The 55,625-nt window shown below is 62.1% G+C and carries 55 protein-coding genes, 2 tRNA genes and 2 pseudogenes (2 of these 59 only partly in view); 30 read left to right on the top strand and 29 right to left on the bottom strand.

Features of this window, described 5'->3' with window-relative positions:
- A protein-coding gene (locus tag ACQ66J_RS08065; protein ID WP_430431198.1) for an NAD(P)H-dependent flavin oxidoreductase crosses the window boundary here: on the bottom strand, positions 1-942 show its 5' portion. 33 nt of this gene lie to the left of the window's left edge; 942 of the gene's 975 nt are visible here — the first part of the coding sequence; its start codon is at positions 940-942; its stop codon lies beyond the left edge, outside the window.
- A gap of 164 nt (positions 943-1,106) precedes the next feature.
- Here ACQ66J_RS08065 and ACQ66J_RS08060 point away from each other — a divergent pair, with 164 nt between their 5' ends.
- The gene (locus tag ACQ66J_RS08060; protein WP_430431197.1) at positions 1,107-2,051 is read left to right on the top strand and encodes a winged helix-turn-helix transcriptional regulator; all 945 of its coding nucleotides are present in this window, start codon (positions 1,107-1,109) and stop codon (positions 2,049-2,051) included.
- 66 nt (positions 2,052-2,117) lie between these two features.
- On the opposite strand, the gene ACQ66J_RS08055 is transcribed toward ACQ66J_RS08060, so the two are convergent.
- Both ACQ66J_RS08055 and ACQ66J_RS08050 read right to left on the bottom strand, forming a co-directional pair.
- Positions 2,118-4,322 carry a TonB-dependent receptor gene (locus tag ACQ66J_RS08055; protein WP_430431196.1) on the bottom strand — a complete coding sequence of 735 codons (2,205 nt, stop codon included), beginning with the start codon at positions 4,320-4,322 and terminating at the stop codon, positions 2,118-2,120.
- A 126-nt stretch (positions 4,323-4,448) separates the two neighbouring features.
- The gene (locus tag ACQ66J_RS08050; RefSeq protein ID WP_430431195.1) at positions 4,449-6,143 is read right to left on the bottom strand and encodes an aldehyde dehydrogenase family protein; all 1,695 of its coding nucleotides are present in this window, start codon (positions 6,141-6,143) and stop codon (positions 4,449-4,451) included.
- Positions 6,144-6,273: 130 nt separating this feature from the next.
- Between ACQ66J_RS08050 and ACQ66J_RS08045 the strand changes: the two genes are divergently transcribed.
- From ACQ66J_RS08045 to ACQ66J_RS08035, 3 genes are read left to right on the top strand one after another with little or no spacing between them, the layout of a single operon-like run.
- Positions 6,274-7,491, top strand: a complete 1,218-nt coding sequence (locus tag ACQ66J_RS08045) for a thiolase family protein (protein WP_430431194.1) — start codon at positions 6,274-6,276, stop codon at positions 7,489-7,491.
- A complete protein-coding gene (locus ACQ66J_RS08040) occupies positions 7,488-8,993 on the top strand; it encodes a class I adenylate-forming enzyme family protein (protein WP_430431193.1) in 1,506 nt (501 codons plus the stop codon). Before ACQ66J_RS08045 ends, ACQ66J_RS08040 begins: the two co-directional genes overlap by 4 nt.
- Positions 8,990-9,421, top strand: coding sequence for a PaaI family thioesterase (locus ACQ66J_RS08035; RefSeq protein WP_430431192.1), 432 nt, complete (start codon positions 8,990-8,992; stop codon positions 9,419-9,421). Before ACQ66J_RS08040 ends, ACQ66J_RS08035 begins: the two co-directional genes overlap by 4 nt.
- Before the next feature lie 62 nt (positions 9,422-9,483).
- On the opposite strand, the pseudogene ACQ66J_RS08030 reads toward ACQ66J_RS08035, so the two are convergent.
- The 8 genes and pseudogenes from ACQ66J_RS08030 to ACQ66J_RS07995 form a co-directional block, all read right to left on the bottom strand.
- Positions 9,484-9,780, bottom strand: a pseudogene (locus tag ACQ66J_RS08030) (DDE-type integrase/transposase/recombinase); the annotation flags it as partial.
- 16 nt (positions 9,781-9,796) lie between these two features.
- Complete coding sequence (locus ACQ66J_RS08025; RefSeq protein WP_430431191.1) at positions 9,797-11,116, bottom strand: carboxylesterase family protein; 1,320 nt, start codon at positions 11,114-11,116, stop codon at positions 9,797-9,799.
- A 23-nt stretch (positions 11,117-11,139) separates the two neighbouring features.
- Entirely contained in the window at positions 11,140-12,513 is a 1,374-nt protein-coding gene (locus ACQ66J_RS08020) for a DUF1501 domain-containing protein (RefSeq protein WP_430431190.1), read from the bottom strand.
- A 33-nt stretch (positions 12,514-12,546) separates the two neighbouring features.
- Entirely contained in the window at positions 12,547-14,370 is a 1,824-nt protein-coding gene (locus ACQ66J_RS08015; protein ID WP_430431189.1) for a DUF1800 domain-containing protein, read from the bottom strand.
- Positions 14,371-14,530: 160 nt separating this feature from the next.
- Positions 14,531-15,841 carry an ATP-binding protein gene (locus ACQ66J_RS08010; protein WP_430432242.1) on the bottom strand — a complete coding sequence of 437 codons (1,311 nt, stop codon included), beginning with the start codon at positions 15,839-15,841 and terminating at the stop codon, positions 14,531-14,533.
- Between the two features lie 70 nt (positions 15,842-15,911).
- Entirely contained in the window at positions 15,912-16,589 is a 678-nt protein-coding gene (locus ACQ66J_RS08005; RefSeq protein WP_430431188.1) for a response regulator transcription factor, read from the bottom strand.
- A 485-nt stretch (positions 16,590-17,074) separates the two neighbouring features.
- Positions 17,075-17,308 (bottom strand): annotated as a pseudogene (locus ACQ66J_RS08000) (DDE-type integrase/transposase/recombinase); the annotation flags it as partial.
- A 299-nt stretch (positions 17,309-17,607) separates the two neighbouring features.
- Positions 17,608-17,697 (bottom strand) — tRNA-Ser (locus ACQ66J_RS07995).
- Positions 17,698-17,891: 194 nt separating this feature from the next.
- Between ACQ66J_RS07995 and ACQ66J_RS07990 the strand changes: the two genes are divergently transcribed.
- Positions 17,892-18,578: a tellurite resistance TerB family protein gene (locus ACQ66J_RS07990; RefSeq protein ID WP_430431187.1), complete on the top strand. Its 687-nt coding sequence runs from the start codon at positions 17,892-17,894 to the stop codon at positions 18,576-18,578.
- 25 nt (positions 18,579-18,603) lie between these two features.
- Here ACQ66J_RS07990 and ACQ66J_RS07985 read toward each other — a convergent pair whose 3' ends face one another.
- Complete coding sequence (locus ACQ66J_RS07985) at positions 18,604-19,473, bottom strand: LysR family transcriptional regulator (protein WP_375547646.1); 870 nt, start codon at positions 19,471-19,473, stop codon at positions 18,604-18,606.
- 142 nt (positions 19,474-19,615) lie between these two features.
- Between ACQ66J_RS07985 and ACQ66J_RS07980 the strand changes: the two genes are divergently transcribed.
- Positions 19,616-21,103, top strand: a complete 1,488-nt coding sequence (locus ACQ66J_RS07980) for an NADP-dependent isocitrate dehydrogenase (RefSeq protein ID WP_375547647.1) — start codon at positions 19,616-19,618, stop codon at positions 21,101-21,103.
- A 505-nt stretch (positions 21,104-21,608) separates the two neighbouring features.
- Complete coding sequence (locus ACQ66J_RS07975; RefSeq protein WP_430431186.1) at positions 21,609-22,187, top strand: hypothetical protein; 579 nt, start codon at positions 21,609-21,611, stop codon at positions 22,185-22,187.
- Positions 22,188-22,189: 2 nt separating this feature from the next.
- On the opposite strand, the gene ACQ66J_RS07970 is transcribed toward ACQ66J_RS07975, so the two are convergent.
- The 4 genes from ACQ66J_RS07970 to ACQ66J_RS07955 all read right to left on the bottom strand — a co-directional run bounded on the left by ACQ66J_RS07970 (position 22,190) and on the right by ACQ66J_RS07955 (position 26,552).
- Positions 22,190-23,530: an RsmB/NOP family class I SAM-dependent RNA methyltransferase gene (locus ACQ66J_RS07970; RefSeq protein WP_430431185.1), complete on the bottom strand. Its 1,341-nt coding sequence runs from the start codon at positions 23,528-23,530 to the stop codon at positions 22,190-22,192.
- A 56-nt stretch (positions 23,531-23,586) separates the two neighbouring features.
- On the bottom strand, positions 23,587-24,321 hold the full coding sequence (locus tag ACQ66J_RS07965; protein WP_430431184.1) for a 2OG-Fe(II) oxygenase: 735 nt from the start codon (positions 24,319-24,321) through the stop codon (positions 23,587-23,589).
- Positions 24,322-24,403: 82 nt separating this feature from the next.
- Complete coding sequence (rlmN, locus tag ACQ66J_RS07960; RefSeq protein ID WP_430431183.1) at positions 24,404-25,612, bottom strand: 23S rRNA (adenine(2503)-C(2))-methyltransferase RlmN; 1,209 nt, start codon at positions 25,610-25,612, stop codon at positions 24,404-24,406.
- A 145-nt stretch (positions 25,613-25,757) separates the two neighbouring features.
- Positions 25,758-26,552 (bottom strand): sterol desaturase family protein, encoded by a 795-nt coding sequence (locus ACQ66J_RS07955; protein WP_430431182.1) that lies wholly within the window; start codon positions 26,550-26,552, stop codon positions 25,758-25,760.
- A 93-nt stretch (positions 26,553-26,645) separates the two neighbouring features.
- Here ACQ66J_RS07955 and ACQ66J_RS07950 point away from each other — a divergent pair, with 93 nt between their 5' ends.
- Entirely contained in the window at positions 26,646-27,515 is an 870-nt protein-coding gene (locus ACQ66J_RS07950; RefSeq protein ID WP_430431181.1) for a LysR family transcriptional regulator, read from the top strand.
- Here the strand turns inward: ACQ66J_RS07950 and ACQ66J_RS07945 are convergent.
- Positions 27,512-28,021, bottom strand: coding sequence for an invasion associated locus B family protein (locus ACQ66J_RS07945; RefSeq protein ID WP_430431180.1), 510 nt, complete (start codon positions 28,019-28,021; stop codon positions 27,512-27,514). The two genes, ACQ66J_RS07950 and ACQ66J_RS07945, sit on opposite strands and share 4 nt — an antisense overlap.
- 167 nt (positions 28,022-28,188) lie before the next feature.
- Here ACQ66J_RS07945 and ACQ66J_RS07940 point away from each other — a divergent pair, with 167 nt between their 5' ends.
- The 3 genes from ACQ66J_RS07940 to ACQ66J_RS07930 all read left to right on the top strand — a co-directional run bounded on the left by ACQ66J_RS07940 (position 28,189) and on the right by ACQ66J_RS07930 (position 30,903).
- Positions 28,189-28,770: a sigma-70 family RNA polymerase sigma factor gene (locus tag ACQ66J_RS07940; protein ID WP_430431179.1), complete on the top strand. Its 582-nt coding sequence runs from the start codon at positions 28,189-28,191 to the stop codon at positions 28,768-28,770.
- Positions 28,771-28,875: 105 nt separating this feature from the next.
- Positions 28,876-29,574, top strand: a complete 699-nt coding sequence (locus ACQ66J_RS07935) for a cupin domain-containing protein (protein ID WP_430431178.1) — start codon at positions 28,876-28,878, stop codon at positions 29,572-29,574.
- 57 nt (positions 29,575-29,631) lie between these two features.
- The gene (locus ACQ66J_RS07930; RefSeq protein ID WP_430431177.1) at positions 29,632-30,903 is read left to right on the top strand and encodes a UbiH/UbiF/VisC/COQ6 family ubiquinone biosynthesis hydroxylase; all 1,272 of its coding nucleotides are present in this window, start codon (positions 29,632-29,634) and stop codon (positions 30,901-30,903) included.
- A 21-nt stretch (positions 30,904-30,924) separates the two neighbouring features.
- Here ACQ66J_RS07930 and ACQ66J_RS07925 read toward each other — a convergent pair whose 3' ends face one another.
- From ACQ66J_RS07925 to ACQ66J_RS07910, 4 genes are all read right to left on the bottom strand, one after another.
- Complete coding sequence (locus ACQ66J_RS07925; RefSeq protein WP_430431176.1) at positions 30,925-31,446, bottom strand: RNA methyltransferase; 522 nt, start codon at positions 31,444-31,446, stop codon at positions 30,925-30,927.
- Between the two features lie 105 nt (positions 31,447-31,551).
- Positions 31,552-31,785, bottom strand: coding sequence for a DUF1150 family protein (locus ACQ66J_RS07920; protein WP_022701004.1), 234 nt, complete (start codon positions 31,783-31,785; stop codon positions 31,552-31,554).
- A gap of 126 nt (positions 31,786-31,911) precedes the next feature.
- Positions 31,912-31,987, bottom strand: a tRNA-Ala gene (locus ACQ66J_RS07915).
- A gap of 124 nt (positions 31,988-32,111) precedes the next feature.
- Positions 32,112-32,567, bottom strand: a complete 456-nt coding sequence (locus ACQ66J_RS07910) for a TIGR02300 family protein (protein ID WP_430431175.1) — start codon at positions 32,565-32,567, stop codon at positions 32,112-32,114.
- Positions 32,568-32,684: 117 nt separating this feature from the next.
- Here ACQ66J_RS07910 and aroA point away from each other — a divergent pair, with 117 nt between their 5' ends.
- From aroA to ACQ66J_RS07860, 10 genes are all read left to right on the top strand, one after another.
- Entirely contained in the window at positions 32,685-34,040 is a 1,356-nt protein-coding gene (gene aroA / locus ACQ66J_RS07905; RefSeq protein WP_430431174.1) for a 3-phosphoshikimate 1-carboxyvinyltransferase, read from the top strand.
- 330 nt (positions 34,041-34,370) lie between these two features.
- Positions 34,371-36,068 carry a 30S ribosomal protein S1 gene (rpsA, locus tag ACQ66J_RS07900; RefSeq protein WP_375547660.1) on the top strand — a complete coding sequence of 566 codons (1,698 nt, stop codon included), beginning with the start codon at positions 34,371-34,373 and terminating at the stop codon, positions 36,066-36,068.
- A 149-nt stretch (positions 36,069-36,217) separates the two neighbouring features.
- A complete protein-coding gene (locus tag ACQ66J_RS07895) occupies positions 36,218-36,502 on the top strand; it encodes an integration host factor subunit beta (RefSeq protein ID WP_022701000.1) in 285 nt (94 codons plus the stop codon).
- Between the two features lie 76 nt (positions 36,503-36,578).
- Complete coding sequence (locus ACQ66J_RS07890; RefSeq protein ID WP_430431173.1) at positions 36,579-37,415, top strand: putative metalloprotease CJM1_0395 family protein; 837 nt, start codon at positions 36,579-36,581, stop codon at positions 37,413-37,415.
- A 55-nt stretch (positions 37,416-37,470) separates the two neighbouring features.
- On the top strand, positions 37,471-38,121 hold the full coding sequence (locus ACQ66J_RS07885) for a phosphoribosylanthranilate isomerase (RefSeq protein WP_375547662.1): 651 nt from the start codon (positions 37,471-37,473) through the stop codon (positions 38,119-38,121).
- A 102-nt stretch (positions 38,122-38,223) separates the two neighbouring features.
- Positions 38,224-39,435: a tryptophan synthase subunit beta gene (trpB, locus tag ACQ66J_RS07880; protein ID WP_430431172.1), complete on the top strand. Its 1,212-nt coding sequence runs from the start codon at positions 38,224-38,226 to the stop codon at positions 39,433-39,435.
- 4 nt (positions 39,436-39,439) lie between these two features.
- Positions 39,440-40,231 carry a tryptophan synthase subunit alpha gene (gene trpA, locus ACQ66J_RS07875; protein WP_430431171.1) on the top strand — a complete coding sequence of 264 codons (792 nt, stop codon included), beginning with the start codon at positions 39,440-39,442 and terminating at the stop codon, positions 40,229-40,231.
- A 56-nt stretch (positions 40,232-40,287) separates the two neighbouring features.
- Positions 40,288-41,166 (top strand): acetyl-CoA carboxylase carboxyltransferase subunit beta, encoded by an 879-nt coding sequence (locus ACQ66J_RS07870; protein WP_160092984.1) that lies wholly within the window; start codon positions 40,288-40,290, stop codon positions 41,164-41,166.
- A gap of 130 nt (positions 41,167-41,296) precedes the next feature.
- Positions 41,297-42,631: a bifunctional folylpolyglutamate synthase/dihydrofolate synthase gene (locus ACQ66J_RS07865; protein ID WP_430431170.1), complete on the top strand. Its 1,335-nt coding sequence runs from the start codon at positions 41,297-41,299 to the stop codon at positions 42,629-42,631.
- Between the two features lie 103 nt (positions 42,632-42,734).
- Positions 42,735-42,965: a DUF2061 domain-containing protein gene (locus ACQ66J_RS07860; protein ID WP_430431168.1), complete on the top strand. Its 231-nt coding sequence runs from the start codon at positions 42,735-42,737 to the stop codon at positions 42,963-42,965.
- Here the strand turns inward: ACQ66J_RS07860 and ACQ66J_RS07855 are convergent.
- Positions 42,962-43,402, bottom strand: coding sequence for a thermonuclease family protein (locus ACQ66J_RS07855; RefSeq protein ID WP_430431167.1), 441 nt, complete (start codon positions 43,400-43,402; stop codon positions 42,962-42,964). The two genes, ACQ66J_RS07860 and ACQ66J_RS07855, sit on opposite strands and share 4 nt — an antisense overlap.
- A 443-nt stretch (positions 43,403-43,845) precedes the next feature.
- Here ACQ66J_RS07855 and ACQ66J_RS07850 point away from each other — a divergent pair, with 443 nt between their 5' ends.
- Together ACQ66J_RS07850 and ACQ66J_RS07845 are read left to right on the top strand one after the other, a co-directional pair.
- Positions 43,846-44,139: a hypothetical protein gene (locus ACQ66J_RS07850; RefSeq protein WP_430431166.1), complete on the top strand. Its 294-nt coding sequence runs from the start codon at positions 43,846-43,848 to the stop codon at positions 44,137-44,139.
- Positions 44,140-44,277: 138 nt separating this feature from the next.
- The gene (locus tag ACQ66J_RS07845) at positions 44,278-45,438 is read left to right on the top strand and encodes a hypothetical protein (protein WP_430431165.1); all 1,161 of its coding nucleotides are present in this window, start codon (positions 44,278-44,280) and stop codon (positions 45,436-45,438) included.
- Positions 45,439-45,487: 49 nt separating this feature from the next.
- On the opposite strand, the gene ACQ66J_RS07840 is transcribed toward ACQ66J_RS07845, so the two are convergent.
- A complete protein-coding gene (locus ACQ66J_RS07840; protein ID WP_430431164.1) occupies positions 45,488-45,814 on the bottom strand; it encodes a hypothetical protein in 327 nt (108 codons plus the stop codon).
- Positions 45,815-45,865: 51 nt separating this feature from the next.
- On the bottom strand, positions 45,866-46,069 hold the full coding sequence (locus ACQ66J_RS07835; protein ID WP_430431163.1) for a DUF1674 domain-containing protein: 204 nt from the start codon (positions 46,067-46,069) through the stop codon (positions 45,866-45,868).
- Positions 46,070-46,145: 76 nt separating this feature from the next.
- On the opposite strand from ACQ66J_RS07835, the gene htpX reads away from it, so the two are divergent.
- The 7 genes from htpX to ACQ66J_RS07800 all read left to right on the top strand — a co-directional run bounded on the left by htpX (position 46,146) and on the right by ACQ66J_RS07800 (position 51,309).
- Positions 46,146-47,099: a zinc metalloprotease HtpX gene (gene htpX / locus ACQ66J_RS07830; protein WP_430431162.1), complete on the top strand. Its 954-nt coding sequence runs from the start codon at positions 46,146-46,148 to the stop codon at positions 47,097-47,099.
- 75 nt (positions 47,100-47,174) lie between these two features.
- Positions 47,175-47,507, top strand: coding sequence for a hypothetical protein (locus tag ACQ66J_RS07825; protein WP_430431161.1), 333 nt, complete (start codon positions 47,175-47,177; stop codon positions 47,505-47,507).
- Positions 47,508-48,968: a methyl-accepting chemotaxis protein gene (locus tag ACQ66J_RS07820; RefSeq protein WP_430431160.1), complete on the top strand. Its 1,461-nt coding sequence runs from the start codon at positions 47,508-47,510 to the stop codon at positions 48,966-48,968.
- 128 nt (positions 48,969-49,096) lie between these two features.
- Positions 49,097-49,693: a phage tail protein gene (locus ACQ66J_RS07815; RefSeq protein WP_430431159.1), complete on the top strand. Its 597-nt coding sequence runs from the start codon at positions 49,097-49,099 to the stop codon at positions 49,691-49,693.
- Positions 49,694-49,778: 85 nt separating this feature from the next.
- A complete protein-coding gene (locus tag ACQ66J_RS07810) occupies positions 49,779-50,375 on the top strand; it encodes a phage tail protein (protein WP_430431158.1) in 597 nt (198 codons plus the stop codon).
- Between the two features lie 16 nt (positions 50,376-50,391).
- Complete coding sequence (locus ACQ66J_RS07805; RefSeq protein ID WP_375547676.1) at positions 50,392-50,670, top strand: DUF6916 family protein; 279 nt, start codon at positions 50,392-50,394, stop codon at positions 50,668-50,670.
- Positions 50,671-50,739: 69 nt separating this feature from the next.
- Positions 50,740-51,309: a GNAT family N-acetyltransferase gene (locus ACQ66J_RS07800; RefSeq protein ID WP_430431157.1), complete on the top strand. Its 570-nt coding sequence runs from the start codon at positions 50,740-50,742 to the stop codon at positions 51,307-51,309.
- Between the two features lie 19 nt (positions 51,310-51,328).
- Here the strand turns inward: ACQ66J_RS07800 and ACQ66J_RS07795 are convergent, their stop codons facing one another.
- The 5 genes from ACQ66J_RS07795 to ACQ66J_RS07775 all read right to left on the bottom strand — a co-directional run.
- Positions 51,329-51,820, bottom strand: coding sequence for a host attachment protein (locus ACQ66J_RS07795; RefSeq protein ID WP_430431156.1), 492 nt, complete (start codon positions 51,818-51,820; stop codon positions 51,329-51,331).
- Positions 51,821-51,903: 83 nt separating this feature from the next.
- Entirely contained in the window at positions 51,904-52,392 is a 489-nt protein-coding gene (locus tag ACQ66J_RS07790) for a hypothetical protein (RefSeq protein ID WP_430431155.1), read from the bottom strand.
- Positions 52,393-52,473: 81 nt separating this feature from the next.
- Positions 52,474-53,628, bottom strand: coding sequence for an SO2930 family diheme c-type cytochrome (locus tag ACQ66J_RS07785; protein ID WP_430431154.1), 1,155 nt, complete (start codon positions 53,626-53,628; stop codon positions 52,474-52,476).
- On the bottom strand, positions 53,625-54,857 hold the full coding sequence (locus tag ACQ66J_RS07780) for a parallel beta-helix domain-containing protein (RefSeq protein WP_430431153.1): 1,233 nt from the start codon (positions 54,855-54,857) through the stop codon (positions 53,625-53,627). The genes ACQ66J_RS07785 and ACQ66J_RS07780 overlap by 4 nt, the downstream gene beginning before the upstream one ends.
- Before the next feature lie 20 nt (positions 54,858-54,877).
- A protein-coding gene (locus tag ACQ66J_RS07775) for a TonB-dependent receptor (RefSeq protein WP_430431152.1) crosses the window boundary here: on the bottom strand, positions 54,878-55,625 show its final stretch. 1,682 nt of this gene lie beyond the right edge of the window; only the last 748 of its 2,430 coding nucleotides appear in the window; the start codon falls outside the window, past its right edge; its stop codon occupies positions 54,878-54,880.

Raw genomic sequence — 55,625 nt, 5'->3', positions numbered from 1 at the left:
GTCTTGAAATGGTCCGCTGAACGCAGAGGCGTCAGCAGCGTATTCGCGCGCAAGGCGCGCGATAATGTCTTTGATCGGCTCGATCGCGTTGACCGCGCCGACCCCTTGGCCGGCGGACCACACATCCTTCCATCCCTTCAGGATTTTGGAGGGGTCATCGAATTGGACGCGGCCTTTTTTGGGCAGGTCGTCCGGATCGAGCCCAGCGCGGCGCAGACTCTCTTTCAGCCAGCTGGCCGGCACGCCCGTCATGCAATCAGAGACCACAAGATCGGTCGCGTCCGCAGCGACCACCATCGCCTTGTACTCTTGGGCCGCCAGGCTCTCCTCAGCGGGGATGAAAGCTGTGCCCATATACGCAAGGTCAGCGCCCAACGCCTCGACCGACGCGACGCCGCGCCCGGTTGAGATCGCCCCGCCGACCGCGATCGGACCGTCGAAAAATCCGCGCACCGCTTCCACAAAAGCATTGGCTGCGAGAAATCCGGTATGACCGCCCGCGCCGGACGAGACGAGGACGAGCCCATCCGCGCCCGCCAGCGCCGCCTTGCGTGCGAACGCGACGGAATTAACGTCAGCGAAGACCTGACCGCCATACTCGTGAACGGCTTCAATAACGCGCTGAGGTCCGCCCAGCGCGGTGATCACGAGCGGCGGGCGGTATGTTTTCACGAGCTCCAGCTCCGCCTCGAAGCGCGGATAGCTCGAATGGGTGATCATGTTGAACGCCCAAGGCGCATCGTCCGGTCCGAGCGCACCGGAAATCTCGCTCATCCAGGCGTCGAGATCCTCGATTGTGCGGCAATTTGGACCGGGAAAGGCGCCGATCATCCCAGCCCTGCAGGCGTTGATCACAAGCGCTGGCCCGGAAATCAAGAACATCGGCGCGCACACCGCAGGCAGACGCAGATTGCGCGTGAGCGTTTCAGATAGCCGCGTCATCACTCTCTCCAAAGCCGGTCTCGAATGGGTCAGACCCTATGTCACTTTGTTAGTGAAACTCACCCTACAGACTGGAATCCGCGCTGACAAGAGGCGCTGGCCGCCACTTGTCGGCCTCGTCTCGATCGGCTCTATTTCCCGTCATGCCAGTGACGCTAAAAAGGATGATCCAGAACAATCCGGTCTCGCACGCTATCGACGTGGTCGGGGAAGCCTGGACCATGCTGATACTGCGCGAGGCTTTCCGCGGCGCGCGCCAATTTGAAGATTGGCTTTCACGACTCACCATTGCGCGCTCGGTGCTGGCGCGCCGGCTCAAGATCATGACGGCGGCCGGGCTGCTCGAAGCCAGGCTCTATCAGACCCGGCCGGAACGTTACGAATACTTGCTCACGGAAATGGGGCGAGACCTGTTCGGCGTGGCGGTCATGCTGACTTTATGGGAGCAGGATTGGTCACCGCGCGCCGATCCCGCGCGTGCAGTCCGTTTCATGCGCCGCTCCAGCGGAGAAGAAGTGCGCCCTATCATGTCCGGCGACGACCCGACCCGGGCGCTCTCGCCCTATGACGTCATGCCGGCGCCTGGACCGAACCCTGACTTCGCCCCTCGCATGAAGGCGATGCGCCGCCGCCGCGTCCAACCCGCCCAGCGCGGCGCGTCGGGGCCGATCGAGCTGGGGGTGGAGCTGTTCGGCGATTACTGGACCAATCTGGTCCTTGCTGCGGCTTTCTACCGTATCCGGCGCTATGACGACTTTCTGTCCAAGCTGGACATCTCCACCAGCGTGCTGGCCGACAGGCTGAACGCCATGGTTGCCCACGGCATTTTGGAGAAGCGACGCTATCGCACCCGGCCCGAGCGCTTTGATTATGTGCTGACCGAACGCGGCCTGGCGCTTTACCCGGTCGTGCTCGCCTTCTTCGCCTGGGGCCAGCGCTGGCTATGCCCGGAAGACACAGCGCCGGTGATTCTGGTCGACCGCGTGACCGGGGCGCAGGTCCTGCCCCGCCTGACCGACGCATTAACCGGTGAAGTGATCGATCCCCGCAGTGTCAGAGCCGCCCCCGCGCGCACTCATACAGACCGCACACAGGCTGCAAGCGGCTAAGCCAAAACGAAACGGGCGCGAACCATTTCTGACCCGCGCCCGCCTCATCCCTATAGGCTCCGCCGGTCAGCCGCCGAAGCGAACCCGCAGGCTCGCGCCCCATGTGCGCGGCGGCGCGAACACATTGAAGCCGATCCCGTTATTCTTGATTATGTGCAGAGGATAGGTCTCGTCGCCGAGATTCTTGCCCCACAACGCGATTTCCCAGCTTTCATCCATGGGCTGCCATGACAATCGCGCGTCGACGCTGGAATAAGACTCCACGAGGACTTCTGGATTGTTCGACGGGTCGAAAAAATACTCGCCCGTGTGCTGATAGTCCGTGCGCAGACGCGCATAGCCGGGTCCGATCGGCGCATCGAGCTGAGCGAACACGGTGTACTTGTTCTCCGGAGCGCGGGTGAGCTGATTGCCGTTATAGGGCAGAACACCGATTGCGGACTGGGCGTCGGACACGTATTCCGCATCCAGATAGGCATAGGTGCCCCCGACCATGAAGTTGTCGGTCAGGCGCGCCTGGGTCTCGATCTCGACACCGAATATCTCGGCATCTGCGTTCGAGGTCACCAGCGCCAAGCCGAGCAGCTCGTAAACCTGAAGGTCCTGGTAATCGGTGAAGAAGGCGGAGCCGTTCAGGATGAACCGGCCATTGTCCCAGTTGGTCTTCAATCCGATCTCGAAATTATCGAGAATCTCCGGATCCAGCGGCGTGCTCGCCTGGCCCGCATTCTGTGCCTGGCTGGGATACAGACCCGATTTATAGCCTCGGTCATAGCTGGCGTAGGCGAGTATGTTGTCGTTTGGACGCCAGTCCGCAGCAAGACGCCAGGTCGGCTCGGTCCAGCTCTCTTCGCCGGTCACGCCGCCCGGAAAGGACACCCCGAGCGGGGGCGGGCCGAGCGGAATGCCCGGAAACGGCCCGCCGGGCGTGTCATTATCAATGCCTCGCGCAAAGATTTCCTTGGAATCCCAGGTCAGCCGCACACCGCCCGTCAGGTTGATGGTTTCGGTCACCGGCCAGGTCATCTGGGCGAAGCCTGCGACACTCTGATTGGTTGCGTTCTGGGTGAACGTCACGTCTCCGCCCACGAAAGTCGGGAAGGGCGGCAGAGCGTCCACCACGAAGTTCTCGGAGCGGTTCACATCCTCGTGGAAGAGGAACAGCCCCGCCACCCATGACACACCGGAATCGGTGTTCGACGTTAAGCGGAACTCCTGAGTGAATTGATTTGAATCCTCGTCGGCCCGGTCTTCGACCAGCAGCACATAAGGCGGCGTGGGCAAACCGCCGAGATCGTCGAACCAGGAGAAATCTGTCGCCCGCCAGCTCGACAGCGAGGTGAACGTGAAAGCGTCACGCTCGACATCAAACCGGGCCTGGGCGCCATATGTGTTGCGCTCCTGGAACGTGTTTGGACTGGAGAAGCTTTCGCGCTCGTCCAGACCGCTGCGCAAGGCGCCGATCAGCGCCACAAGCGGCGGGGCGGTGTTTGGCCCGGGGACCGGGATGCGCGCCTGGCCATCCGTCTCGTCGCGAGAGATGTCGATCTGGAATAACCCGCTCACCGGACCGGTCTCAAAACTGATCGCGCCACGCCCGCCGATCGTCTTGGCGCCTTGCAGATCCTGGCCGGTCACGGCGTTCTCCGCATAGCCGGCATGTTCGTGGTAGAGCAGCGCGATACGTCCCGCCACATTCTCGTCGATCGGGCCATTGGCCACGCCTGTGAGCTGGATGTCCTCGTACTCGCCATATCCGACGGTCACTTCGGTGAACGGATCGTCGCCGTCGGGCTTCGCGGTGATGATGTTGACCGCACCCCCCGCTGCGTTTCGCCCATAGAGCGTGCCCTGCGGTCCGCGCAGAACCTCGACGCGCTCCAGGTCAAAAAAGCTGATCGCCCCGCCGCCGGCGCGGCCGATATAGACTTCATCGATGGAGACCGCCACGGAAGGGTCGCCCGCCGCGCTGTCTGACGTCGAGCCCACGCCGCGGATATAGAGCTGGGGCTCGCCAATGTTGAATTCGCTCATGGTGAAGCCGGGCGTCCGATCGGCGATCCCACCAATCCCCTCGATCGCGCTGCCGCGCAGCGCCTCTTCGTCAAACGCGCTGACCGCAATCGGCACGTCCTGAATGGACTGGGCCCGGCGTTGAGCCGTGATGGTGATGATGTCTGAGCTTTCGGCCTGGGCCAGTGCGACCTCTCCGGCCAAAAGCGAGAGAACGAGCGCGGATGCGCCCAATAAGGCATTGCTGCGATAAGCCATTGTGTTTCCTCCCCTGCTGACCCGCCTGTTTTTCTGTGTCCGGCGGACATGCGGAGAGAATAATAACTTCATTAAACGAACTGACTCAAGGCGACTTTTATAGAGAAACTAACTAAGACGCCCAATTCACCCCGTCTTGCGGCGGGTTTGCACGACGCGGAAGCGCGGCGCGACGAAGGCGAGATCGGTCAGGCTGGCGTTGCCAGCCGGATTCAGCCCGGTGACGTGATAGTCTGAATAGGCCGCCATGAAATTGACCGGCATGCCGCCGTCTATGTTCACGCTGACCGAGGCGCCCGCCGCGATGTAAGCAGGCAGGGCCTTCTCGATGAAGTCCTCGTCGGTCGAGTAAAGATACGAAGAGATCGCACCGCGGCTCCGGGCTTGGCGGGTGGCGCGCTCCACACCCTCTTCGGCGGTCTCGACCGGAATGACGAAGCCGATCGGGCCAAACCGCTCCTCCCCATAGAAATCCTCATTGTCAGCCTCGGATTCAATCAGGACCGGGCTGCACGTCCGCGCATCGGGGTAATCAGGATTGGCGACCGGCGAGGCGTGGCGCAGAATCCGCCCCTCGCGTTCGCCGCGTGCGGTCATCGCCTCGACATTGCCAAGCGTGGCTTCAGCCTGAACCGTTGCGCACACCGCCGCGCCCGTGGCGTTGTCGCCGGCAATTCGGTCAATGGCCGAAACAAGGATCTGCACCGCCTCCTCATAGGCGATCACCCGGTCGCCGGATCGCACGCCGGAGAGGGGTATGAAATAGTTCTGCGGGGCGGTGCACATCTGGCTTGAGAAAGAACTCATGGCGCGCACCACCGCGCCGGCCGCTTTTTCGAAATCCTGCGCGGAGTGAAACACCACCGAATTGCAGCCTGCCGTCTCGGTGAACACCAGACGGTCCCCGGCGTTCTGTTCGATCCAGGTCCCAAAGCGCTGAGAGCCGGTATAGTCGATGATCCGGCAATCGGGATGTGAGATCAGCTCTTTGGTCACCGGATGATCCGGGCTGTCCGTGGCGAGCAGGACCAGATTGGGATCAAAGCCCGCCCGCTCCAGCACCCGGCGGCAGGTCGCGACCGCCATCGCCGTGGGCAGGATGGAGCTGGGGTGAGGTTTGAGGATCGCCGCGTTGCCAGTCATCAGATTGGCCGTCAGAGCCGGATAGGCGTTCCACAACGGAAAGGTCGCGCAGCATACGATAGCGGCGGGGCCAAGCGGGACGCGGTGATAACGTTTGTCCAGCGTCACCGGCTCTGGATCCAGAAAGCGCTTGGTCCATCGCGCCGTATCGGGCACGTCCATCTGGGCCTTATAGCCATAGACCAGCGCCTCAAGTCCGCGGTCCAGCGCGTTGGCGCCCGAGCCGGAGAACGCCATGACGAACCCTTGCCCGGCTGTGTGCATGGTGGCGTGTGCGGTCTCGAACGTGTCCTTCTCCAGCTCGAACAGCATCTCAGTCAGCACGTCCGCACGTGTATCCGGGCGCGTTGCGGCCCAGCTCCCCATGGCGGCGCGCGCCGCCTTGATCAACGCGTCCGGATCGCAGCGCGGATAGTCAATGCCCAGCGGCTTGCGCGTATAGGGCGATATTTCCGCCTCGCCCACCCGGCCGATCTCGCCAGGCTGGTCGAGTTCAAAGGGTTTTCCAAGCCGCGCCTGAAACCGTTCCTTGCCCAGTCGCGGCGCCGCCTCGCCATGTAACTTTTTCGACGGGCTTTCCTTGAAGGGGCTGAACTGGTCTCGAAGCTGAACGGCCTCCAGAGCGGCCTCGAGGACCTTGCGACGATCTGAGCGCGTCTGAGTGGCGATTGCGGTCATTTAAGGTCTCTCCGGTCAGGCTGAACGCGCCGAAAGTCACGGCGTTTGCACTTGTAGGCCGATAGAGTATCGTTATCAAAGTTACTAGCGCAAGAGCAACTCCGCGCGCTGAACCAGATCGGGAGATGACATGAAGATCGCAGTGGCGGGCGTGGGCATGACGGCGCTTGGCAAACATGAAGCCCGGTCAGTCAAGGACCTGGTGCGCGAAGCGGTCACGGCGGCGCTGACCGATGCGGGAGTCGCGACGGGCCAGATCGAGGCGGCGCTCTTCTCAAACACGCGTCAGCCTATCCTTGAGGGACAAAACGCTGTCCGCGGACAAATCGCTCTCGCCCCGCTTGGGCTCGACACGATCCCGATCGTCAATGTCGAGAACGCGTGCGCCTCGGGCGCCTCGGCCGTGGCGATAGGCGCGGACATGATCCGAGCTGGACGCGCACAGACCGTTCTGGTCGTGGGCGCCGAGAAGATGGTCTATCGCGACCGTGACGAGCTGGTCATGAAGGCCTTCCGCGGCGGTACCGATGTGGAGCGCATTGAGGAGACCGCCGCACGCATGGCGGCGTGCGGCGCAGCGCTCCTGCCTGAAGATTATACGCCCGCGCCCCGACGCAGTTTCTTTATGGACATTTACGCCGGGCTGGCGCGGTTCCACATGGAAAACTTCGGCACGACGCCCGAGCAGATCGCGTACGCCGCCGCGAAGAACCACACCAACGCCGCGCGCAATACACGCGCCCAGTATGGGGGCCAGACCAGCCCCGCCCAGGTGCTGGCCGACAAGCCGGTTGTCTGGCCGCTGACCCGACTGATGTGCGCGCCGATCTCTGATGGCGCAGCAGCGCTTGTCCTGCGCCCGGCGCGTGAGGCTGGCCAACGCGGCGTCACTCTATCCGGGACGGGCTGGACGAGCGCTTCAGATCGAGCCTTGGAGGATTACGACAATCATCTGGGCCGGCGCGCTGCGCTCAAGGCCTATGAAGCGGCGGGCCTTGGGCCAGAAGAGATCGATCTCGCCGAAGTGCACGACGCCACAAGCTTCGCCGAACTCCTGCAGATTGAAAATCTGGGCCTGTGTCCTCGGGGCGAAGGCGGGCCGTTCACCGCCTCAGGCGCAACAGCGCGCGGCGGCCGGATTCCCGTCAACGTCTCCGGCGGTCTCGTCGCCAAAGGTCATCCGGTCGGCGCCACAGGCGTGATCCAGATTTGCGAACTGGTCGAGCAATTGCGCGGAGAGGCCGGCGCCCTTCAGATCGAGGGCGCGCGCGTCGCCGTCGCCGAGAATGGCGGCGGCTTTCTCGGCATCGAGGAGGCCGCAACGCTGGTCACGGTGCTGACGCGATGACTTTGCACCTCGACACCGCCCCAGCAGCCGACGCCATGGACCGGCTTGGCCGGGATCCCGCGCGCATCGCCGCCGTTTGCTATGATGCTGAAGCGCGCAAGACCGCCGAGATCACCGCCGGAGACTTGCTGACCGCCGCGCACTCAGCCGCGGCTGAGATCGGCCGGCGTACGCCAAAAGGAGGCCGCGTCGCGATCGCGGCCGGCAATTCAATCGACCATCTTTGCGTCTGGCTGGGCGTGCAGATATCGGGACGCGTCTGGGTCCCGCTCGGGCTGTCGAACGGGCCTGAAGCCACAGCGCACGCCCTGTCGCTTGCGCGCCCTGACCTCATCTGCACCGATCCAGCCGGAGCGCGGCTTCTGGACGCGGCGGGCGCCGGGGCCGCACTTGCGCTGGATGCGCTTTACGCCGACACGGCGCGCTTGGCCCCGACCTACGCCAGCGGCGCGCAGACCATGGCGATCAAGTTCACAGGCGGCTCGACCGGCCGGCCCAAGGCAGTCGTCCAGTCCTGCCGGTCGGTCATGGCCAACCGGATCAATATGGCCGCCCGCTTCCCGCTCGCCTCTGACGACGTCGTTCTGGCCAGCGCGCCGCTGACCCATGGCTCTTCGCACTTCATCCTGCCCGCCCTCGCCGCTGGCGCGCGACTGGTGCTGGTTGATCGCGCATCGCCGTCCGCGCTCGCCTCGATCATGGTCGACGAGCACGTGACCACCGGTTTCGCGGCGCCCACCGCCATCCAGCGCCTCGCCGCCGCGCTCCATGACAGCGGTGCGCGTCTTCACGCGCTGCGTCGGCTGATCTATGGCGCGGCGCCCTTTCCCGAGCTCGCCCTCACCCGTGTGCTTGAAACCCTGGGACCGCGCATCGCCGGACTCTACGGGCAGACCGAAGCGCCGATGACCATAGCAACGATCGACGAGGCCGAGCTTGCCCAGTCCGAGCTGAGAACCAGCGTGGGACGCCCGGCGCCCTTGAGCACTGTGGCGATACTCGGCGCTGACGGCGAAACGCTCGCCCCTGGAGAAACCGGAGAGGTCACACTCGCCGGTCCACTGATAATGGACGGCTATCTCGGGGACCCCGAAAAAACCGCCGAAACGATCCGAGACGGACGACTTCACACCGGCGATCTCGGACGGATCGATATACAAGGCCGGCTCTTCATTACAGGCCGAGCGAGCGAGCTTATCATCTCAGGCGGGTTCAATGTCTTTCCCTCAGAGGTCGAAGCCGCACTTCTGGCGACCGGCGCGGTGGGGGACGCATGCGTCTTTGGCGCTCAAGACCTCGACTGGGGCGAGCGGGTCGAGGCCGCCGTGACCGCGCCTGAGGGAGGCCGCGTCGATATCGACGCGCTGCGCGCCGCCGTGCGAGACCGGCTGGGCCCGGTCAAGACACCCAAGCGCATCCATGTGCTCGACGCACTCCCCCGCAATGGACTGGGCAAGTTGATGCGAACCGATCTTGTACGGCAGTTTTCGGAGACATCATGAGCCTGGACATCCGCCTGGACGCCATGCGCGCCGAGCTCGACGGGGCTGTCAGCCGCGACACCTTCTGGGCGAAACTGAAGGCCCGGATCGCCATTCTGGAAGAAGACCGCGCCGTGCTCGACCTCTCCCCCGCTGCGAGCCGGTGCAATCTCGCCGGCGTCGTGCATGGCGGAGAAAGCGCCGCCATGCTCGACCAGGCGTGCGGGCTCGCCGCCAACGCCACTGCCGAAGGCCGCTGGGTGACCGGCAAGGCGGAGCTGGTTTATCGCGCCCCGGTCCCGGGTCAGACTGTGATTATCTGCGAAGCTCGCGTGACCCATCGCACGGGTCGGCAGGCGAGGGTCGAAGGAATAGTGCAAGCCGTCGATGACGATACGGCTCTGGTCACAGCACGCATGACATTCATTCGTCTGCGCGAGCAGAATTAGGGAGCCTATGGCGGAGCTGTCAGACGAACGCGAACGGGTCTCGAAAATCACGACGCGCAGCGTCATGCAGCCAGCGGCAGACGCCACTCGGCGAGCGCCGCGTTGCGGAGAGCTTTTAAGCGGGACCGGCGTTCGAGGGATCGGTCGTAATTGAAGTAATAGTGGAGGGGCGCGTGGACGGCGGCGAACTTCTGCAGACTTCGCATTCGCCGGAACCGCGCCATCGCCCGCTCCCGCCTTCGAAACGGCAGGTGTATGTTTTCAACCCGGTTGTTTTCGTGCCGGCCAGTGACCTGTCGACCTTCGTTCCCGATCTCGCGCATTGCTGCGCCGTACGACCGAAGCCGATCCGTGACGACTTCCTCCGACAACGCCTCACTCTTCGGTGCAAGCCGCGTTAGATTGTACTTTCGGGACACTTTTATTGACACCAGCATCGAAGAAGAGTTCCGAAGCGCCCTGATAGATTTCGCGTCTTTGATCGTCGGTAAATTCTACATGCCGAAAAGCATCCCGAACCAGGAACAACTCAGCCCTTAGACCCGCATTCGCATAGGCTGGGACAACGTCGCACGATCCCGAAACGACCAATCCAGTAAGGCTCGACCCCTCCTCTTCGGTCCCACAGGGTACGATTGGGTCCCGCTCTTCATGTGCGGCATACAAAACGCCAGATCTGGAATCCACAGTCGAGGTGTCGAAGATCGCCCCTGATAACGGCATGGCGCCCTGGACCTCAGAAGACGTGGCATCGAGGTCTCCCACCGCACCATACACGCCGCCGTTCTCCGTCGCGAACTCCGCCAGCGTCGGGCGTGAAATCACATCATCAGGGTCGAGTGTCGCTGCGAGCATCGCCATCACGCCGCCAGCCGATTCTCCGCTGACGAAAATCGCGTTCGGGCGTATGCCGCGCGGATTGTCGCCCTCACCTTCTGCGCGCAGAAACCGCACTGCCGCGAACATATCCTGTGCCGCCTTGAATCCGGCGATGGCGAGTTCATCGGCATCAAAGGGTTGGCGTCCCAGGACGCGATAATCCATGGTCGCCGCAACATAGCCGCGACGGGCGAAATCTTGTGCGATGGGCGCCACGCTTTCCCGGTCCTGCTCCACGAAGCCGCCGCCAGAGGCCACAATCATGACCGGTCGATCCGTCACCGTATCGCATTGAGGCGTGTAAATCGTGAGCCGCAGCGTCTCCCCGTCAATCGTGGCGAAGGCGACACCGTCCTCAACCTCAAGCGCGGTGAAAACAGGATCGCGATAGCGAACCGGATCTCCATCTTCATCAACATTCGTGACAGTGACTGTGATCTGTAGCGTCGCGCTCAGGCCACCCGGATCGCGGACCCGCAGTGCGGCCTCATAGACGTTATCACTATTCTGATCACCGGGCGCTTCAAAGTCAGGCGCGGTCGCAAAACTCAGACCGCGTGTCGCTGGATCAAAGTCAAAGGTTCCGGCATCGCCGCCGATAATCGAATAAACTAGGCTGTCGCCGTCTGGATCACGGGCATCAATTGAAACAATTGGACCCGTCGTGTTTTCCTCGATGTTGATTTCGATTGGTGGCGTCAAAAAGGTCGGGGCCCGATTTTGAGGGGTCTCAGGCGGGGCGTCGATGCCGCCCCCGCCGGAACACGCTACAAGGCCGAAAGCGAGCAGGCCAACACATAGATGCGTGATTTTCATGAGCTCAAGCTCCCCGATTCGGTTCAGATGAAGGTGTCCGCAAGGGAGTCGAAATTCGTCAGGCCTGGCAGGGCCGCTGAAAGCTCGCTTTCGTTCAAGCCAAACCATCGGCCAAGCTCCGCCGCGTAGCTGTCGACCGCCATGGACGGAATCAGTCTCCCACCGCCGCTGTCTGCGTGGTGGCCAAGCGTGGGTGGCGGAAGCGAGCCATAAATCTCGCCGCCTTTCACGGCCCCACCGAGCACGATCTGGTGACCACCCCAGCCATGGTCAGTGCCATCACCGTTCACCGCCAGGGTGCGGCCAAAGTCTGACGCTGTGAACAAAGTCACATCACGGCCAAGCCCTAAAAACTCCATGGATGCCTGGAAGGCGGCGAACGCCCCATCGATCTGGGACAGCAATCTGGGCAGGTTCCGCGCCTGGGCCGAATGGGTGTCAAACCCGCCAAGGCCCACAAAAAAGATCTGGCGGGAGGCAAACAGGCGATCACGCACGTTTATGGTTTCAGCCACTGTCTTGAGCTGCATGCCGAGCGGTGTCGGCGGAAAACGTGTTGAAAGCGATATCCCCTGCTGGCGCGCCTCACTGTAGGCTTCATTCGTTTCAAGGCCGCCTGAAAATGCAGCGGCCATGTCGCGCTCAAGGAGGTGGTCGCCGCGATAGCTGCTTGCCGTCAACTGATTGCGCACCGCCTCCAGAAGTTCCGCACGTTCGCCGGCCAGACCGTCATAATAGTCCTCCAGAAAATCCACGCGAGCGGCCTCGGCGACACTGACCCGGTAGGGGACTGCAAAGCGGCCGGTCAGGAACGGGCCAACCTCCTCAGTTGTGATCGTTGTGAATTGCGGCAATGAGGCATTAGCCCCCGAGGCAAGAAGCGCGTCGGCGAATAGCCCTCCCCAACCAAATTGCGCGCCTTCGGGCTGGCTGGCTTGCCAAACAGCCTGCTGGTCATTGTGGGAGAAAAGCCGGGGGGGCAGGCGCGCGGACCCACTTTCGAAACGCTCACGCGTTACCGGCTCTATCAGCGGACCAACATTGCCCACAATGGCTGCTCGGCCCTGCGCGAACAGCCGCTCCAGCTGGGGCATTTCCGGCGGTAACGCAACCTGGCGACCCTCCAGCACTGTGCTGGTCGCAGGCGTGATGGGCAGAAGGTTATTGCGCTGGCGTGCGGTGCCTTGCTGGTCCAGCAGCGAAGACCTCAACTGGGCATATTGATCATAGGATTCTGCGTCGTATGGCAAGATTAGATCGTGGCAATCCAGCCCGCCAAACAGGAAGACACAAACCAGCGCCTTGTAGCCGCTGCGATCTGCAGCATGGGCGGTAAATCTTGTCGGCACTGCACTGAGCGCGGTATGGGCGAGCGCACTGGCGCCCAGGGCCTTCATGAAGTCTCTACGGTTGCTTGCCATGGCTCTTACCTAACGCTGAACGAGATAGTCGGGAGACGTCATGACGAGCATCACCGCGAGCGAGACGCGGTCCTGCAGCGCCTGTTGATCGCCCGGCTCATCGATCGCTTCAGCCTTGATCGCCCGAATGATGGCTGACTTGGTGTCCGACGACAGGGAGCCGTAGGCGAGCAAGGCATCAAGATGGTTGACCAGCGCGGATGCGTCGTTTGCAAGCGCAATTTCCTCGCCATAGTCCGGGACAAAAGCCCGTTCCAGCGCCGCTTCATCAACCGGGACACCCATCTCTTCAAGTTCCATGGCGAGCTCGTCGGTTGGGATCATTGACTGGCCGCCAAAGGCCCAAAAAGTCATGAAGTTGATGTAGCCGGTGGTCGAGGTTGCATTGACGATCTGCAGCTCCGGAACCGTCAAACCTGCCGCGCCGGACTCTGTGCCCGGCGCCACAAAGCCCGGTCGATAAAAGTTGAAGACTGACCGCGCGCGATAGGGATGTTGAGACAGCGCATCCGGCGATGATAAGTCAAACAACTCCAGTCCATATTCTGGCCGGGACGCATCGGCATCGAACGCCCGCGCCCAATGTGCAAAGCGCAGCAAAGGTTCGCGGACCTTGCCAAATTGGGTGTTTGTAAGCGCTGCGTCGTCTCGAGCGTCGGGGTCAAAGAGAATGGCTGCCAGAGTGGCGGCTAGATCGCCCTTGCGCCCTTCGCCCACCCGGGTCTGGTTTGGCAAGGTGTAACGACCAGCATCAAAAGCATACGCCACGCGCTGGACATAGTCTGGCTCCGGTGCCGATGTGGTGAAGCGTTGTATCAACTGACGAGAGACGAAGGGCCCGACATTGGGATGCGCCATGATGCAATCGAGCGCTTGATCGATGCTTTGCGCTGCTCTGGCGCCTGGAGGGATGGCGCAATCCAGAAACCGTTTCTCTTCGTTTGAATGGCGGTCGTCGATGACCTCCATAGGGGCCAGAAGCGCCTGCTCAAGCCCGTCCCACTCGTCTACCGCATCCTCGACAGTCGGAAAGCGCCGCCGGTCCAACCCATCCAGGTCCAGGCCGGTGAAGACCTGCGCGAGACCAGTGATATCCATGTTATCGTAGAGCTCGACCGGTTGGCCGTCGACCAGGATCGGCGCTCCGTCTGGACCAAGCCGGACCACGCCAATTGTAAAAAGCTGCAGGATTTCGCGGGCATAGTTTTCGTCAGGCATCCGGCCGGTGGCTGGGTCGCCTTTTTGATTGCCCATATAAGTCAGGTAATAGCCCATGGCCGGCGAGTAGGTGACGGCTTCCAAAAGGTCGCGGTAATTCCCGAACGCGCCCTCCACCAGAATATCCTGATAGCCGACCACCGGCTCCGGGATATCAGTCAGAATCTCACCGCCAAAATTTGACACCACCAGGATTTGGGACAACGCGAAGGCCATGCGCTGTCGCAGCTGATCGTCACCCTCAATCGCATTGCGCCAAAAGGAAAACGTGCTCGACTGCACGGCCAGTAGCGGAAAATCCTCATCAGGGTCGGAGATCATCGCGCGGTAAGCCGCAAGCTGTGGCCGGTGCAGGCTTGCAGGTTTTTCCAGCTCTGACAGGAACCAGTCGGATGCACGCGTGCCTGTCAGCGCGCTCACATCGTCTGGCGTCGGACCAAATGTCGCCTGCGTCAGGAAACGCGAGGTGCCAGCTTCGGTCGCGAACGCCCCGCTGGGTCCCGGCGGTGGAGGAGGCGGTGGCGGTGGCGGAGGCGGGGGCGGAGGCAGCGGCGCGCCGATCGGGTCGTTCGCGACGTTTGACGGGCCGCCATCTGAACACCCGGTTGCAAGCATAAGGGCGCCAAGCAGCGCGCTTGAAACGGCATGGGAGCATTTCGTTCGCACCTCGAACTCCTGAACAGTGACATCGCTGTTGCAGGAGACTTGTAACCCGGTGCGGGTGGTGCGGGTTTTACAAGTCAGGCTGGAGATCCATACAGATTTGTATGTTTTGTTAGGTTTCGCGCAGCGGAAAGCTCACTTCAAAAACAGCACCAGGCGCGGTCTGCGCAACGCGGGCTTCACCGTGGTGCACTTCAGCGATCGCGCGCACCAGGCTGAGGCCAAGGCCGTTGCCCGGCGTCGATCGACTGACGTCCAGCCGCACAAATCGGTCAAAGACGCTATCGACGGCTGGAGCAGGCAAGCCTGGTCCGTCATCGCCCACTTCAAGCCAGGCCTTACCGCCTGATGCGCGCAGCCTAACCCAGGTGTTCGCCCCATCACGAGAATGCTCCAACGCGTTTTCAAGTAGATTGGAGAGCAATTGGGTGAGCAGGTCCTGGTCTCCATCCACAGACACCCGTGCTTCTATGCGCACATCAAACCGTTTGTCTGCGTCTTCAAAAAGGGGAAGGAAGCTATCAGCGACATCCTCGACCAGATCCGACAGATCCATCGGGGCAAAAGCCCGGCGGCGCCCGCCGGCTTCCACCTCACCTAAGCGCAGCATCGCGTCCAGCGTACGCAGGAGCGTCGCTATATGCGCCTGGCTTGCCGCGACGTGAGCGACCACCGCCTCCGGATCGCCCGCGTCGCGTTCCAGCAACTGAAGTCGCCCCGCGAGGTTCGACACCGGAGTTTTCAAGTCATGCGCCACTCCGGCTGAAACCCCTTCAAGGTTTCGGGTCAATGCCCCGATCCGGTCAAGCATGTCATTCACGGCAAACGATAGTCGGTCAAACTCGTCCCCGTCGCCCTCCAGCGGGACACGCATATCCAAGCGTCCCTCGTCGATCGCCTCAGCGGTCGCCGATATCGTGTTCAGGCGGCGAAAGGCCGTTCGGCTCGTGATAAAGCCGGTCAGAAGGGAAATCGGCGTCACGGCCAGCAGAACCAGCCAGCTCGCCCGGACCAACCACTTCTCGAGGATCAACAGGCGGTCTGGCACAAAGCGAGCCACGACTAGCTCGACCTCGCCCCCCTCCAGTGGCATTCGGAAAGACAGCACACGGTGACCGGACAGCTCTGCATGTTCGACAAATGTGCTGGCTTGGCCACCTGGCGGATCAATCCCCTCAAAGCCCGCTAATGTTTCATCCTCACCCGTGACCACGCGTGCAATGAATTCGTCCTGCTCCAGGATCGCGTACAACCAATCGGAATCCCAGAGCATTCGACCATCAAAGCTGAGGGCGGCCACAAGGCCGTTCAGTCCCTCACTGGCGTAAAGCCCCTCAAGGGCCTCCATTTCCTCGTCAAGGCTGGCTCGCACTTCGCCGAGCGTTTGGGCTCTGTGAACAGCGAATCCCAACCAGACCAGCACGATCAAGCCGACGGCCCCAATAAGGCCTGAAAGCACAGTGCGTCGAAAAATGGTCGATCCGAACAGGGCTCTAGGGCTCACCGATGACATAACCAGCCCCCCTCACCGTGCGAATGAGCTCACCATTGAAGGGTTTGTCGACCTTGGCCCTCAAACGGCTCACGTGTGTCTGCACCAGACTGGTTTTAGGATCAAAACGATACCCCCAGATCTTTTCAAGCAACATCGTGCGGGTGACGAGCTGTCCCTCGTTCATCATGAGGTATTCGAGGATTTTGTATTCACGCGGCAACAAATCCAGCCTCACCCCCGCCCGGGTCACGATCTGGGTCGGCCGCTCCAAGACCAGGTCGCCGACTTCGAGACGTGTGGGATCAGTGTCAATCACTGGCTGGCGACGAGCCAGGGCGCGCAGCCGGGCATACAACTCCGCGAAAGCAAAGGGTTTGGTTAGGTAATCATCCGCGCCCGCCTCGAGGCCAGTCACGCGATCGTCAATCCCGTCGAGCGCGGTCAGGATCAGAATCGGGGTTGCAACACCCGACTGACGCAAGACGCGAACTGCGTCTACACCGTCCATTCCAGGCAGCAGGCGATCAAAAACGATCACATCAAATGCGTTCGCCGCAGCCTCGATCAGGCCCTGCCGCGCCGATGTCGCGACCGAAACCACATCACCGGCTTCACTCAAGCCGCGAGAGACGAAGGCGGCGATTTCTTGATTATCTTCAACCAGAAGGATGTTCACACACTGAACTCATGTCAAAACACGTCGGCTTAGCGCCTGGTGAGGTGCTACCAGCCTAAACCGGATTAGTCTCAAAAAGCCACGAGCCGCACCCTCATGCGACCAGCGATTGACGGCGCGACTAAAGCGAAGAGCGAACTCACTCACAACTCGGCTGGATGAACGATAGGGGTCACGTCACTGGCAGATCTCCCCGAGGCGCATTCCCGTGAATGCTGCGATTAGAGGGACCCAGTACGCTCCATCGAAACGAATGCTCCCGTTCCCCGGATCCGCGCGGTAAATCGAGGCGTCCGAAACAGCCTTTGAAGCTGAGCGACGTTGTAGGGCGCGCGCCCCTTTCCCTCTCCCCTATCCTTTTTGATTGCAAGGCCAGCACATGGGTTGCGGCTGAGTTCGCCTCGTGCAGCGTATCGCTTGAAGAACGAAGAGATGGGTGCTGTCAGACAAAAGCGGACCGGTCTCGAAAATCGTACGGCGTACGCTTATGCAGCCAGCAGCTGACGCCACTCGGCGAGCGCTTCGTCGCGGAGCGATTTAAAACGGGGCCGGCGTTCGAAGGATCGGTCATGATTGAAGTGATTGTGGACGGAGGCGTGGGCGGCGGCGAACTTCTGCAGACTTCGCATTTGCCGCAACCGCGCCATCGCCCGTTCTCACCGTCGCAACGGGAGATATGAGTTCTCAGCGCGATTGTTCTCGTGCCGGCCAGTTTCCCTGATCGCTGGTGAAAATTCCCTACGAAACTGCGCAGGAAATTCTAGATTAAGTAATTGATATATTGCGATATATAGGATTTCCCATCAACCAGAATGGGGTGGTTTCCGTTGCAAATCCCTGTTCATCGGCCCAGAGCAGAGTAACGGGACTGCGTTATCGTCGCGACTGAGACTTCGCCGGGTTTGGGCCTGGAAAAGGCAGTTTCGTGAGGTCTCGGTACTGCTGGCGGTTTTCCAACCGCCGGACACTACCCGCGTATTCCGCCCGTTTCGGGACAGAGACTGAATTCTAAGGAATCTGGCGGTGAGGGTGGGATTCGAACCCACGAGACGGTTACCCGCCTACACGCGTTCCAGGCGTGCGCCTTCGACCACTCGGCCACCTCACCGTAAGGCGGCGGAAAGTACCCAATACACCGCGCCAGTCAAGGACCTAACGCTGCTCTATCTGCGTGAAAAACCTGTCATGGGTTCTTGCACCCGAAGAGCGGTATTCCCAATTGCTCCCCCACGCATATTTCAATCTCAAACGGACGGACGGCCACACGCCGCGCCGACCCTTCACACGACGCAAAGGTCCGCCATGTTTGACGTCAACAAGATCATCACCGCCCTCCAGACCGATCCCAACGCCCAGCGCACCGCGTTGGCGGGCGGCGGCGGCGTCGCAGCGGGCTTCGCCGCCTCCATGCTGATGGGCAAATCCGGACGCAAGATGGTGGGCAAAGCGGCCAAGTATGGCGCGGTCGCCGCCATTGGCGGTCTCGCCTATCACGCCTGGCAGAAGAGCCAGCAGAACAAGCAAGGCCAGGCCGCAGCAGCGTCGGCGGCGCCCGCTGAAGTCCAGGATGCAGACTTCACCCCGGCGCCGGAGAACTCCGCCTTCCTGCCCGCCCCGTCTGACGAAGCGGCGGTCGATCAATTGGGCAAGGCTTTAGTGCGCGCCATGATCGCGGCGGCCAAGGCGGACGGCAAGGTCGACGCCGAAGAGAAAGAGGCGATCTTCGCGCGGCTGAACGCCATGGATCTGAGCGCGGAAGACAAGGCGTTCGTCTTTGACGAATTGTCAGCGCCGTTCGACATCAACGCCGTCGTCGAAGCGGCCGATACGCCCGAGCACGCCGCCGAGATCTACGCAGCGTCCCTGGTGGCGATCGAAGTCGACACCCCCGCCGAGCGCGCCTATCTGCAAATGCTGGCGGCGCGGCTGGAGCTCGACCCCGATCTGGTCAATGAAATCCACAAGGCTGCGGACGCCCAGCCCGCCTAGGCGTCCCACACACGATCGCCCGCCCCTAAAACCGGGCGGGCTCGTCTTCCAAAGCATGCGCCAGATGATCAGCCAGGCGCCGGGCGGCCAGCCCGGCGTCGGCCGCCGTCAGCAAGACCGCCTCGGCGTCATCAAGCGGCGGCATGCGTGCGCCTTCATCAATCGCGAGGTCATCGGGCGCGAAATCACGCGGTAAAACCGCAACGCCCAGCCCCGCGCGCACCGCGGCCAGCGCCCCCGCCAGCGAGCCGCACACATAGGCGGCTCTCGCCCGCCCGCCGGCCCGGCCCAGCGCTTCCACTGCGCGCTTGCGATAGACGCAGGGCTCGGGACTGACCACGAGCGCCGTCACGCCGTCCGTTTTGAACACGCTGTCATCGGCCCCCACCCAGACCAGAGGCTCTGACCAGACGCGCTGACCGTCCACCGCCGCGCTCGGCTCGCGCTTGACCAGCGCCACATCCAGACGCCCGGCATGAAACATATCCATCAGGTTCAGCGTCAGGTCACAGGTCACTTCAAGCTGAATGCCGGGATGCGCGCGGGAGAACTCCGCCAGCGCTTTGGGCAAATGCGCCGTGGCGATGTCTTCCGGCGTGCCCAGGCGCACATGACCGCGCGCCTCGCCCTGCCGGAACGCCGACAGCGCCTCATCATGGAGCGCCAGCATGCGCTCGGCATACCCCATCAATCGCTCGCCCGCCGGCGTCAGAATGACCCGCCGCGCCGTGCGGCTGAACAGGCGCTCATCCACGATCTGTTCGAGCTTGCGGATCTGCAGCGACACCGCCGACTGGCTGCGGAACAACAGCGCCCCGGCGCGCGTAAAGCTTTGTGATTGCGCCACCGCGACAAAAGCGCGGAGCAGATCAAGGTCCAGACGATCGGTTTGCATGCTATGAGTTTCTCAAATGCATGAACGCATGACAATCAATTTTTCAAATTCCTCTGACTGGCTAAAACCACGTCCACACCAGAAGCGCCGCGTCCACCCGCGGCCTTCTTGAGGGTTCTCACGCTGGAATGAGGAAATCTGAATGAACGTCCACGTCACCGCCTCGACCGCCGCCTCTACGGCGACGCGCACCCCCACTCCGATCACCGTCGCATACGGCGATGGCATCGGCCCGGAAATCATGAAAGCCAGCCTGAAAGTGCTGGAGGCGGCGGGCGCCGCCCTGGCGCCGGAGCCGATCGCCATTGGCGAGCAGGTCTATCTCAACGGGGTCAGCGCGGGGATCGAGGACAGCGCGTGGGAGTCCCTGCGCCGCACCAAGGTTTTCTACAAGGCGCCGATCACAACGCCCCAGGGCGGCGGCTTCAAATCGCTGAATGTGACCGTGCGCAAATCGCTCGGCCTGTTCGCCAATGTGCGCCCCTGCGCGGCGCTGTCGCCCTTTGTCGCCACCCGCCATCCCGACATGGACGTGGTGATCGTGCGCGAAAACGAAGAAGACCTCTACGCCGGCATCGAGCACCGTCAGACCGATGAAGTGGTGCAATGCCTGAAATTAATCTCGCGCCCCGGCTGCGAGCGGATCGTGCGCTATGCGTTTGATTACGCCCGCGCCAATGGCCGCAAAAAAGTCACCTGCCTGTCCAAGGACAACATCATGAAGCTGACCGATGGTCTGTTTCATGAGGTGTTTGACGAGATTTCCAAAGACTATCCCGACATCAAGACCGATCACTGGATCATTGATATCGGCACCGCCAAGCTCGCCGATGCGCCAGAGCAGTTCGACGTGATAGTCACCTCAAACCTCTATGGCGACATCATCTCTGACGTCGCCGCCGAAATCACCGGCTCGGTCGGCTTGGGCGGGTCCGCCAATATTGGCGAGCATTGCGCCATGTTTGAAGCCATTCACGGCTCGGCCCCAATGATCGCCGGCCAGAATGTGGCGAACCCGTCCGGCCTGATCCTCGCGGGCGTGCAGATGCTGGTCCATATCGGTCAGGCCGATGTGGCGGAGAAACTCCATAACGCCTGGCTGAAAACCCTTGAGGACGGCGTGCATACCGTCGACATCGCCTCTGAGGGCATGACGAAAGAACAAGTGGGCACAGACGCCTTCGCCGACGCCGTGATCGCGCGTCTGGGGCAGGAGCCGACCCATTTCACGCCCGTGCGCTATAACGCTGAAACGGGCGGCGTCGCCATCGCGCCCTATCAGCGCCGCGAACGCCAGACCAAGACGCTGGTGGGCGTGGATGTCTTTGTCGACATGCCGACCCAGAACCCCGACGACCTCGCGAACAAGCTCAACCTTGCAGCTGGCGGCGCGGCCTTGTCATTGAAGATGATCACCAATCGCGGGGTGAAAGTCTGGCCGCAAGGCTTGCCCGAAACCTTCAAGACCGATCATTGGCGCTGCCGCTTCATGGGCGACGGGGTGCGCAAGAACGCCGACGTGGTCGATCTTCTGGCCCGGCTGGAGAAAAGCGGCGTCGACTTTGTGAAAACCGAACAGCTTTACGAGTTTGACGGCAAGCCCGGCTATTCGCTCGGCCAGGGGCAGTAAGACCACGCTTACCCCTCTCCCCCTTGAACAAGGGGGAGAGGTTGGGTGAGGGGGTGCGTTTCAATGTTTGAGACTTGCGCGGGGTGAAACGTGCCCACCCCTCACCTGTCCTCTCCCCTCAAAGATGGGAGAGGGACGCTCACCAAAGTCCAGGAGTTGTCTTTGAATTTCTGAGATTGTCATTCGCCGGTTTATCCGGCGATCCAATGCCGTGATTTGTGATGGAGCCAACCGGCATGGCTCCCCCGCATGAAGCGGGGGATGACAGGATTAGATATGATGAATGTCTCTTCCCCGGCGCAGGCCGGGGCCCAGAGATCACAGGGCGCTATGGGCCCCCGGGTCAAGCCCGAGGACCGAGGTGGTTAGGCTGAAACCTTACCCATGTAACTGTTCAAACTACCCGGCGCTCCGGCATGCAGACACTTCGCTTCAACGAATAGCTGTGCCAAGCTTCCGTATAAAGGTTCACCAACGACCTTTAGTGAAGCCTAGGGAACATCTCATGTTGCTTCTTGCTCTCGCCTTGGTCGTCCAATACGCATCTGACGCCGCTCAGCCAGATGCCTGCGCGTACGACAGCACTCACTATCTACAACAAGGTGCCGAAACCTTCGATCAATCTGAAGACGGGTGGAGACCCCTAGCCCAACGTGGATGCTTTATCGAAGCAGCTGAATTAATAGGGCTTTATCGAGCGTCCCAAGGTGACGCGATCCCACAGAGGAACAGACACGCGATCATTTGGCATCACGGGCAAATGTACGCTTACGCCAACGAGTACGAGTTGGCTGTTGAGCAATTCAGCCAGACTTTTGAAGAGCTCGGGGCGCATCCGGAGATGCACTACAAAACCGATGCTGTGATCGCTTTCCTGACGCGAGATCGAGAGCGCCTGATTGAAACCAGGGACGCCCTTCAGGCTTTGCCTGAGCCCCCTAATTTTCAAGCGATAGTCGCGCGCATTCGTGAACAACACCCCGAGCACGAACCGCCAAGCTGGCCGCCTGCCCTGAGAACCGTAGACAACTACGTACGGTGTTTTGATCACCCTTACGCCATCGCATACGAAGGCCAGTGCTAACCCTACCCCTTCACGATCCGCGCAATATAAAAGCCGTCCATGCCGCCGCGTTCATCCCACATATCGGGACGGGTGCGCACGGCGCCGTCCGGGCGCAGCGCTTCTTTCAGGCCCGGCAGCTCGTCCGCCGTCACCGGATCAAGGCGCGCGTCCGGCGTCCGCTCCAGGAAGGCCGCGATCTGGTCTTCGCCCTCTTCAAGCTCCAGCGAACAGGTGCAATAGACCAGCCGCCCGCCCGGTTTGAGCTGAGCGAAGCTGGCGTCCAGCAGGCGGCGTTGGATGTCGGCCAGATTGGCGATGTCGCCGGGCTCTTTCGCCCAGGCCGCATCCGGGCGACGGCGCAGCGTGCCGGTCGCCGAGCACGGTGCGTCGAGCAAGATCGCGTCCATCGGTTCGGGCGCGGTCCAGTCCGCCACATCCGCGGTGACGATTTCGGCGTTGAGTTTGGTGCGCTCGAGATTTTCCGCCAGGCGCTTAAGGCGTTTGGGTGAAGCGTCGACCGCGATCACTGACGCGCCTGTGGCGGCCAGCTGCAAGGTCTTGCCGCCCGGCGCCGCGCAAAGATCGGCCACCTTTTCACCGGCTCTGACGTTCAGCAGGCGCGCCGGCAAAGCCGCCGCCACATCCTGCACCCACCAATCGCCCGCCTCAAAGCCCGGCAGGCCGTCCACGGCGCCAATATCGGGGCGCCGGATCGTGCCGGTTTCCAGAACCTTGGCGCCGATCTCGTCAGCGAAGCTCTGAGCGTCAAAGCCCGGCTTGGCGGTGAGATCGAGGGTCGGCGGGACCGAGCGGGCGATGGCGATGGCGCGCGCCACCGGCTCGCCATAGGTCTCCACCCAGCGCTCGGCCAGCCAGTCGGGCAGGTCTTCAAGCGGATCTGAGTCCAGAAACGCGCCTTTGCCCTGATCAACGACCCGGCGCAGCACCGCGTTCGCAAGGTTCTTGAAGCGTGCGGTGTTAGGGTCCTGCGCCATCAGGCTGACCCAGGCGTCCACAGCGGCGTGGGCCGGGGTTTCAAGGATCAGGCGCTCGGCCGCGCCGCAGCGCAGGATCAGATGCGCCTTGATCTCTTCATCGGGCAAAGGCTTGTCGAGCACCTGCATCAGAGCGGCGTCAAGCGCGATGGGGCGACGGATCACGGCGGAGGCGATGGCACGTGCAAAGGCGCGGTCGCGCGGCTCCATGCGTTTCCATTCGGGACGTCCAGCCAGAGCGCCATCGAGCGGCACGCCCTTGGCGAGCACGCCTTCGACCGCGCCAAGCGCAGTGCCGCGCGGCATCAAATTCTTGGTGGAGGATTTAGGTTCGGGCCGATGCGGCCCTTTGCGCATCTCAGTCATGACGAGGCGGTAGCACGCATAGGCTGTTCAAGAAAGCGCATCCCGCACGGTCCGGTTTAGAGCGCAGGCTCCTTGCCGCGCCGGAACCAGCCCGTAATCGCGTAGCGTGCGCCCTTCGCGAAGGGAGAAACCACACTGACCAAATGCGGTTGAGGCACTTTGAACAGGGTGAGCCGGTTGAACGCTGGCGTCAGTCCCGCGCGCACATCCCCCGCTTCATCGAGAAGGTTGAGCACACCGCCATAATCAGCGCACCAGTCCCGCGTGAGATTGAGGACGAAGGCGGCGCTGCGGTTCTTGCCCTCTACCCCGTCATCATGACGGGTGAGGAAATGACCCGGCCTGTAACGGGTGAGCTGACAGTCGGCGAACGTGATCGCGTCATCCCCGGTCAACGCCCGTCCCAGCTCGATGAATGCGGCGGAACGGGTCAGCTCAAAAGCCGCCTTGAAGACGGCGTTGGTCAAACGCCCTCTCATGCCGGCATCATAAAGAGGCACATTCTCAAAGAGATAGCCAAAGCCCGATTGAGCTTCTCGCAGGACCAGCTGATCAAAGGGCGCACGGCGCGCGGGCTCAAGCCTATCCATTTCAGCGCCGACGAAATCGCGATGCTGACCGTCTATCAGGGCGACAAGGTTCCACTCCGCCCAGTCGGACGCCGCCTTGTGCAGGCGGCGGGCGTCGGGCGTGACCAGCACGTCCTCCACCGCGGCGTACCCAGCGCTGGCGTAAGCCTGCGCAGCGTCCGAACACTCAAGTTCGGGATTGAGTTTGATTGGTAAAGCCATGATCTGGCGGTACGCGATCAGAGGGCGAGGCGCAAGACGCCATAGACGTCTTGACGCTTTGCTGCCTCGCTGATGTCAGGCCTCACGCTTGAGACGTCTGATCCTCTGGGCTGGCGTCCTGTTTCTCTTCCGCTTCGCGCTCCAGGCGCCGGCGCTCGCTGGCGCGGATTTTCTGGCTTTCGCTTTTCAGCTGACCGCAGGCGGCGAAAATATCACGGCCCCGCGGCGTGCGGATCGGGCTGGCGTAACCGGCCTTGTTCACCACATCGGCGAAGGCTTCGATCTGATCCCAGTCCGAGCACTCATACGGGCTGCCCGGCCAGGGATTGAACGGAATGAGATTGATCTTGGACGGGATGCCGCGCAGCAATTTGACCAGCGCTCGCGCCTCGGCGAGGGAGTCGTTCACGCCCTTCAGCATCACATACTCAAAGGTGACGCGCTTGGCGTTGGAGAGGTCAGGATAGGCGCGAATGGCGTCCATCAGCTCCGCGATCGGGTATTTCTTGTTGAGCGGCACCAGCTCGTTGCGCAACGCGTCATTGGTCGCGTGCAGGCTGATCGCCAGCATGGCCTTGGTGCGTTCACCCAGTTCCGGGATTTTCGGCACCACGCCAGAGGTGGACACCGTGATGCGGCGACGCCCGATGGCGATGCCTTCATGGTCAGAGATCACATCGATGGCGTCTGACACCGTATCGAGCGTGTAGAGCGGCTCGCCCATGCCCATGAAGACGATATTGGTGATCTCGCGGTCCTCATTGGACGTCGGCCATTCGCCCAGATCATCGCGCGCGATCATCACCTGGGTGACGATTTCAGCAGCGGTCAGATTGCGCACCAAAGGCTGGGTGCCGGTATGGCAGAAGGTGCAATTGAGCGTGCAACCCACTTGAGAGGACACGCACAACGCGCCCGAGCGCCCGACACCGGGGATGAATACGGTCTCCACCTCGATCCCGCTTTCCAGCTTGATGAGGTATTTACGCGTGCCGTCCACGCTGACCTGGCGCTCGGTGATTTCGGGACGGGCCAGCGTGAACTTCGCCTTGAGCGTTTCGCGCAAGGCCTTGGACACATTGGTCATCTCATCGAAATCGGTGACGCCGTAATGATAGATCCAGCGCCAGAGCTGCTCGGCGCGCATCTTCGCCTTTTTCTCATCCACCAGGTCATGCGCGATCAGCACGTCGCGCAATTGCGCGCGGGTCAGACCGGCGAGCGGAACCGGGCCGGACATCTCTGGCCGGTTGGAAAAAGACAGGTCGAGTGTTTTCAAAGGTGCGTTCATAGCGCCGTCGTATACTGGAAAACTGAACAAACTTCGAGGGGCGAGAATGCATGACGGGCTTGCGCCTGCAGACGAGCGCATCTGTTCAGTGTCCAGAGGAAGCCTCATCCGGACCGATTGGCAGCGTCAGTCGCCGTCGCGCAGCTTATTTGCGCACCAGCGGCCAGAGCAGCTCGCGACCGGCGCTAACCGGCTCCAGGCCCTCAATGCCATAGGTCTCGGGATAGCGGCGGGTGATCTTCGCGGTCCCGAACACCACGTCCCAGAAAAACAAGAGATTGCCGTAATTGCCTTTGTAATGGGTGACGCCGTCTTCTTTGTGCAGACCATGATGGGCGCTGTGGGTGGCGGGCGTGGAGATCACGCGCTCGAGCAGCCACATCACCGGTGCGAAGACGGGAATTGTGTACAGCGCCGCATCCCAGCGCCAGGATGAATGCGCCCCGAAGATCACCGTCATCTTCACCACCAGATACACCGCATAGACCGGGTAGAACCCCAGATGCACCAGCACGGCGGCGATCCAGAGCCCCGGCATGAACAGGTAATAAAACAGGTTGTTGCGATAGGCGGTGCGGATCGACAGATAGGCGCCGGAATGATGCGCCCGATGCAGATTGTAGAGCATGGGGAAGGTGTGACTGGCGCGATGCCACCAGTATTGAGTCATGTCATCGCCGACCAGCAAGATCGCCACCATCAGATACCAGGGCAGAAAGGCTAAAGCGTCTTTTGAGCCAGGCCGGATCGCCTCCACCAGCATGGGCGCCAGCGTGAAGATCAGCGGCACAGTAACCAGGACGATAGTGAGCGAGGACAGCACCTCGATGATCACATCCCGACGCGAGCCGCGCTCTTTTTGCAAGAACCGACCCGTCACCGCCTCCAGCACAATGAAACTGGCGAAGATGGCGGGTACGAGGATTTTTTCGTTGATCATGGCGAACGCCTCCCACGCTCAGCCTCACTGGTAGATGACATAACTTCTAATACAAGTTTTGCATTCTTCCATAACTATAAGCTATGACTAGGCATGCTCAGCCTGCGCACCGCCCGCTTGTTTCTCACCGCCGCCGACGCCGGCACGCTGACCGCCGCCGCAGACCGCCTGCATGTGAGCCAGCCTGCCGCCAGCAAAGCGTTGGGCCAGCTTGAGAGCGATCTGGGCGGCGCCTTGTTTGATCGCGCCGGGCGCAAGCTGATCCTGACTCCACTGGGTGAAGCGCTCTTGCCCCGGGCGCGCGCGCTGGTCCAGCAAGCTGAGGATCTGAAAGCCGAGGCGGAGCGCTGGCGCGCGGGCGAGGATGGGGTTCTGAGCGTAGGCGCAGGCCCAAGCGTCACGTATCGCCTGCTACCCGAAGCCGTGGCGCGCTTTTACCAGGCGGGCCGGACGGTGCAACTGACCGTGCGTGCGGGCGCAGCGGGAATGCTGGTCGATCAGGTGCGCCGCGGCGCGCTCGATCTGGTCGCCGCAGATATGGGCGATGCGGTCAATGATCCAGAGTTGGTGGTGCACCCGCTGCCCGAAGAGGGTGTGACGGCGCTGGTGCGTCCCGATCACCCGGCGCTCAAGGGCGAAGCGCTTGCCGGGTTTCCCCTTGCGACCGCCACGCCGCCGGACCGTCTTAGCCGGCAGCCTCTGCCCTGGGGGCGGGCGCGCCCGGGGCTGGTGTGTGATGATTACACCGTGCTGGCGCTGGCATGCTCAGCGTCTGATCATATTCTCGCCGCGCCGCGGTCTGTGGTGGACCGGCTGACCGCCGAACATGGCCTGATCCCGCTGTCCCCCTCATCACCCGATCTGGTGGTGCGGCCCGCGCTGATCTATCGCGCCAACGCACCGCACAGCGCCGCTCGCCAGCATCTGTTTGAGTGTTTCGAAGCCGTCGCGCGTCGCGCCTAGCCGCACAAATCGTCCACTTGCTCAAGCGCGGCCGTCACGCCCAGCAGAGAAAACGTATAGGCTGTGGCTGTGCCGCGCGTGCTGGTGGCCTCGACGCGCATATTCGATCCGCGGCGCATGGCGCGCACAAGCTGGGTCTCCTCGCCCGGTTGTTCCAGAAACCCTTCCTGTTCAGATACGAACATCTCAAACCGGTCCGAGCCGACCCGCACGCGGGGCGGACTGTCAGGGCGCAAGGCGTATCCGGCGAGGAAGCTGGGCTGGTTCTCGGCAGCGCCGCTTTGCCAGCTCGCCACAAGGAAAAACACGTCGCCATGGTCCACATTGGCCGGCAAGGATTCCTGAGGACGGCTGAGCGCGTAACACACCTGCCCGTCGCCAGAGCCGCGCGTAAACACGCGCCAGTCACGGTGCGCGCCCTGAAATTCAGGTTCGGACGCCTCCTGCGCCTGCACAGGCGACACTGCGGAGACGGTCAGACACAGGCTGGCAAATAGAACGCGCATGTGGATTTCCATTCAGATATGAGCGGTTTGACGCTGGCTTGGTCGACTGGCGCCGATCCCTGTTCTTGTTTAAAGCGGTCTCTGACGGCGGTTTCAAGGCAGGATCTGGCTTGATCGTCATGTGTGCGAATGTGAGAGTGATCTGCAACGAGCTTCAAGGGTGAAACTTGCCTGACGCCCCCTTTTCCACTGGCGCAAAGCCGGATCGTGCGACCCTGAATTCGCTTGTGCTGGCCACCGCACAACGCGACCGGCAGGCGTTCGCGGCGCTGTTTAATTTCTATGCGCCGCGGGTCAAAGCCTATCTGTTGCGCCTGAACGCCCATGACAGCCTGGCGGAAGAACTGGCGCAGGAGATCATGCTGACGGTCTGGCGAAAAGCGGAACAGTTTGATCCTGACCAGGCCTCCGCCTCCACCTGGATTTTCCGCATCGCCCGCAACCGCCGCATTGACGCGGCGCGGCAAGCGAACAAGCCCGCGCTCGACGGCGAAGATCCCAGCTTGCGTCCGCCCGAGATTCAGCCGCCCGACGACGCCGCCCATGAAAACGGTCGCGATGACCGGGTGCGCGAAGCCATGCTGGATCTGCCTGATGAACAGGTGGCGCTGCTGCGTCTGGCGTTTTTTGACGGTCTGTCCCATCGCGACATCGCCGAGCAGCTCGGCATGCCGCTGGGCACTGTAAAATCAAGGCTTAGGCTGGCTTTCGATAAGCTCAGACGGGTGCTTGATTCTGAAACCTTGTAACAAATAATGCACGCACGCGCATTAAAAGACGCTCCATCACTTGACGACGGCCTGAACTGATCAATATCCGCCACGCTGTACCAGACGCCAACTCAGAAGAAGACCATGACCAACCATCCGCTGGGTGACGAAATTTACGCTGCTTACGCTTCGGGCGCCTTGTCGGGCCCGATGCGCTTGCTGCTGGACGCGCAATCGGCGGTCAACGCCGAAGTGGCGCGCGCGCGCCAGACCGTCGAAGCGGCTGCAGGCGTGCTACTTGAAAGCGAAGCACCCGCCGAGATGGCGCCGAATGCATTGTCGACCCTGTTTGACATCATCGACACCGAAGAAGCGGGCCTGGGCGAAGCTGGTCCGGCGCGCTTCAGCGCTCGCACCGGGTCTGAATCGTCACGTAACGCCGCCCAAAAGGCCGGCCAGGCGATTGATGAACTCCTCGACCTGCCGGGCTCCGTTCGCGATCTGGCGCTGGACCGCGGCGGCTGGTCCTTCGCCGGCCCCGGCGTACGCACCATGCCGCTGATGACCGAAGACGGCGCGAAAGCCGAGCTGATCCGCATCGAACCGGGCCGCGGCGTCCCCCATCATGGACATGACGGCACGGAATTCACTCTGGTCCTGGCTGGCGGTTTTTCCGATGGCCGCGCCAGCTACGGCCCCGGAGATGTGTGCATGGCCAATCCTGACACGACTCACAAACCCGTCGCGGATGAGGGCGAGGTCTGCATCGTGCTCGCCGTCACCGACGGCCCGCTCGCCTTCACCGGCGCCTTGGGCTGGATACAGCGCGCGCTGAGCCGCTAGGCGCCCTGCGGCGCCGCGCCGCTTTCTTTCGGCTCGGGCGTTGTTATCTTACGCCCTATGAGCAAACCGATCTTTTCTGGCGATGTGGTGATTTCCGGCGGCGGGCTCGCCGGTCTCACACTGGCGTTGGCCCTGCACAAAGCCGGGCTGTCTGTGGCCGTCATTGATGCAATGGCGCTGTCTGAGCATGTGACGCCAGAGCATGACGGGCGCGCTTCGGCGCTGGCCTATACCTCCTATCGCATGCTGAACGCCGTCGGCGCGGGCCAGTATCTGAAAGACCATGTCCAGCCCATTGAAGACATTCTGGTGGTGGATGGCCGCCCTTATGACGGGTTGAAGCGCGGCGGCCCCGGCCCTGACCAGCTGCATTTTGATCGCCGTGAAATCTCACCCGAGGATGACGGCGAGGCGCTCGGTTACATGGCCGAGAACCGATGGACGCGCGTAGCGCTGGCGAGAGCCGCTGATGAGGCGGGACTGACGGTCTTTGCGCCCGCCCGCGCCAGCCATATGGAACCGGATGTTACGCCGGGCCGGAACCGGCTGGTGCTGGAGAGCGGAGACGTGCTCGAAGCGCCGCTGATCGTCGGCTGTGACGGCAAGTTTTCCGGCCTGCGCGCCCAGGCGGGCGTGCGCACCACAGATTACGCCTATAATCAAAAAGCTGTGGTGCTGACCGTTGAACATGAACACCCTCATGAGGGCGTGGCCTATGAATGCTTCATGCCCACCGGCCCGTTCGCCATCCTGCCCTTGCCAAACAATCGTTCCAGCCTTGTCTGGTGCGAAAGGCCCAAGGCGGCTGATGCGCTTAAGGACATGGACGATGAGGGCTTCCAGGAGGCGCTGGAAGCGCGCTTTGGTGATTTCCTGGGCTGGGTGAAACCGGTCAGCCCGCGCTGGACCTATCCGCTGACGCTGAAATTCGCGGAACGCTTCACCGATGACCGTCTGGCGCTGGTGGGCGACGCCGCCCGCGGCATTCACCCCATCGCAGGACAAGGCTTTAATCTGGGCGTTCGCGATGCGGCGGTGCTGGCCGATGTGCTGGTGGACGCCAAGCGCGCCGGGCTTGATCTGGGCGCGCCCGCCACCTTGCAGCGCTATGAGCGCTGGCGGAAAACAGATTCGGTCGCCGTGGGACTGGGCGCGCATCTGTTCACCTGGTTGTTCTCCAATGATCACAGCACGATCCAGGCCGCACGCGGACTGGGCTTGTCGATCGTCGATCAGATACCGGCCGCGCGGCGCTTTTTCATGCGCACGGCGGGCGGCGAGGTGGGCGATTTGCCGGCGCTGCTGCGCGGCGACAGGCTGCACCTGTAGACACAGTCAGGCCCTGAGCCCTCAGGTGCGCTTTTTCGGCGCGCCCCAGAGGTGCTGCTTGTCCTCCAGCGGGCCGCCCGGCATGACCGGCCGTTCAGGATATCCGCCCAGGCACAGCGTGCGGTCATAGAGCGCGATGGCGGCGGCCACAGACAGGTTCACGCAGAATTTGGTGGGAATCTTCACCACATGTGAGCAACGCTCGAGCATGGCGGGGCTGAGATCGCCGCGTTCCTTGCCCAAGACATAGGCGGCCATACGCGGATGGCGGAAGCTGGGCAGCTCCACCGCATACTCGGTCAGTTCCACGCCCACAATCTGGCAGCCGCGCGGCAGCGCCATGTCCTCGACCGTCTCCCAGTCATAATAGGGCAGGTTCTGGGTGGTCTTGGCGGTGTCAGTCTGAAACAACTCGCGCGCGCGATTGGCCGCGCCAACGGTGAACACGAAGCTGCCGCCGAAGGCGTGCGCCGTACGCATCACAGCGCCCAGATTGCGCGCCTTGGAGATACCTTCGACGCCGACTGCAAAATAACCTCTCATAAAAGGGATTTAGCCGGCACATTGTGCGGAGGCAAACCGCTCTTTACACACAAAAACGCCCCCTGCGCGGGCAGAGGGCGTTCTGTTTAGGGAATAATCCGAGCCTTAGTGAACGCTGACCGGTTCAGCGCCATGATCGCGCGCGGCCGCAAAGGCCGCCTCGCGGTCAGAGAACACCGCCATGCGCTGGCCGTTCTCGTCGTGAATGGCGTACAGCGTCGCATCAGAGTCCAGTTTGACCCCGGCGTTCGCCGCTTGCTCCATCACTTCAGACGCGTCGATGGTGCGTACATACACCGTCGGCGTCGTATCCAGTGTCAGATCTGTTTCCATGTCCATCCAACGCCTCATGCATTGTTATATTGGATAATGACATGGGTTTTCTTGTCAAAACGTTCAAGGCGTGCGGCTGCGGCCGAATGCGACAAGAAAAAGCCCCGCGCGAATATCGCGCAGGGCTTTGTTTGGTGGAGCCAGACGGAATCGAACCGACGACCTCTTGCATGCCATGCAAGCGCTCTCCCAACTGAGCTATGGCCCCGAAACGCTTTACGATGCGGGCGGGATCGGGACCCCGTCGTTTCGAGAGCGCGGACGTTATCCGCGCCTTTGACTGCAATCAAGCCTGTTTTCAGCACTTGGCGCAGTCAATGACAGTCCCCCGATCAAACGTCGGCATCGTCGTCTTTGAGCGGGATGTCGTCATCGAGATCATCGTCGTCATCACCGAGAAGGACGCTGTCATCATCGTCATCCTCGAGATCGGCTTCATCATCGGAGAAGCCGTCCAGATCGTCATCGGCGGGCGTGGCGCGCTTGGCGACCGGGGCCTCGTCCTCATCCTCATCCCCGCCCAGATCAATGGGCTCTTCATCGAGTTCGGGAGCGTCGTCGTCTTCATCCTCGTCAGAGGAATCCTCGGTTTCCGGCTCGGCCTCTTTCTCTTCCGCCGGTTCAGGCTTGGGGGCCTTCTTCGTCAGAGTCGCGGAGACTTCCTCGTAGTAGGAAAGCGGATATTCCATGCCCGTGAACGGAGACACAATCGGGTCTTTGTTCAGGTCGTAGAACTTTTTTCCGGTTTCCGGACAAACGCGCTTGGTGCCAAGTTCAGCTTTCGCCACGAGTCCAAATCCTTTCACAGAGAAGGGCGATAAATCGGCGCGCCAGTTGCCATGTTCTGGAGCGGCTGTCAAAACCCGATTGAAGCCTTCTCACATCTGCACACTTGCGGAGTCCGCATGACCCACGCCACGCCTACACCGTCCTCAGCCGCAAACGGGCCAAAAACCGCCCGGCCTGTCAATGCCCTGAAAGGACGTCTTCAGGCTGCGGCCGACAAGTCATGCTCACATCGGGCGCTGATATTTTCTGCGCTGGCGGAGGGGCAAAGCCGCATTGAGGGCCTTCTGGAGAGCGAAGACGTGCTGGCGACCGCTGGCGCTGTCGCCGCCCTGGGCGCAAAGGTGGAGCAAGATGGGCCAGGCGCCTGGCGCGTCATCGGGCAAGGCCGCTGGACCAGCCCGGCCCTGCCGCTGGATCTGGGCAATTCAGGCACAGGCGTGCGTTTGTTGATGGGCGCGGCGAGCCGGTTTGACCTCAAGGCGGAGTTTGTCGGCGATGACAGCCTGTCATCGCGCCCGATGGCGCGGGTGCTCGACCCGCTGGCGCGCATGGGCGTCAAAAGCCAAGCCAGCGATGGCGGGCGCTTGCCGGTGACCCTGCGCGGCTCAAACACTCTCAATTCGATCGACTACACGCCGCCCGTCGCCTCCGCCCAGGTGAAAAGCGCGATCTTGCTGGCCGGGCTTGGCGCGCAGGGGGAAACGATCGTGCGCGAGCCACGCGCCACCCGCGATCACACGGAAATCATGGCCCCGGTCTATGGCGCGGACATGAGCGTAGAGCGCGAGGGGGCGGGCCTGATTGCCCGTGTGCGCGGCGGCAAGACGCTGACTCCGGCGAACGTCTCCATCCCTGGCGATCCGTCATCCGCCGCCTTCCCCTTGGCCGCCGCCCTCGTCACCTCAGACAGCGAGGTCACGATCACCGGCGTGATGACCAATCCGGCCCGCTTCGGTCTGTACCAGGTGCTCAAGATGATGGGCGCGGATATCGGTATGACCTCCGCGGGCGAACGGTGCGGCGAGCAGCTGGTGGACATCCGTGTGAAATCGGGCGCGCTGAAAGGCGTGGAGGTTCCCGCAGAGATCGCCCCGTCCATGATCGACGAATATCCGATCCTGTCCGTCATCGCCGCCTTTGCCGACGGCGTGACCGTGATGAAGGGTCTGGCGGAATTGCGCGCCAAGGAAAGCGATCGCCTCGCCGCCAGCGCCGCGCTGCTGGAATCCAATGGCGTGAAGATCGAGCTGGGCGAGGACAGCCTGAGTGTTCACGGTTGCGGCAAAGGCGGTGTTCCAGGCGGCGGACGCGTTAAAACCCATCATGATCATCGTCTTGCCATGAGCGCCCTGATCATGGGCTGCGGCGCACAGGCGCCGGTCGGCGTCGATGATGTCAGCATGATCGCCACCAGCTATCCTGACTTTTTCGATCATATGGCCGCTCTGGGCGCTGAGATCAGCGCCGGTTGAGTCAGCTTCAAAGGGCGGCGCGCCTTGCTCTGACAGCGAATTTGCGGTAAGTCCGCGCGCGATTGTCTTGCTGCGCTCACCTTGTGTCAGCAGGCCGGTCGTTCGCCGGGCGGGCGATGTTCCGCGGCCAGGCGTGCGCATCCTTCATGTTTGTCGGTTCAGACCCTCGGCACGATGTGCGCCGCCCTGTCGTTTCGCTCCGCTCATTTCGTAAGCGTATTCCGGCCGTTCGCGGCTGCTTTGGAGATTTCCAGCCGCTGCGCGCGGCAAGACCGCCGGATACAACCGGCCGGCCGGAAACGACGACAACCCCTGGAGCCATCCTCTAATATGTCTGACACCCAAACCTCGGCCCCGAGCCGCGATGATTTCGCGTCAATGCTGGAAGCGAGCCTCGCCGGCCGCGACCTGATGGAAGGCGCTGTCGTGCGCGGCACCGTCACCGCCGTGCTGCACGACACCGTCGTCATCGACGTCGGTCTGAAAACCGAAGGCCGTGTGGCCCTGCGCGAATTCACCGGTCCTGGCTCGGAAGCGCCGAAACTGGGCGAACAGGTCGACATCTACCTTGAGCGCATCGAAAACGCGCTCGGTGAAGCCGTCCTGTCACGCGACAAAGCCCGTCGCGAAGAAGCCTGGGACCGTCTGGAGACGACGTTCGAATCCAAAGAGCCGGTCAACGGCGCAATCGTGGGCCGCGTCAAAGGCGGCTTCACCGTGGATCTGGGCGGCGCTTCGGCCTTCCTGCCGGGCTCTCAGGTGGACATCCGTCCGGTACGCGACGTCGCGCCGCTGATGAACAAGGAACAGCCGTTCGCGATCCTGAAAATGGACCGTCCGCGCGGCAACATCGTGGTCTCCCGCCGCGCTGTCCTGGAAGAATCCCGCGCCGAGCAGCGCGCTGAGCTCGTCGGTCAGCTGGCCGAAGGTGAAGTGCGTGAAGGCGTCGTCAAGAACATCACCGATTACGGTGCGTTCGTGGATCTGGGAGGCATTGACGGCCTGCTGCACGTCACCGACATGAGCTGGTCGCGCGTGGGCCATCCGAGCGAAGTGGTCGAAGTCGGCCAGACCGTTCAGGTGCAGATCATCAAGATCAACAAAGAGACCCAGCGCATCTCGCTCGGCATGAAGCAGCTGCAGTCCGATCCGTGGGACGGCGTGGCGCTGAAATACCCGAACGGCGCTGTGTTCAAAGGCCGCGTGACGAACATCGCCGAATACGGCGCGTTCGTGGAGCTGGAACCGGGCGTCGAAGGTCTGGTGCACGTCTCCGAGATGAGCTGGACCAAGAAGAACGTCCATCCGGGCAAAATCGTCTCCACCTCCCAGGAAGTGGACGTGATGGTGCTCGACGTGGATCCGGACAAGCGCCGCGTTTCGCTTGGCATCAAGCAGACCCAGCGCAATCCGTGGGAAGTGTTCGCGGAAGCGCACCCGGTCGGCGCTGAAGTCGAAGGCGAAGTCAAGAACATCACCGAATTCGGTCTGTTCATCGGCGTCGACGAAGAAATCGACGGCATGGTGCACCTGTCCGATCTCGACTGGGATCGTTCGGGCGAAGACGCCATCCAGGACTACAAGAAAGGCGACTCCGTGCGCGCCAAGGTTCTGGACGTCGATGTCGAGAAAGAACGCGTCTCCCTGGGCGTCAAGCAGCTGGGCGGCGATCCGATGGATGAAGGCGGCTTCAAGCGCGGCGAGACCGTGACCTGCACCGTCACTGAAATCACCACCGGCGGCGTGGAAGTCAGCCTGGGCCCGGATAACCTGGTCAAGGCGTTCATCCGCAAGTCCGACATCTCCCGCGATCGCGCCGAGCAACGTCCAGAGCGCTTTGCGGTCGGCGACAAGGTCGACGCACGCGTCACCAATATCGACAAGGCCTCTCGCCGCGTTTCCGTGTCCATCAAGGCGCTGGAAATGGCGGAAGAGAAAGAAGCCGTCGAACAGTACGGGTCTTCTGACTCCGGCGCGTCCCTGGGCGATATCCTGGGCGCCGCACTGAAAGGTCAGGACGAGGAGTAATCCTCTGACCGGCTGAACCTCCCCATCTGAGGGAGCTGGAACCCCCAATGCCCTGCATTGGGGGTTCTTTTTTGTCTGCAACATCGGGTTGATGATTGACGGCGCTCTTGTGGTGTTCCTACACTGAAGGTCTTCAAGGGGACTGCACCATGATCAAATCCGAACTCATCGAGAAGCTCGCCGAAGACAATCCGCACCTCTACCAGAAAGATCTGGAGCGGGTGGTCAACACGGTGCTGGAAGAGATCACCCAGGCGCTCGAGCGCGGCGACCGCGTGGAACTGCGCGGCTTCGGCGCCTTTTCCGTTCGCAACCGTCCGCCCCGTCAGGGCCGCAACCCGCGCACCGGCGATCCGGTGTCGGTCAAGGAAAAGCACGTGCCCTTCTTCAAGACCGGTAAAGAGCTGCGCGAGCGCGTGGACGGCAAGGCCTAGGCCTTAACCCGCATTACCAAAGCTTTAAGGGTTGTGCTTCATGCTCTCCGGCAAGTTGTATCTGTCGGGATGATCCATGGCGCTTTCGCCCGTGAGCTTGGGCGGCGCTGATCCGGCTTTCATGGCCGGACCGGGCGTCGCCTTTCCAACGCGTGAGCTCACCGCTCAAGCGAACCGGCTGACTCCATCCCCTGACCGCTCCGCCGCTGCCGCCTCGACCCGCACGGCGATCAAAGATCCGGTCTCTCTGTCCGCCGCCGCTCAAAACTTCAGCGACCCAGCCTCCGCCGCGCAATCCTCCAGCGCCGCCAAGGCCTCGCAACCGGGCGAGCAACTCTCTGACGCTGAACAGAAACAAGTCGCCGAGCTGAAAAAGCGCGATCGTGAAGTGCGCCAGCATGAGCAGGCGCACCAGGCAGCGGGCGGCCAGTACGCCAGCGCCCCCTCTTATGACTTCCAGCAAGGCCCGGACGGCAAGCAATACGCCGTCGGCGGCGAGGTGCAGATCGACGCCAGCCCCATTCCCGGCGATCCGGCCGCCACCATCGAGAAAATGCGCGTGGTCAAAGCCGCCGCCCTGGCGCCCGCCGAACCTTCCGCTCAGGACCGTAAAGTGGCCGCCGCCGCCGACGCCGCCAGCCAGCAAGCGCGGGCCGAGCAAGCGGCGCAGGATCGTGAAGACCGCGAGGCGGTCGCGCCTGGCGAGGCGCCTGCAGATCCCTCACAGCCCTCCACACCCCCTCAATCGACAGACGCCCAGAGCCCGTCCGAAGAGGCTGACGCGCAAGCTGCGCCGTTCGGCTTCAGCGGCGCCGAGGCTGCGGCGCCGGCGCAGATCAATCAGGCCAATGGCGCCTATGCCGCCACGACGCGCGCCCAATCGATCAACCAGCTTGTGGGTCTGGTCGCCTAAGCCTGTCACACAGTCCTGACTTGGCGGGACCGCGCTTCAGCGCTACATCCGGCGCATGACACAGACGCGCACGCCCCTCATCAAGATTTGCGGCCTCAACTCCGCTGACGCCGTGGACGCCGCCGTCAACGCCGGCGCGGATTATCTGGGCTTCATCCACTTCCCAAAAAGCCCGCGCCATCTGTCACTGGAACACATGGGCGCGCTCGCCGCGCGCAAAGGCGACGCCAAATCCGTCGCCGTGCTGGTGGACCCCGATGAAATGCTGATGGGCGAGGTGCTGCGCCATATGCGGCCCGACTTTATCCAGCTGCACGGCGGTGAAAGCCCGATGCGGTGCCTGGATGCACGCCATTACGCCGAAATCGGGGTGTGGAAGGCCTTGGGTGTCTCAACCGCAGACGACCTTCAAAAAGCCCTCACCTACAAAGACCATGTGGACGGCTTCGTCTTTGACGCCAAACCGCCCAAGGACGCCGACCGCCCCGGGGGGCTGGGAGAGGCGTGGGACTATAGCCTGCTCAAGGATTTCGATCCCGGCCAGCCCTGGCTGCTGGCGGGCGGACTGACGGTTGAGACCGTCTCGGAAGCCATCGCACAATCCGGCGCGCCGGGCGTGGATGTGGTCTCCGGAGTCGAGAGCGCACCGGGCGTCAAAAGTCTAGACAAAATCAAGGCGTTCATCACTGCAGTCAAAGCGCTCTGACGCCTTGCGCCGCCTCGCTTTACCGGCTTCTCTGAGGCTGACCTTTAGAACCTGTCAGGGCTGCGCGCCTCGCGCCCCTGAGCGTCGTGAAAGACCGCTGTCATGACCCAACCCAACGCCTTCTCCCAACAGCCTGATGCTGAGGGCCGTTTCGGACAGTTCGGCGGCCGCTATGTGGCCGAGACGCTGATGCCGAACATTCTGGCGCTGCAGGAGGCGTATGAGCATTACAAGACCGATCCTGAGTTCGTGGCCGAATTTGATGAATTCAGCCGCGATTTCATCGGTCGTCCCAGCCCGCTCTATTTCGCCGAGCGCCTGACCGAAGAGTTTGGCGGGGCGAAAATCTGGTTCAAGCGCGACGAGCTCAACCATACCGGCGCGCACAAGATCAACAATTGCCTGGGTCAGGTGCTGCTCGCCAAACGCATGGGCAAGACCCGCATCATCGCCGAAACCGGCGCCGGTCAGCATGGTGTGGCGACGGCGACCGTGGCCGCGCGCTTCGGCCTGCCCTGCGAAGTCTTCATGGGCGCGACCGACGTCGAACGTCAAAAGCCCAATGTCTTCCGCATGAATTTGCTGGGCGCGAAGATCCATGCCGTCACCTCCGGGCGCGGCACGCTGAAAGACGCCATGAACGAGGCGCTGCGGGACTGGGTGACCTATCCTGATGAGACCTTCTACGTCATCGGCACGGTGGCGGGTCCACACCCCTATCCGGCCATGGTGCGCGACTTTCAGTCGGTCATCGGCCGTGAAGCACGCGAACAGATGCTCGAGCGCATCGGACGCCTGCCTGACGCCGCAGTCGCCTGTATTGGCGGCGGCTCAAACGCCATGGGCCTGTTTCATCCCTTCCTGGAAGATGAGGATGTGCGTCTGATCGGCGTCGAAGCCGCCGGCAAGGGCCTGGATACGCCCGATCATGCCGCGAGTCTGAACGGCGGACGCCCCGGCATTCTTCACGGCAACAAGACCTATCTCCTGCAAGACGCGGACGGTCAGATCACCGAAGGCCATTCGATCTCAGCGGGGCTCGATTATCCCGGCATCGGTCCGGAACACGCCTTCCTGCACGATGTGGGACGGGCGGAATACCGCTCGGCGACGGACGCGGAAGCGCTCGAGATGTTCCAGCTCTGCTCGCAGAAAGAGGGCATTATTCCCGCCCTTGAACCCGCCCACGCCCTCGCCCGCGTGCGTGACCTCGCCAAGGAACTGGGCAAGGACGGCGTCATCTTGATGAATATGTGCGGCCGCGGCGACAAGGACGTGTTTTCCGTCGCCGAAGCGCTCGGTGTGGAGCTCTAAGACCATGACCCGCCTCGCCCCCACTTTCGCCGCTCTGAAATCGCAAAATCGCGCCGGGTTCGTCGCCTATGTCATGGCGGGTGATCCGGATGCCGACACGACGTTGAAAATGATGCAGGGCCTCGCCGATAAAGGCGCGGACGTCATCGAGCTGGGCGTGCCCTTCACCGATCCCATGGCGGACGGGCCGACCATTCAGCGCGCCGCAATCCGCGCGCTCGAGGGCGGCATGACACTTCGCGGCGTCCTCGCCATCGTCAAACGCTTCCGCGAAACCCATGCCGACACGCCCGTCGTTTTGATGGGCTACGCCAATCCGTTTTTCTCGTATGGCTATGCGCAACTCGCTGCTGACGTCGCCGCATCAGGCGCGGACGGTGTGATCTGCGTAGACATTCCGCCTGAGGAAGACACCGAGTTTCGCGGCGCGCTGGACACCAACGGTCTGTCCTTTGTGCGCCTCGCCGCCCCCACCACCGACGACAAGCGTCTGCCGCAAGTGGTCGCGCACACCTCCGGATTTGTTTATTACGTATCCACGACGGGCGTGACCGGCGCTGGATCGGGCGCGACCGGCGATATTTCGGCGGCTGTGGCGCGGGTGCGCGCGGCGTCCGGTTTGCCGGTGGCTGTGGGCTTTGGCGTCAAGACGCCTGAGCGCGCCGCCGAGATCGGCAAGGTGGCGGACGCGGTCGTCGTCGGTTCGGCGATTGTCGAGGAACTGGCGCAAAACGGCGTGGACCAGGCCTTGCATCTCGCCGGATCCCTGGCGGACGCCGCCCATACCGCACGCTAGCGGGACGGGCGCTCGGCCTGATGCGATACAGAGTGTTTGAAGAGGTGTGACGCGATATGAGCTGGCTTCAGAAACTGACCCCGCCGGGCGTCCAAAAGATGTTCGAAAAACGCGACACCCCTGAAAATCTCTGGGTTAAGTGTCCGATTTCGGGCGAGATGGTCTTTAACAAGGATCTGGAAGCCGCCCAGCATGTCACGCCCGCCGGTCACCATATGCGCATCGGCCCGGCCCTGCGTTTCAAATACACGTTTGACGGCGACTACACCGAAGTGGACCTGCCCGAGGTCGCCAAGGATCCGCTGAAGTTCAAGGATGACAAGCCCTATACCAGCCGCCTGGCCGCCGCCCGCAAGAAGACCGGGCGCGAGGATGCGATGGCGATCGGCGTCGGCTCGATCAAATCCATCGAGACCACCGTACTGGTTCAGGACTTCTCCTTCATGGGCGGGTCTCTGGGCATGGGCGCAGGCGAGGGTTTCCTCAAGGCTTGCGAAACCGCCGTTGAGCGCCGCACCCCGCTGGTGGTGTTCACCGCCGCAGGCGGCGCGCGCATGCAGGAAGGCGCGCTGTCGCTGATGCAGATGCCGCGCACCACGCTGGGCGTTCAAATGCTCAAAGACGCCAAGCTGCCTTATCTCGTGGTCCTCACTGACCCGACCACGGGCGGCGTCACCGCGTCTTACGCCATGCTGGGTGATGTGCAGATCGCGGAACCGGGCGCCCTGATCGGCTTTGCGGGACCGCGTGTGATCGAACAAACCATTCGAGAGAAATTGCCCGAAGGCTTCCAGCGCGCTGAATACCTGCTGGACAAGGGCATGGTGGACAAGGTGGTTCATCGTCACGAGTTGCGCACCGTGCTGGGCAATCTGATGCGGACCTTGCTCAAACGCCCCGCCGCGGCGGACAATACCCCCGCGCGCACCGAGTGATATGTCCTCCCCTGCTTGCGGGGGAGGTGTCCGATGCGAAGCAGCGGACGGAGGGGGAGACGTTATCCGCCCCCTCAGTCAGCAAAGCTGACAGCTCCCCCGCAAGCAGGGGAGCACAAGGAGATCGCGTGTGAGTTCGCACCCGTCCACCGCTGAAACCATTCAGGCGGCGCTGGAACGCCTCTCGCGCTTGCACCCCAAAAAGATCGACCTGTCGCTGGGCCGGATCGAACGGCTGCTTGACGCGCTCGGTCGTCCGCAAGATCGCCTGCCGCCGGTCATCCATATCGCCGGCACCAATGGCAAGGGCTCCACCGCCGCGTTTCTGAAAGCGATTTCGGAAGCCGCGGGCGAGCGCTGCCATGTCTATACCTCGCCGCATCTGGTGCGCTTTAACGAGCGGATCGTGCTGGCGGGTGAGATCGTTGATGACGCCCGGCTTGAAGACGCGTTCGCGCGCTGCGAGGCCGCCAATGGCGATCACGAGATCACTTTTTTCGAGATCACCACGGCGGCGGCCTTTCTGCTGTTTTCCGAAACCCCGGCCGACCGCCTGATCCTTGAGACCGGCCTTGGCGGGCGGGTGGACGCCACGAACGTGCTGGCCAAACCCCAATGCACCGTGATCACCCCGGTCAGTCTCGACCATCAGGACTTTCTGGGCGACGTGATCTCAGACATCGCCGCGGAGAAAGCCGGGATCATCAAACAGGGCGTACCGGTGATCGTCGGGCCGCAAACGCCAGACGCTGAAGCTGCGATCCGCCGGGCCGCCGAGCGCCTCAAGGCGCCGCTCTCGATCTGGGAGCAGGATTTCCGCGCCTATACCGAACATGGGCGGCTGGTGTTTGAGGCCGAAGACGAGTTGTGGGACCTCAACCCGCCCAGCCTTGCCGGGTCGCACCAGATCATCAATGCGGGCGTCGCCGCCGCTACCGCGCGCGCCTGCGGCTATAGCCCTGAAGCGGTCAGCACAGGGCTTGAAACCGCGCGCTGGCCCGCGCGCCTGCAGCGCCTGTCTGACGGGCTGTTGGCTGACATCATCGCCGAGGGCGAAGGCGCGCTCTGGCTTGATGGCGGACATAATCTCTCCGCCGCAGAATCTCTCGCTTCGAGCCTGGGGGAGATGGAAGCCGGGCGCGAGCGTCCGCTGGTGCTGATCTGCGCTTTCTCTAAAAACAAGGACGCGACCGGTTTTCTGGCGTATTTTGAAGGCCTCGCCGCCCGCGTCATCGCCATTGATTTTCAAGGCGGACGCGAGGGTGCGCAAAGCCCTGGCGCCGTCACCGAAGCTGCGCGCAAAGCGGGTCTGCCCGCCCAGACCGCGTCTGACCTCACCGAAGCGGTGCGCGACGCCATCAGCGATTATCCTGGCGCGCGCGTGGTGATCTGCGGCTCGCTCTATCTCGCCGGTCAGGTGCTGGCGCTGAATGAGAACGGGTCCGTGCAGAGCACGCCGGGATAGTCATAGATTTTTCCGATCTAATGGATCAGAAGCATTCATATGACAAATGCGGCTCAACGCCCTATCTTCCTTCTTGCGAATGATTCGCATAAGGAAGCCTGTGATGACCGAGATCCTGCAATCCATCCCCCGCAGCGCCTTGCCCTTTGACCTGCCGATACGGGCGTTCAAACCGCTCACCTATGGCGTGATGCACCTGATCGTGGCGATCAGCGTGGCCTATGCGTTGACACAAAACTGGAAAGCATCTTTGGCGATTGGTCTGATCGAACCGGCAGTCCAAACAATCGCTTACACCTTTCACGAACGCGCCTGGACCAAGAGAGGCGCCTAGCGCGGGCGCGATTGCCCCGGACCGCTCACAGGCGCCGAGCGGCACCAGGGGCCGTCTTCGCCATAGGGAACTGCCAGATCCGCCGCAAGCAAGGCGTCTGACAAACGCACTGGCTCTGCACCGGCATTTACCGGCGCGCGCAGGTCAGAAATCACCCGGCCCGCGAAACTGCCCAAACGGACATTGTGCAAGCGAATGTCAGGATGCGCGGCGAGCCAAGCGCGCGTAAAGGCGGTCGCCTCATGGCCCGCCACGCGTTCGGCTTCACAGTCAGGCCGCCGGGTTTCGGGCGTGTCCACGCCCTCAAGGCGCACCCGCGTCTCCACAAAATGCCCCGGCCAGATATGCGCCCTGACCGCAATCGTATCGCCGTCAATCACCTCGACGACCTCCGCCGTCACAGGCCCCGCAACCGGGCCTGCACCCTGAAGGTGCATTGAGGCATACATGCTCGTAGTGAGGGCGATTAATCCGATCATATCGCCAGTATAGGAAAATTATCTGAGTCGGAAAAGCGACGGTGTCGCGGAAGGGGAGAGCAGCGCGTTGCAATCATTGCCAACGCGGAAGGAAAGCGCCTGACCTATCGACGGACTGCTCAATTCCACGGTGCCGCCCATTAAGGGCGTGCGCTTCGTCCGCTGGAAGAAGACACCCTAGACTCACAACCAGAATCCGTGTCGGCTTAACCCTGACGCGCGAATCAAGAAGGCCGCTAAAGGAGTCGGATCCCTTAGCGGCCTTTGGTTCGCGCTCCTGCATCCCAACTATAGGGGTTGGCCGCAGGAAGTTGGCGCGGTTTCCACGGGGCAAGAAGCCCTGATTGCTCCCCTTAGTCAAGCCAACCCCGTTCACTGCCTAACAGCCGAACGGAGAAACCATGGCTAACTTTATTCTGAGCTACGACCTGAACGGGCACGCCCCGTCACATGCGGACATCGATGAGCACCTGTTGAAGCTGCCGGGAGAGAAGGCGCGCCTTCTCGAAACGGTCTGGTACGTCGCGTTCCCCGGCTCTGCCGAGCAATTGCGCCAGTACATGGACATGCTTTTGAGCGCAAACGATCAAGTGCTCGTTGTGGAAGCCGTTGAAGCGGCATGGCGCAACATCCTTGTTGAGGACCAGGCGCTCAAAAACGCGTGGCATCGCAACCAGCGCCGCAACGCGGCCTAGTCCCTGGACTGAGGCGGGCGCTTGTCGTCCGCCTCTTTCTTGTTTGCCTTCGGCTTATGCGGCGTCGGCGGCGTGTTCAGCATCCGCTTTTGCGCCCGGTCGCGGCGCTGTTCGTCAGTTTCTTGAGGTTTAGACACTGTGAGCTTCACTCCCGAAACCGGCTACACGTTAGTTTTTGAGATGACGGCCCCGGAACCGTGGCCGTTCGCATCTCGCCAACTTATCGGCCATCAGACTGTTATCACCACCGACAATCAGACCGACCGCATTGCAATGTACGGCCACAGCGACGGTCGCCTAGAGTTTGTTGCGCCTACCGCGTCTGGCCCTTTATTAGGCTTTACCGCGCCGGTCGAATTTATCGGCTTAGGCTACACACGCGCTGCGATCTCCATAAAGCCCGATGGCACCTACTCGGTCTTCATGGGCGGGCAAAATGTAAACCCAAAGGCCAACGACGATACCAACACCATTAAAGTGCCATGCAAAGCAAAAGCGCTTAACCCTGACGCGAAAACGGTTGAAGAGCTACCTGCGGAACCTGAGCGCGATCCCAACCCCTTCTCCGGCTGTCTTGCCAAATTAAACCGCGCCAAAAAACACATCGCTGACTTCGACGCGTTCGAAAGAGACTTCATCAAATCCAAGCCATACGAAGTCGTCAAAAAGCCTAACGACGATGGGAAAACCTGCGACCACATTCTCACCGTCCGCCAACACCTTCCTGTCGAAATGGCGCTGCTCATTGGCGACGCCATCCACAACCTTCGCGCAGCACTGGACATCATGCTTTGCGAAGCATTCCGCATTCGGGGACGCTCCACTCGCGAAGTTCGCTTTCCCTTTTGCAGCGAGGAGTCGGAGTTTTCGAAGATCGCGGATCGGCGCGATGTTGGCCGGGAGCCTGACATCAAACGGTTCATCGAAGGCATAAAACCTTACTGGGGCGGAAACGACGCGCTGCGGGGGCTCCATCAGCTCGACATCCAAGACAAACACCTGCTCATCATCCCCGTGTGCACGGTCGTGATGACACCCAGCCTCGTGCTGGATTTCCAAAAACTGCAAGCAACCATGCCCGCCGGGAGAGACGTGCGGGCCGATCACGGCGCGACGCTGGCCTCGAAGGTTCCCATTGAACACGAGGTCAATTACCAGGACACAATCTTACCGCATGTAGCGTTCGACGATGCTGTCAAAGCCTTCGCCGGACGCCAAGTATCTGAAGTCCTCGACGAGCTTCTCAACCTATCAGCAGACATCATTGACCGGTTCCAGCGAGAGTGCTTCCCAACCTAAGCGCCTCAATCCATTTAGGGTGTTGTTTTTCCTGATCATTCAGGGCGCTCTAGTACGCGCGGCGCTCGGTCCAGTGAGGGCGGTGATGGGTGCGTACGACGATGATCCGGGGCGCAGCTTGCTCGACGCCGCCGGTCAGCGGGCCCTGAAAGAACCCCGCGTCCAGCCTTATGGGATCACCGGCTTTCACGCGATCACCGGCGTGATCAGTTGCAGTCACGGCGCGCGCCTGACGCCCATAGGATGTAGCCTGATAGGCGTAAGCGCTTTCACGATGCGCCTGAACGATGCGGGTATGAACGCGCGCATCCTCGGGTCCGCCCAGCAAGGGCGCAGGATCAGTGACGATCAGGGCGAGGGCGAGAAGACAGCTCATTGTTTCAATATAGCACACAGGGCGCAGCGATGAAGCGGCCAGATCGGCGCCTTAGAAATCGTAGGTGATGCCTTTTTTCTCCCAATCGCCAAAGCGTGTGGGTTCAGGGCCCTTGGGACCGCCCAGCTCTTTGGCGCGTTCGGCTTCCGCTTCCGCCTCGCGGCGGCGCTCCTCGGCTTCGGCCAGGGCGCGTTTGGCGGCTTCGCTTAGCGGTTTGCGGGGGGCCTCGTCTTCAGGCGCTTCTGCATCGCTCATCTCTTGCAGTCCTTCTTGTCTACGCCCAATTACCTAAGTCGCGGGGGCCGTTCCGCCAAGACAGGTGACGCCATCAATGACTGCTAACACGCTTCGCACTTTCGTTCTGCTCGCCGCGCTGAGCGCCTTGTTCATGGGCGTCGGGTATCTGATCGGCGGAGCAGGCGGCGCAATGATCGCGCTGGTCCTGGCCGGCGCCATGAACCTGTTCGCCTATTGGAACGCGGACAAGATGGTGCTCCGGATGCATGGCGCGCGCGAGATCACGCCTGATGAACGCGATCCCGCCCTACGCCAGTTTGCATCCGATACCGTAGGCCTGGCGGACCGCGCAGGCATGCCCTATCCCCGCATTTATGTGATTGAGAGCGACCAGCCCAACGCTTTCGCCACTGGACGCGATCCGCAAAACGCGGCGGTCGCGGCCACCACGGGACTTCTGAGAACGCTGAACCGGCAAGAGGTGATGGGGGTGATGGCGCATGAGCTGGCTCATGTGCGCAATCGCGACACCCTGACCATGACCGTCACCGCGACCCTGGCGGGCGCCATCGGCTTTCTGGCCAATTTCGCGCTGTTCTTTGGCGGCGGACGCGATCGCGGCGGCTTTATCGGCGCGCTGGCTTTGGCGATTCTGGCGCCCATGGCCGCTGGCCTGGTGCAGATGGCCATTTCGCGCGCGCGTGAATATGACGCAGACAAGGGCGGCGCGGAGATCTGCGGTGATCCGCTCTGGCTGGCCTCAGCACTAGAAAAGATCGAACGCGGGGCGCGTCAGACGATGAATGTGGCCGCTGAGCGCAACCCGGCCACTGCCCATATGTTCATCATTAACCCCTTGAACGGTCAGGGCGCTGACAATCTGTTCTCAACCCACCCGGCCACGGCGAATCGCATCTCCCGCCTGCGCCGAATGGGCGGCGCAGCGCCACACTCCGCCAGCGGACCTTGGGGTGATTTCGGACCCTGGAGCAACGCAGATTCAAACACTTCATCGTCGGAGGGGAAGTATGGGGGCCCCTGGGGTTGAATCGCCTCAGTCTTCAACGATGGGTTAATTAAATTAGCGCATGCCTGAATGAAATAATTCAGCGAGTGCGTCTATATGTCGAAGCGCCTGCCTCAAATCTGTCTGGGCCTGATGGTCGCGCTGATCACCACGGTACCGGTGACCGGCGCCATTATGGACGCCCCTGACCAGGGACAGGCTGCGGTGTTTCTGGACCCGCGCTTGAGCCGATCTGAACAGCTGCTGCGCATCGCAGACGCTGGCGCGGAGCTGGTGCGGTACGGCGCAGCGCCGGGCGCCCTGATCGTCAACATCACCGATACGTCCAGCCCAGAGGCGCTCCGCGCCGCCGGGGCCTGGATCATTGCGGATCCGATTATTCTGGGCGGGTGTTCCGTCAGCGGATCGTTAACCGGGGGACTTCTCTAAATGACCCGTCTTGAAGCTCTACAAGCGAAAGCGATGATGGTGCTCGTCCTCATTCAGGTCGCCGCCATTCCCGTCTATCTGGGCAAAGCGCTGTTCACGGATATGGGCAAAGCGCTGTTTGGCGCGGTCCTGCTGGGACTGATCGCAGGCATGTCTGCCCTGGTGTGGAAGACAGCCCCGCGCGAGACGTCCAGCCGTATGGTGGTCGGGGCCGGCATGGTGGGCCTCCCCGCCATGTTAACGTATCTGATGGGCGGACAGGCCTGGCAGATCGACATGCACATGACCTTCTTCGCCGCGCTGGCGATGGTCACCTTGCTGTGCGACTGGCGCGCCCTGGTCGCAGCCGCCGGCGTCACCGCCGTACACCACCTCGGTCTGAACTTCATCCTGCCCTCAGCCCTGTTCCCGGGCGGCGGCGACGTGCTGCGCGTTCTCTTTCACGCCGTCGTTGTGATCGGCGAGACAGCGGTTCTGATCTGGCTGGCCCACGCCGTGTCTAAAGCGCTGACGGACGCCGATCAGGCCATCACCGAGGCGGAAGCCGCCAACATCCAGGCGCGTCAGTTGTTTGAGGCTGACAAGGAGCGTCAGGCGCAAAGCGAACAATCACGCGAAAATATCTCTCACATCGCCAATAGCTTTGAGCAGACCGTCGGCCACGTGCTCGATCGCCTGCAGACCGCATCAGGTGAGTTGAGTGAACTGGCGGGTCAATTGCGCACCGATTCAGGCGCGACAGCGAGCAGCGCCGGCTCCGCGTCCGATCAGGCGCACCAGACCAGCGGACACGTAGAGGCCGTGGCCTCCGCCGCGCAGGAGCTGGCGGCGTCCATCGCCGAAGTGACGCGCACCCTTGAAACGTCCGATGAGATTTCTGTCCGCGCCGAATCTGAAGCCGGACGGGCGGACGGCTCGATGCAGGAGCTTCACACCGCAGCACGCGAGATCGAGGACATCGCCAAGCTGGTCAGCGACATCGCCGAGCAGACCAATCTGCTGGCCCTGAACGCCACCATCGAAGCCGCGCGCGCTGGCGAAGCTGGAAAAGGCTTTGCGGTCGTCGCCAGCGAAGTGAAGGAACTGGCTGACCAGACTGGCAAAGCCACCGAAGACATCCACAAGAAAATCAACGCCATGCGCAGTGCTGCAGAATCCGCCAGCAGCGCACTGAACCAGATCGGTTCAACCATTGGTGATATCCGCGACGCCTCTTCCAGCGCCCGGGACGCCTTCAGCCAGCAGGCCAGCGCGACGGACGAGATCGCCCGTCTGGCGGCCGACGCCGCCCAGTCTACGGGCCGGGTCAGCGACGAAGTCACCGCCGTGTCCGGCGCGGCTGAACGCGCCAACCAGGCGGCGGGTCAATTTGACGAAGCGGCGGAAGGTTTGCGGTCAGCGGCAGAGCATCTGTCTCAGGAACTGGGTAAATTCCGCACAGATCTTGATTCCGCAGCCTGACGCCGGGACAGATCCGAACCCAATCACCTCTAGGGGGATTTTGATCTGAAAAATCCCCCTAGAGGATAATTTTTGGTTGCGATCTCGGTGCTGTCTGTCACCCTCCCCTGGTGAAAAGGGAGGGACGTATGGACGCCTATATTTCAATGATCACCCCGTTCGGGTGCAATTTCATTATTCGGGACTGGGGCGCTTGTTCTGGCGGCCTCATCGCCATCAGTCAGAATAACGCGTTGTTTTCGCTTCTGAGTAACTTTTATGGCGGCGATGGGCGCGTGAGCTTCGGCCTGCCTGACCTGCGCGGACGCGCCCCTGTGAATTTCGGCGTCGGCCCGGGCCTGAACCCGGTCATTCTCGGACAGAAATCCGGTCTCGAATACACAAGCATCGGCACCGCGCATTTGCCGCCTCACAGCCACACTTTCAACGCAACGGGCGCTACGGACGGCGCGACGACCTCACTTCCTGTCTCTGCTGACCCGGCGTTCGACACCAGCCCGGACGGCAACTATTTGGGCGTGACCAGCTCGAGCACCCGGATTTATTCCAGCACCCTCTCTTCGCCTGCTGGCGAGATGGGTCCGATTTCGATCCCCGCCCAGCCTGTTTCCGTGTCCGGCACGACGTTCAATACCGGACTCGGTCAACAACTCTATGTGCGGTCACCGTACCAGGGCGTGAACTTCCAGATCTGCATGTTCGGCATCTATCCCTCGCGCAGCTAATGCGCGTTCACCCGTTCCGCTTGGATCGTGGACGGCGTTCGTTTGCGCCTGACGGTCTGGCGAACTCCTGTGAAGGGAGACTTTCATGAATACATTCATGTCGATGATCTCGGCATTCGGCTGCAATTTCATCATACGCGACTGGGGTTATTGCGGCGGCGGCCTGCTAGCCATCGCTCAAAACACCACGCTCTTTTCGCTGCTCGGCACACAGTTTGGCGGTAATGGCCAAGTCTCTTTCGGGTTGCCGGACCTGAGAGGCCGCGAGCCTGTCAGTCGCGGCACGGAGCCGCCGCTGAGCCCAATAATCATGGGACAACGGGGAGGGATTGAAGACACCTATGTGACTCAAGTGGATATACCGCCTCATGCCCATGGCTTCACAGCAACCGGGCAGACATCAGGCGATACAACCATGATGCCGGTATCCAGCGACCCTGCCTTTGGCACGTCGCCTGACGGCAAATATCTGGGCGTCACGTCATCAAGCTCCCGGATCTACGCAACAACTTTGTCCTCCCCCGCCGGAACGATGGGAGGCGTTCCCATCCCCGCCCAGCAGATTTCAATCACCGGCAACACCGAGACGACCGGCGTTGGAAACGCGCTCTATGTCCGTTCGCCCTATCAGGGGGTGAACTTCCAGATCTGCATGTATGGCCTTTATCCCTCGCGCAGCTAATCAAGAGAGACCTGATATGACCACGATCGAGAAACTGACTGCCGATGCTTTCAAGCCGCTTGTGGGCGAAACCTTCGACATGGAAGGCCGCAGCCTGACGCTCAAAACTGTCACCGAAGGCACGGCGCCGACACCGTCCTTGCCGACGCCGTTCACGCTGGAATTCAGCGGGCCGGAAGACTTCTATCCAATGAGCGCCTATGCGCTGAGCCATGACGCGATCGGATCGCACGACCTGCTGATCCATCGGGTCGGCCCCAGTGAAGAGCCGATGTTTCAGATCGTCTTCGGGTAAGTCGGTGAAGTGCGAGGATTGCGCCTGAGCATGGCGCAATCCCAACGCTCTGAATTGAACAGGATTTCCATGTCTGCGCCCCAAACCACACGTCCGGATGTCAATCCGCTCGACATTCACTTGCGCCCGGCCCAAGCGCGAGACGAAGCCTTTTTACGCCAGGTGCATGATGCCGGCCGGGCGTGGGAGTTTGAAATGCTGCGCGGGCAGGTGGACGACCATTTGCTCGCAACCGTCTACAAGCAGCAATACGGCGCGCAACATGACGCCTATTTCAACGCCTTCACATTGGCCAAATACGCCGTGATCGAATGGTGCGACGAACCGGTCGGGCGTGTTTACGCCGACTTTCGCGATCACGAAATCCGTCTACTCGACATTAATGTCCTGCCCGCCTATCGCGGTCGCAGGGTTGGTGAGATCGTCATTCGCGGCCTCTGCGGGGCCGCTTCGCAGCAACGCATGCCGCTGACCTTACAGGTCAATCCGCTCAACCCGGCGCGAGCGCTTTACGTCAGACTGGGCTTTATTTCTCAAGGGCTCGCCGGCGAGGGGTCTCCCGGCGCCGGCGCCTTTATCGAGATGGCCTGGCGCGACCCGCTGACGACGCCTGAACACATTGAGGCCAGCCCAGGCTGACCCTTTACCTCTGGGCTCATCAATCGGGAAAGAGGATCGCGCCGACCCGCTCGGCGATAACAGAACTGGATTCGCGAACCACATCCTTGGGCTCTTGCGCGATGATCCGACCCGACAGCGCAGGCTCCATTACAGGACGCGCGACGCCCAATGCGTGCGGCGCAGCCAGAATGATCAGCTCCCCGAAGCGCTCCGCCTCGGCCTCAGCGTTCAAATGCCGAATGAAATCGCTGACAAACTCGGTCTCAGCCAAATCATGGGCGTCGGCGTGCTCAACGCTGGACGCGCCCACCGCCACGCCCGTTGGCAGCCCGGCTCCACCGCTGCGCCCGGCGCCGTCCGCGAGACGTCCCGGCGCGTCACTGACCTGATCGCGATCCGGCGGATTGTCGATCTCGAACTCCGCCCGCAGCGCCAGATCTGGCGCCGTGCGGGGGCCGATATTTTCAAAAACCCTCGCCTTGCCGCCATCAAACGCGGCGACCCAAAGCGGCTCTTTGTGCAAAGACATCGGTCTGTCCTCCCTAACAGGATGGGAAGATCAGTGTATCGGATAAGATGATTACGCCCAGCGGGCGAAAAGTCGCGGGGCGATCAGCTGGATGAAGCAACCGGCGCAAAGGTTTGCAGGCAAGCATCCGACAGACGCCAGCCGTTCGGCCCGTCCTGGTAGCGGCAGGCGATGTGATCAAGCCCCGGCCGCCCACGCTCCAGCCCGTCGAGATCAGGGTTCTGCAAGGCCTGAAAACGCGCTTGCGGGAACACATAGCTGATCCGCTCTCCATTGCTTTGCGGGCCGTCCACCACGCAAAGCGGCGGCTGCATGAGCACGGTGCGCACCGCTGCGTCGCCCATTCGGACGCCAAAAATCTGCGCTTCAACACGGGGGTCCAGATTGCGCACCTGATCAGCCCCAGGGCCTTGCGCCATCATTTGCGCCAGACGCGCTTCGTCATGGGCGACCAGAGCGCCGAAAACGGCGCGCTCACTCATCTCAGCCGGGCGACACACCGGTTCGGAGGTGGCGCAGGCAGTCAGGACGAGGCCGGATGCGGCGCACAGGACAAGCGAACGAATGATCATGGGCGGCTCCGGGGCAGGCGGTGAAACTTCAGGCACTTTGCCCAATGCCGCCCCGCCCGCCAAGCCCTAAACCCCGAACGCTTAAGCGCAGCCGCCGCTCATCGCGTCAATCCAGGCCGCGATCAACGCCACGCCCTCATCATGGCTCAGCGCGCGGCCAAGCTCGGGCATCATCACATCAGACTGCACGCTGGCCAGACGGTAGCTGAGGATAGAGTCCTCTGACGCGCCCGGCACAATGTCATAGCGGCGGTTGCCTGTACCGCGGCCGGCCGCGATCGGCAGCTTGCACACGCCCAGATGCGGCCCGACCGGCTCCGACGCCTCCAGATACAGGCCTGAGGTGTCGCCGGGGCCGGTGCGCGAATGGCAATGAGAGCAATTGATGTCGAGATAGGCGCGCGCCGCCTCATCAAGGGCGACGCCCGCCAGCGGCAGCTCACCATTCCATGACGCATTGCGCGGCGCGCCTTCAGATGCCGGCGCATCCGCCAGCAGGCCCAGATCAGACCAATGGTCAATCTGGTTCGCAACGCCGTCAAAATACTCAAAATCGGTGTTCATATGCCGCGCCCGGGGTCCGATGGGACGCGACCCCAAGCCGTCCGTCGTGCCGGTCTCATGGCACCCTGCACACTGGTTCACATTCGGCACCATATAGCCCAGCGCTTGCTCGCCCGCTTCGGACACCAGCGTCAGATCAACAAACGCCCCGGCCCGCGACAGGCGCGCCTCGGTCTGCTCCTCATTCCAGACATAGGGCAGCGTCTCCCAGCCGCTTTCGCGATGCACCAGAACCCGCGTTTCAATGAGACGCACGGCGTCCAGATCAAGCTGGCGGTCCGCATAATGCGCCATGCCCGACTCCGCCTTGAGCACCCGGTCAAATCCGCCGGTCGCGCGCGGATAATAAAAGGTCTTGGTGATGACCGTGCCCACAGGGAAATCAAACGCGTCGTCCGTCTCATACCCCGCTGGGCCAGCGCTCTCGGGAATCCACACCGTGCGCAGTTTCTGGGCGTAATCGGTGAACAGCCCCGTGGCGAGTGTATAGGGCGTCACCTGATCTCCCAGAACGAGCGCGCCGCCGCCCACAGCCAGCTGACCCCAGTCTGACAAGGCTTCAGGGCGACCGTCGGCGATAAAGCTCGGCTGTGGCGGCGCGGGCGGCGCGTCCTGTGCGCAAGCGGCCAGCAGGACGCTCACACACAGGCTCATGGCAAAACGTCTGATCACAGATCAAGCTCCACCGCAGGGCGCGGATCATGGCTGCAGTCAAACAAGGCGGCGTCCGCCAGCTGCGGGCTGGAGAAATCGTTCGGCGCATCCGCATTGAGCACCTCGGCGTCTCTCACGCACAGGCGCAGATCATTCGGCAATGAACCGTCCACCATCTTGGTCTGGTCCACATATCCATCCCACAGCACGCCGGGCATGCGACCGGTTGGGCCAAACAGGGCGATGCGCAGGGCCTGCAGCTCCAGACCGTCGGGATTACCGCCACCGCCTTCATAGCTGTTGGAGTGGATGTGAATACGCTCCGGATACGGATCAAAGCCTTCGGTGACGCCCAGGTCTTCATAGCCTGAGGTATAAAGTGAAGAGATGATCACATGGGCGGTGCGATTGTCGCGCAGCCGGTTATTGAAAATCTCCACATCGTCATTGGAGTTGATCAAGATGCCTGACCCTGCGGGCACGCTGGCCACCGGGGTGCCGGCATGGCCGAAATTGCCTGTGTTGTTCTCAAAAACATCATTGTCAAACACCCGCGTGCCGGCGCCGGGACGGGGCAGATTGGGCATGTTGAAGATCAGGATGCCGCCGGTATTGTTCGTCGCCACATTGCCGTAGACATCGGCATTGTTGCAATTCTCGATCTCTATGCCGGCGACATTGTATTCGGCGCGCGAATTGCGAACGATGACGTTTTCAGACTGGCCCACATAAATGCCGGCGTCCGACGCCCCGATCGCCACCGCGCCCTCGATCAGCACATTGGTCGACTGAACCGGATACAGGCCGTACGCGCCATTGTCCGTTGACGGACCATTAGTCCATTCCACGCGAACATTGCGGATCACCACGTCTGTCGAATCAGAGATCTTGACGGAATCTCCAACCGTGTCCTCAAAGGCGAGGTTTTCCAGAGTGAACCCGTCCACACCGGAGACCAGTAGTCCTTCCGCGCCCTGGCGCTGATCGGCGAAGGACAGCACCGTCTCGTCCATGCCGGCGCCCCGTAAAGTCACATTGTCTACGGTCAGAGACAGGCCGCGCTCAATGATGAATTCGCCCGCCGGGATGTCGATGACATCACCGGGCTGGGCGTCCAGAAGCGCGTTCATCAACGCGGTCTGGTACTCCCGGTCAAAGCCTGTGACATCGCGGCTCTCCTCCGGACCACCGCACGCCGCAAGGGTGAGAACGCTCGTCGCGATCAGGAGTGATTTGAACTGTTTCATAATTTCATCCTCTTAGGGGTCTAGTAGCGGATCCGCAGATCCACGCCCCACATGCGCGGCGGGGTGATCTGAGCGTGCGTCGTACCGAACGTGTCTGCGGTCAGACTGCCCACGCCGTCGAGATATTGCTCATCAAAGACATTGTTGACGTAGGCGCCAAGCTGGAACCGCTCAGCGCTGTCGCGCCAATAGGCCCGCAGATCGAGCCGCTGCTGGGCTTCGCCGTTCTGAATGCCGGCGATCACCGCACAGCCAAGTTGCTGGCGCGCTTCCTCATTGCAGCGGTTCTCGCTGGTGTAGGCGTAGGCGCCGAGCAGCTCGAATTCGGAGCCGTTTGGCAGCGCCCAGGTCTGGCTGGCGCCCGTCGAGATCGACCATTCCGGCGTGCCCGTGGGCTGACCGGACAGGTCGAGGCCGGACCGGGTGATCCGTTCGTCAAAAGTGACGTCGATATATTGAAGGTTCAGATAGGCCTCAAAGCCAGGCAGCGGCGCCCAGTCGATCTGGAAGTCCACGCCTGTCCCGGTCTCGTCGCTGGTCTCCACCACATATTGCGGCACGCCGGACCCGCCCACATTGGCCACCAGGCGTACGGCCTGTTTATCTTTGTACAGATAATGGAAGATCGAGGCGGCGATCCGCATGGAGCGATCGGGCGCAGTCCATTTCAGACCGGCTTCGAAATTGTCCACGTCTTCGTTTTCAAAGCGCGAGCCGACCTCGACGCTGTTATAGCCGCCCGCCTTGTAGCCTTGGGTGTAGGACGCG

Source organism: Oceanicaulis sp., assembly GCF_965284345.1.
GTDB classification, from domain to species: Bacteria; Pseudomonadota; Alphaproteobacteria; order Caulobacterales; family Maricaulaceae; genus Oceanicaulis; species Oceanicaulis alexandrii_A.
Note: the sequence above shows the minus strand (reverse complement) of the source record. Positions and strands in the feature narration are given on the sequence as shown.

Excerpts from the sequence above, each read along its gene's own strand:
- ACQ66J_RS08060 (WP_430431197.1), top strand. The coding sequence starts at position 1,107 with ATGATCCAGAACAATCCGGTCTCGCACGCTATCGACGTGGTCGGGGAA.
- ACQ66J_RS08055 (WP_430431196.1), bottom strand. The coding sequence starts at position 4,322 with ATGGCTTATCGCAGCAATGCCTTATTGGGCGCATCCGCGCTCGTTCTC.
- ACQ66J_RS08050 (WP_430431195.1), bottom strand. The coding sequence starts at position 6,143 with ATGACCGCAATCGCCACTCAGACGCGCTCAGATCGTCGCAAGGTCCTC.
- ACQ66J_RS08045 (WP_430431194.1), top strand. The coding sequence starts at position 6,274 with ATGAAGATCGCAGTGGCGGGCGTGGGCATGACGGCGCTTGGCAAACAT.
- ACQ66J_RS08040 (WP_430431193.1), top strand. The coding sequence starts at position 7,488 with ATGACTTTGCACCTCGACACCGCCCCAGCAGCCGACGCCATGGACCGG.
- ACQ66J_RS08035 (WP_430431192.1), top strand. The coding sequence starts at position 8,990 with ATGAGCCTGGACATCCGCCTGGACGCCATGCGCGCCGAGCTCGACGGG.
- ACQ66J_RS08025 (WP_430431191.1), bottom strand. The coding sequence starts at position 11,116 with ATGAAAATCACGCATCTATGTGTTGGCCTGCTCGCTTTCGGCCTTGTA.
- ACQ66J_RS08020 (WP_430431190.1), bottom strand. The coding sequence starts at position 12,513 with ATGAAGGCCCTGGGCGCCAGTGCGCTCGCCCATACCGCGCTCAGTGCA.
- ACQ66J_RS08015 (WP_430431189.1), bottom strand. The coding sequence starts at position 14,370 with ATGCTTGCAACCGGGTGTTCAGATGGCGGCCCGTCAAACGTCGCGAAC.
- ACQ66J_RS07990 (WP_430431187.1), top strand. The coding sequence starts at position 17,892 with ATGTTTGACGTCAACAAGATCATCACCGCCCTCCAGACCGATCCCAAC.
- ACQ66J_RS07985 (WP_375547646.1), bottom strand. The coding sequence starts at position 19,473 with ATGCAAACCGATCGTCTGGACCTTGATCTGCTCCGCGCTTTTGTCGCG.
- ACQ66J_RS07980 (WP_375547647.1), top strand. The coding sequence starts at position 19,616 with ATGAACGTCCACGTCACCGCCTCGACCGCCGCCTCTACGGCGACGCGC.
- ACQ66J_RS07975 (WP_430431186.1), top strand. The coding sequence starts at position 21,609 with ATGTTGCTTCTTGCTCTCGCCTTGGTCGTCCAATACGCATCTGACGCC.
- ACQ66J_RS07970 (WP_430431185.1), bottom strand. The coding sequence starts at position 23,530 with ATGACTGAGATGCGCAAAGGGCCGCATCGGCCCGAACCTAAATCCTCC.
- ACQ66J_RS07965 (WP_430431184.1), bottom strand. The coding sequence starts at position 24,321 with ATGGCTTTACCAATCAAACTCAATCCCGAACTTGAGTGTTCGGACGCT.
- rlmN (WP_430431183.1), bottom strand. The coding sequence starts at position 25,612 with ATGAACGCACCTTTGAAAACACTCGACCTGTCTTTTTCCAACCGGCCA.
- ACQ66J_RS07955 (WP_430431182.1), bottom strand. The coding sequence starts at position 26,552 with ATGATCAACGAAAAAATCCTCGTACCCGCCATCTTCGCCAGTTTCATT.
- ACQ66J_RS07950 (WP_430431181.1), top strand. The coding sequence starts at position 26,646 with ATGCTCAGCCTGCGCACCGCCCGCTTGTTTCTCACCGCCGCCGACGCC.
- ACQ66J_RS07945 (WP_430431180.1), bottom strand. The coding sequence starts at position 28,021 with ATGCGCGTTCTATTTGCCAGCCTGTGTCTGACCGTCTCCGCAGTGTCG.
- ACQ66J_RS07935 (WP_430431178.1), top strand. The coding sequence starts at position 28,876 with ATGACCAACCATCCGCTGGGTGACGAAATTTACGCTGCTTACGCTTCG.
- ACQ66J_RS07930 (WP_430431177.1), top strand. The coding sequence starts at position 29,632 with ATGAGCAAACCGATCTTTTCTGGCGATGTGGTGATTTCCGGCGGCGGG.
- ACQ66J_RS07925 (WP_430431176.1), bottom strand. The coding sequence starts at position 31,446 with ATGAGAGGTTATTTTGCAGTCGGCGTCGAAGGTATCTCCAAGGCGCGC.
- ACQ66J_RS07920 (WP_022701004.1), bottom strand. The coding sequence starts at position 31,785 with ATGGACATGGAAACAGATCTGACACTGGATACGACGCCGACGGTGTAT.
- aroA (WP_430431174.1), top strand. The coding sequence starts at position 32,685 with ATGACCCACGCCACGCCTACACCGTCCTCAGCCGCAAACGGGCCAAAA.
- rpsA (WP_375547660.1), top strand. The coding sequence starts at position 34,371 with ATGTCTGACACCCAAACCTCGGCCCCGAGCCGCGATGATTTCGCGTCA.
- ACQ66J_RS07895 (WP_022701000.1), top strand. The coding sequence starts at position 36,218 with ATGATCAAATCCGAACTCATCGAGAAGCTCGCCGAAGACAATCCGCAC.
- ACQ66J_RS07890 (WP_430431173.1), top strand. The coding sequence starts at position 36,579 with ATGGCGCTTTCGCCCGTGAGCTTGGGCGGCGCTGATCCGGCTTTCATG.
- ACQ66J_RS07885 (WP_375547662.1), top strand. The coding sequence starts at position 37,471 with ATGACACAGACGCGCACGCCCCTCATCAAGATTTGCGGCCTCAACTCC.
- trpB (WP_430431172.1), top strand. The coding sequence starts at position 38,224 with ATGACCCAACCCAACGCCTTCTCCCAACAGCCTGATGCTGAGGGCCGT.
- trpA (WP_430431171.1), top strand. The coding sequence starts at position 39,440 with ATGACCCGCCTCGCCCCCACTTTCGCCGCTCTGAAATCGCAAAATCGC.
- ACQ66J_RS07870 (WP_160092984.1), top strand. The coding sequence starts at position 40,288 with ATGAGCTGGCTTCAGAAACTGACCCCGCCGGGCGTCCAAAAGATGTTC.
- ACQ66J_RS07860 (WP_430431168.1), top strand. The coding sequence starts at position 42,735 with ATGACCGAGATCCTGCAATCCATCCCCCGCAGCGCCTTGCCCTTTGAC.
- ACQ66J_RS07855 (WP_430431167.1), bottom strand. The coding sequence starts at position 43,402 with ATGCACCTTCAGGGTGCAGGCCCGGTTGCGGGGCCTGTGACGGCGGAG.
- ACQ66J_RS07850 (WP_430431166.1), top strand. The coding sequence starts at position 43,846 with ATGGCTAACTTTATTCTGAGCTACGACCTGAACGGGCACGCCCCGTCA.
- ACQ66J_RS07840 (WP_430431164.1), bottom strand. The coding sequence starts at position 45,814 with ATGAGCTGTCTTCTCGCCCTCGCCCTGATCGTCACTGATCCTGCGCCC.
- ACQ66J_RS07835 (WP_430431163.1), bottom strand. The coding sequence starts at position 46,069 with ATGAGCGATGCAGAAGCGCCTGAAGACGAGGCCCCCCGCAAACCGCTA.
- htpX (WP_430431162.1), top strand. The coding sequence starts at position 46,146 with ATGACTGCTAACACGCTTCGCACTTTCGTTCTGCTCGCCGCGCTGAGC.
- ACQ66J_RS07825 (WP_430431161.1), top strand. The coding sequence starts at position 47,175 with ATGTCGAAGCGCCTGCCTCAAATCTGTCTGGGCCTGATGGTCGCGCTG.
- ACQ66J_RS07820 (WP_430431160.1), top strand. The coding sequence starts at position 47,508 with ATGACCCGTCTTGAAGCTCTACAAGCGAAAGCGATGATGGTGCTCGTC.
- ACQ66J_RS07815 (WP_430431159.1), top strand. The coding sequence starts at position 49,097 with ATGGACGCCTATATTTCAATGATCACCCCGTTCGGGTGCAATTTCATT.
- ACQ66J_RS07810 (WP_430431158.1), top strand. The coding sequence starts at position 49,779 with ATGAATACATTCATGTCGATGATCTCGGCATTCGGCTGCAATTTCATC.
- ACQ66J_RS07805 (WP_375547676.1), top strand. The coding sequence starts at position 50,392 with ATGACCACGATCGAGAAACTGACTGCCGATGCTTTCAAGCCGCTTGTG.
- ACQ66J_RS07800 (WP_430431157.1), top strand. The coding sequence starts at position 50,740 with ATGTCTGCGCCCCAAACCACACGTCCGGATGTCAATCCGCTCGACATT.
- ACQ66J_RS07795 (WP_430431156.1), bottom strand. The coding sequence starts at position 51,820 with ATGTCTTTGCACAAAGAGCCGCTTTGGGTCGCCGCGTTTGATGGCGGC.
- ACQ66J_RS07790 (WP_430431155.1), bottom strand. The coding sequence starts at position 52,392 with ATGATCATTCGTTCGCTTGTCCTGTGCGCCGCATCCGGCCTCGTCCTG.
- ACQ66J_RS07780 (WP_430431153.1), bottom strand. The coding sequence starts at position 54,857 with ATGAAACAGTTCAAATCACTCCTGATCGCGACGAGCGTTCTCACCCTT.